A 57671-nucleotide genomic window follows, 5' to 3' on the forward strand; every position below is an offset into this window, starting at 1 on the left:
CCGAAGCTGAGGCAAACTATTACAAGCAGTTGAGCAGTCAGGCTATCCCGGCCTGACTCACACTAACCGGCCTCCACGAAAGCCGGGGCGGTTCAATCGTCCTCAAGCATGCCCTTCAGTCGAGTGCATGCCCTTGCGAGTTCCTCAAGTATGTCAAGGCCGTAGGGCAGATATGAGAACTCATCTTCGGTATTGAGATAAGCTTTCGCACAGTGCGCATCGAAAATCGATACATGAGCCAACAGGTCTGACGCTACTGTTCCGTCGACCCATTTTATGTCCTCGGTGGCCCCGTTCACGAGCAATTCGAAAACTGCCTCGGCGGGAGAATTAGACAAAGAGGCAAGTTGCGCGTTAGGCAGAATGCGCTCACTTTGGTCCCTCGCGCGACACGCTCTTTTCAGAACCCGCGAATATCCCGATTTTCCGGAACCGTTGTGGCCATATATAGCGGTAATGCCTGCTTGTTGAATTGGCAAAACCTGCTCTTCTGCCAACGCGTTGACGTTCTTCAGGTCTTTGACAGCTGTAAGGCGCACACGTGCACCATCTGGTGTTCTGGACTCTGAAATCTCTCCTGATAAGGTTTCAGCAACTCTTAGCTTGACATCCGGGATGCCATGCTCCTGACGTAAAAGTGCATAGATGTCATCAAAATCCGACGCAGAGAGCTTCGCACATGAGTAGAGCCGCCGAACTGCGTCTTGTTGCCATAACGGCAAAGTACGTGACCACTCAATCACCGTCCCAAGAATCATCTCATCCCCAAAAGAATCGCCGCGATTTCGCTCTGGCTACGGGCGAATTGCCATAATGTAATGCCGGGAAGCATAGCACATTGATAATTTATTTTGATGTTTTTAGAAGGAGCTAGCTTAGTGCTGCGTCGTCATTCATGCGGTCGTCACAGGTGCCTACGCCCCCTTCCGAGTTCACCGCTGCGCCAACTCAGCGTTTCTTACGACGGCACCCTCTCGAAGCGTACTCAGCAAGCCAGGATAAATATGGATGTGTATAAGTCAGACCTGAGCCTGACTTGAGTCGGGGGCTAACGGATGCGTCCCGGAGTGCCAGCCAACTATTCAGCAGTTGGTTGAAAAAACGTATCCTGAGCTGCAATCTGAACAGTTTGCTGTCCCCAATGGAGGCGTGGCACTTGAGGCGGCAGTGGCAAATCAGTGGCAGAAGGCGTCGAACTACCCCCACGCGAAGCTGCGCGAAACAGAGCGCAGCTAAGCGCAAGTTATTGATTTATAATAGTCTTACCCCTCAACGGAGCGGGTCAAAGGATGCAGTTGGCACGTTCGGGACGTAGAGGCCGGAGGTTCGAATCCTCTCACCCCGACCAGACACTTAAAAGCCAGACCAGGCGTCAGCCGGTCTGGCTTTTCGCATTGATTCATGCATGGGTCGGTCATCGCCCTGCGGCGATACCGCGCCATATCCCGTGACTGTCGTCCGGGGACCCGCAGAGTCCGCGACAGATCCGTGCCGAGCATTGAGCATGACCGGATCTGCCGGGATGGCTTGTTGCCTATGCCAACTCGGTAACGAACTGCGACAATGGGCGGCGCACTTTCTTCAGGTCGACCAGCCAGTCGCCTTCATCCGCACGATAGCCAACAGGCAAGAGGATTACCGAACGCAATCCACGTTCACGCAGCTGCAGGATCTCGTCGACCTTGGCCGGATCGAAGCCCTCCATCGGGGTGGCATCCACTTTTTCCTCAGCGGCAGCGATCAGCGCGCTGCCGAGGCCGATGTAAGCCTGACGCGCGGCATGCTCGAAATTGGTCTGGGCGTCGCGTTGCGGGTAGGTCGCCAGCAATTGCTGGCGGTAGGCTTCCCAACCTTCGTTTCTGGCGCCGCGCTCGGCGTTCACCAGATCAAACATCGCATTGATGCGCTCGGCGGTATACGTATCCCACGCGGCGAACACGAGCAGATGCGAGCATTCCGTCACCTGGGCCTGGTTCCAGGCATGCTCCCTGATCTGTTCACGCAGGGCATCGTTCGTCACCACAAACATCTCGTATTGTTGCAACCCACTGGAACTGGCCGTCAGGCGTACCGCCTCGAGAATGCGGTCGATCTTCTCTTTGGCGACCTTTTTAGCAGGATCCATTTTTTTGGTGGCATAACGCCACTGCAAGGTTTGCAGGAGATCAGACATGCAGATTTCTTTCCATGTGAAGTGAATGACGCACCATGATGCCGGACTCGGCGTTTTCTTGCCGAGCAGGGCTTCATTTTGCCGCGGCACTACGTCACTTCACCGCCTGATTCGTCGCGTGCTGTAAGCCGAAGTACAGGATGACCGCGTGACGCACTGGCCGCGGCAGGAACGACACCCATGCGCTCACCGCACTGCGACCCTCGAGGCTGCCATCTTGCCATGCGCCGCAACGGCACACGGGAGCCGCGCCCCCCACCCTCCCGCTGCCCGGGCGCGCCGGGCCTGGCGCCGCCAGGCCTTTAAAAAGCCACCCGACGCCGGATCACGACCATGGTCCCCCTCCCCGCCCTGCCGTGGATGCGCACTTGCGCGCGGATGCTCGCCGCGCGTTCTCTCATGCCGCGCAGCCCGATCGACGACGGCGCGGTCAGGCTCGCGCGACGGATGCCGATCCCGTTGTCGCAGATGCGCACCAGCAGATGCTCGGCGCGGACGATGACCTGCACCACGATATGGGTCGCCTCGGCATGGCGCAGCACGTTGGTGAGCGCTTCTTGGCACATGCGTAGCAGCTCTCCGGCAATGAACGACGCCGGCTCGACATAGGATTCGTCGTCATACCGCACTTCACACACGATGTTCGCGCGCCGCTCGATGTCGGCTGCCTGCCAGCGCAACGCCGCCAGCAGCCCTTCCTCCAGCGCGGGCGGGCGCAGCAACGCAGAAATATCCTGGACAGAAAAAATCGCCATGTCGACGCTGGACAGCGCGCTCGCGAGTTCATGCCTGATTTCCGCGATGGATGGCGGCGCGAGCGGGCTTGCCAGGCGCTCCTGCAACAGCCGGATATCGATCTTCGCCGCGGTCAGCACCTGGCCGAGCTGGTCGTGCACTTCGCGGGAAAGAATCCTCCGCTCGTCATGCCGCACCTTTTGCACGGTGTCGAGCAAGGTGCGCAATTCCTGCTGCGATTGCTGCAGGCGTAACAGCTCGCCCTGTCGCCAGACGACATCCCTGCGCAGGCGGACCAGGCGGACATTGGCCTCGATGCGGGCGACGAGTTCCCTCGCGCTGAAGGGCTTGATGACGAAATCGTCGGCCCCTTCTTCCAGCGCGGCCACGCGCACCTTTTCATCAGCATGTCCGGACAGCATGATGACGGGGACCGTGCTGAGCTCATCTTGCTGGCGCATCAGGCGCAGCAGTTCGATGCCGTCGATGTCCGGCATCACCTTGTCGATCAGGATCACGTCCGGCCGGATCGCCATCGCGAGCTCGAAGCCGGCGCGCGCCAGGTGAGCGGAATGAAATGCAAAGCCGGCCCGTTCGAGGATGCGCTTGACGTGGGCGACCAGCAGCGCTTCGTCATCGACCAGCAGGACGCGGATCGGCGCGCCCCCGCCCTTCCCGGACGACGCGGCGCCGGTGACCGGCGCCAGCGCCCGCGAGACGCCCTGCATGCACAGATCGAGCAGGGCGCCCAGAGACGGATCGTGGCTGGACGCGTTCAGGAAGAACAGCGCGAGTCCGCCCGGGCTTGGGCCGGACGCCAGTTCGAAAGGAATCGCCGCGAACGAGCAAGGCCGGTCCCCGACCCACTCGGGGCGGTTCGGCCCAAGCGCCTGCAGCCGGCGCGCCGCGCCGAATGCCGCCAGGTCCGTCACTTCCGCGAATTCCGCGCAGCAGATCGTGGCGGCCGATACCGCGTGCTCGGGCGGCGCGCGCAAGAAGCCCGCGTGCGATTGCAGGGTCAGGCCGCCATCCGGCGTCTCCATGTAGATCGCCACCGCCTCGACGTCGTCGCGCATGCGCGCCACGAGCTGGTCGGCCACCTGTTGCAACTGGACCGGCGAAGCCAGGTATTCGGTCAGCGATGCGTGGGCCAGCATGCGGCGCCGCGCGGTATCGAATTCGGCCTCGTCGACGAAGGTTGCGCCGGGAGGCGGCTGCCTCATTGGGGATCGCGTCATCGCGCCTCACCTGCCCGGATGCGGGCGCCCGCCATCCGGTCCGCGAATCGCCCGCAGGATGGGCCGCACGGTCCCCCTGCCTGCCTTGCATCGCTCGCCGGGCTAGCGCGCTTGGTCGTCATCATGTCGTTCCTCCAGTATCGTCGAGCACTTCGGCCAATGCGCGGGCCAGCATCGACTTGCCATAGGGTTTGTTGAGAAGCCGGACGTCGGCATCGAGCTCCCCGTCGCGCCCCATGGCCTCAACCGTATGGCCGGAGGCCAGCAGGATGCGCAGCCGGGGCCGCAGCGTACGGGCTCGCCTGGCCAGCTCGATGCCGGACATGCCCGGCATGACGACGTCGGAAAACAGCACATCGACGCGCCCCGCCCCTGCCAGGTGCGCCAGCGCCTGCCCGGCATCGCAGGCCCACGTGACATCGCATCCCAGCTCGCGCAGCTGGCCCAGCACAAGCTGGAGGACGGTCGCATCGTCGTCGACCAACAGCACGGCGCACCCGCGCAGGGCCGGCAGTGCGCCCCCGGACGCCGCCGGCGCCTGTGCCGACATGCCGGAAAGCGGCAGGTACAGCTTCACGATGGTGCCGACGCCATCTGTCGAGTCGATCGTCACGTCGCCGCGCGACTGCCTGGCGAAGCCGTAGACGGTGCTGAGCCCGAGACCGCTTCGCGACGACTCGCTCCTGGTCGTGAAGAAGGGTTCGAACGCCCGGTCGATGACCTCGCGCGCCATGCCGTGCCCATCGTCGGCGATGGCGATCACCACGTACTCTCCGGGCTCCAGATCGAGCCCGGCGTCGTCTGCAGCGCCGGCTTCGGCCAGCGTCAGCAGGATCGTCACCCGGCCGCCGCCGGGCATGGCATCGCCCGCATTGAGCACGACGTTCAGGATTGCCGCCTCGAGCTGGCCGCGGTCGACACAGGTACGCCACTGCGCGCCGGTGTTGATGAGCCGCACGTCGATGCTGTCGTTCAGCGCGCGTGCGATCAGCGGGCGCAGTGCGTCGACGACCTCGCCGACAACCACGACTTCGGGCGCTAGCGCCTGGCGCCCGGCGAAGGCCAGCAGGCGCCGGGTCAGCTGCGTTCCACGCTCGCCCGCGAGCTGGAGCATGCGGGCGACTTCTCCAAGCTCCTCATCGTCGGCCAAGGCATTCGCCAGTTCGTCTGCATTGCCGATGATCACCGTCAGCCAGTTATTGAAGTCATGCGCGATGCCGCCCGTCAGCCGCCCCAGCGCCTCGAGCTTCTCGGTCTGGCGCGCACGCTGCTCCGGTGCGAGTCGCTCGCTCGGATCACAGCTTACCGACAAGATCGCCCTCGGCGCGCCATCGTCGTGCCGCACCAATATCCAATGGACATGCATCGTGAGGACGCGTCCATCCAGCGTCGCATGCGGCAGTCGCCCCGAAAAAACGCCCCGTTGCCCGAGAATCCGCATCGCGCGCTCGAACTCCCCCGCCGGGCAGCAGGCATACAGCGTCTGCGACACGGGCCTATCCAGCACTTCGTCGCCGGACCATCCGTAGCGCCGCACGGCTGCCTGGTTCCAGTACAGCACCCGGTTGTCCATGTCGCGCACGACGATGGCCTCGGTTGCATTGTCCAGCATCTCGGCCTGCATGCGCAGTTGCGGCTCCCGGCGCCGCGCTTGCCGGCCGGATGCGCCGTCGGGCTGCGCTTGCGGGGCGTCACGGCAGGCATCGCCGCACACTGCCGCCAGCAGCAGGTCGGCGGCCAGGCGCAGGCCGTCGACGACGCCGGGCGCGGGCATGCGCGCCGTCCGGCCTGCGGTCGCCAGGACGCAACTCACCCGGCCTTGCGGCCCGGCCGCGCTGCGCGTCACCTTGCGAAAGGTGCGCACGACGCCATGCGGGGCAAGCCCGAGCTCGTGCAGGGCGCCATCGGCCAGGTCGACGTCGCCCGCCGTCCGTGCGTCGAGCGCGAGGATCGCCTCGCGCAACTCCCCGTCCGGGGAAGAACAATAATGGCGCCGGCCGCCTTCATGGGCCTCGAGGATCAGCATGGCCGTCTCGTCTCCCGACAGCATCAATGCCAGCCCAAGCACCTTGTCGATGCAATGCGGGTCACTCAACCTGTCCACCGTCATATCCCAACGCTAGCCTCACTAATGTCAACACAATGGCGACATTAGCATGACGTCAATACCAGATACCACACCGAACGGGAGCGCAACGCCGGCCCCGTCGCTGGCGCCTGATCGGACGCACGCCGGCATGCGGGCGCACCGGCGCATGCGAACCAGGGCGCGATCCGTGACGGGTCTGGCGGTGACGTCGACCGTGGCAGCCGACGTGGATTGGCGGGAGGCGGGAAAGTCACGCCCGTCAGGCATGAACACGGCCGACAGGATGGTTCGGGGCAGGAGAAGAACGCTGAGCATGGGCGCTCCGTCTTTTGATAGCAGTGCGATACGTGGCGGCTAACCGTCCCGGGAGGCGTGCAACGATTCGACGAGGTCGGCTATTTTCTCGATGCGCAAGGGCTTGACATGGTGGGCGTCCATGCCCGCAAGAACGATACACTGGTGCGTGGCGTCGTCGCCCCAGGCCGTGAGGGCGGCGATGCGCGAGGCCTTTCCCCAATCCGTCTTGCGGACGCGGCGCGCGGTTTCAAAGCCGTCCATGCCCGGCATACCGATATCGAGCAGGATCAGATCGGGTTCGAGGTCATGCCCGCGGGTCAGTGCATCCGGTCCCGAATAAGCGACCACCGGGTCACAGTCGAAGTGTGAGAAAAGCAGCGCGAGCGTATCGGCGGCGTCGACATTGTCGTCGACGATGAGAATCCTGGGCTTGTTCGGAAGATTGATGGCGTCGGTCAAGGGGGCCTTGCGTTAAATGGTCGTATCCAGAGCGCAAGCTTAATGCCGGCACGGCGTCCGTCAATCGGGGCGTCTACGACACGCTGTCGTAATTCTGCTTGCCGGCGCCCGCGCCGGCGGTTGCAGACAGCGAGCGCCAGACCCCGTCGAGCCATGCGCCGCGTCCGGGGCTGCGCGGCCCCCCCGGCCGCGGCGCGCAAGCCAGGACCGTGGACAGGTCGATCACTCTTCGGCGACGCCGACGATGACACCGGCCGGGACGCGATCCGACGTGCGGCGGAACGCACATGTCCGATTGATCGACAGCATAGCGATGCACGGCGCGTCGGTGCATCGCATTTTTTACGACAGGCCGTCACCGATCGAACGGCGCCCGGTCGATTCTGACACGACACCAGGTCAATCTCGCACCGAGTAAACGACTGTTGCCATAGCTACGAGTCATCAATGGGGCTATATAATCCGCGTGCACGGATCATTCGCTTTGTTTCTTCCACCTTGATGCGTCACCCAGACCCGGCTTTCCCAGCAATGCCGGAGCGAATCTGGCAAGACCTTCGCTGGTGCACCAGGATCGTCGCTACCCGCCACGCCAGCGGGGCGCCGCCCCCCCCCTTTGCACAGCGACTCCCTGCACGCACCGTAGCGGTCGCCTGCCGCCTACGGGACCGCATTTGCCCAATCAATCTTTCAAATAGGCAATTAAGTGAGCCCGATAACAGACTTGTCCGCGCAATATTGTTACACTTGCCCCTTTGCGAATTCACACGCCTGCACCTGCGCGCACAGCGTCCAAACAAGATGATAAAAGTAGTGATCGCTGATGACCATCAGCTGGTGCGGGAAGGCGTCAAGAAGGTATTGTCCACGGACAGCGGGATCGCGGTGGTCGGCGAAGCGGCCGATCTGCCGTCGGCGATCGCCGTGCTCGCGTCGACGCAGACCGACGTCTTCATTCTTGATCTCAGTCTCGGCAACCAGGATGAACTGGAGGCGCTTCGCACCACCATGCGCATCTATCCGGCCATGCGCGTGCTGGTGCTCAGTTCGCACAGCGAGGAACGGTTCGGCATCGCCGTGCTCAGGCTCGGGGCTGCGGGCTACCTGTGGAAATCGAGAACGGCGGACGAGGTCGTGACCGCGGTGTGCAGGGTCCATTCCGGCGGGCGCTACCTGAGCGATACGCTGGCCGACCTGCTGGCCCGTGAGATCGCCTCGCCGGAGCCACGCCATCCGCATGACAGGCTCACCGAACGCGAACTTCAGGTCTTGCGCCTGCTCGCCACCGGCTGCCCGGTAAAGCAGATCGCGGGCCGGCTGGACATCAGCATCAGTTCGGTCAATACCTACCGCGGCCGCATCTTCCTCAAGCTGGAATTGAAAAACAACGCCGATCTGGTTCGGTATGCGCTGCAGCACGGCATGATCGCCTGAGGTTGCGCGGGCGGCCAGCATGCCGCGATGTCCGGCGCCGCCGCGCGTTCCGTGCGCATGCCATCGGGCGTCGCGGCGCCCGGCATCGGACGGAGGGCATGCGGGCGGGCGGGATTCAGGCGGACAGCACTCAGACGCGATCCAGCGCGCGGCGCAGATCCGCTTTGCCATAGGGTTTGTGCAACACGTCGCCTGCGGGCAGCGCATGGGCGCCGCCGAAGCTCTCGGGGGAATAGCCGGTACTGAGCAGGATGCGCAGTCCGGGCCACCGGCGGCGCACTTCGTTGGCCAGATCGATGCCGCTCATCCCGGGGAGTCCGATGTCCGCCAGCAACACCTCGACATGCAGCCCGGCCTCCAGCAGGCGCAGGGCCTCTTCGGCGCTCGCGCTGGCAGTCACCGTATGACCCATCGCCTCGAGCAGTACATGCACATGGGCGCGCAGGCTGGCATCGTCCTCGACCAGCAGCACCGAACGCACATGATGCTGCGCGGCCGGTCCCGGCCGCGCAGCCGCGACCGGCTTTCCGTCGGCGCACGGCAGATACAGCGTGACCACCGTGCCCCTGCCCGGCTCCGACCAGATCGTCGCCCGACCGCCCGACTGCCGTGCGAAACCCTGGACCATGCTCAGGCCAAGTCCGCTGCCGCCCGGCTTGGTGGTGAAGAACGGATCGAACACCAGCGGCAGGATATCGGCAGGGATGCCGCTGCCATTGTCGCTGACGGAGATCGCGATGCAGGGGCCGCCCTCGACGCAGCCGGCCAGGGCTGCCGTGTCGCTGCCCGCGAGCGCCATCGCCACATGGATCGCGAGCGCGCCGCCACTGGGCATGGCATTGCGTGCGTTGATGCACAGGTTCAGGAGCGACGTCTCGAGCTGTCCGCGATCCACGAAGACCGTGCAGGCGTCTTTCTCGACATCGACGGCGAGCTTGATATTTTCCGGCAAGCTGCGGCGCAGCATCGGCTCGATCGCTTGCAGCACGGTGCCGATATCGATCAGTTCCGGGGCGAGCGCCTGGCTGCGCGCGAACGCGAGCAAGCGCTGCGTCAGCTCCGCGCCGCGCTGGCCCGCGCTCTGGATCATGAGCGCGAGCTCGGCCAGCTCCCTGCGGCCATGCAGCGCCTCCGCGAGCTCGTCGGCGTTGCCGATGATAACCGTCAGCAGATTATTGAAATCATGGGCGATGCCGCCCGCGAGGGCGCCCAGCGCCTCGAGCTTCTGCGCCTGCGCCATCTGCTCATACAGCTCGGCGCGCTCGCGCACGTCGCTCGAGATCAGCAAGGTCAGGCATGGCAGGCCCAGGGAATTGCGCACCACGATCCAGCGCGTATGCATGGCCAGCGCATCACCATCGCGGCGCCGGTGGGTCATGCGGCCGGTAAAGTCGCCGTGCCGCATCAGCGTGCGCACCGCCGCGGCGAATTCGGGTTCCGGGATGTCCTTGCAAACATGCTCCCGCAGCGGCCGTCCGAGCACCTCGGCGGCGCGCCATCCGTACAGGCCCGAAGCCGCGCGATTCCAGTACAGTACGCGCTGGCGCATATCGCATATCAGCACCGCGTCGCCGGCGACATCGAACATGTTGGCCAGGTCGCATGCGCCCGGCCCGGCGCCCGCCGTTGTCATCGTCGCCGCCGCCGGGGCGACGCTGCCCACGAGGTGACGCCGGCCGCCGTCGAGTTCCACCGCGAATACCTCGTGCACCACCGGGAGCGGCGCTTCCTCGCCCACGCACAGCGCATACGACGCGCGCCAGTGTCCGTCCGCACGCGCCAGGCATGCGCGCAGGCCAGCCTCCACGCATGCGCGGTCCACCGGCGCGACACGCGCGATCCAGCCCTCGAAGCTGTCGACGCCGGCGATCGCGCGCGCGAACGCCCGATCGGAGGAAGCGCCGCAACGCACGGTCCCGCCGGGAAAATACCAGTCCCAACGCACGGACGAACCGGCGGACCGGCGGACCGGACGAATCTGGCTCACTACATCGCTCATGGCATCAGTTCGGTGGCGATGTCCGTTCCCGTCATGCCCGCCGGCGCCGCTCCCGCGCCTGCCGGCGGGTCGTCGCACAGGATGCCCAGCAGCGGCCCACGCACATGCCCGCACCCGGCCGCGATCAGGAAGGCCTGCTGTCCGGGCTCGGTCACGCCGTCCGCGATGGCAGGCAGCCCCAGGCTGCGCACCAGATCCAGCATGGCGCGCGCCAGGGCGGCATCGACGGCCGACCCCAGGCAGGCATGCACGACCTGCGGGGCGAGGCACACGCCATCGACGATATTGCGCCGCAACAGGGCGAGCGCCGCCGCGTCCATCGCGAATCCGGCGAGCACGAGCCGCACGCCGACCGCGCGCAGCGCATCGACGTTGGCGCCAGCGGTGCCGGCCCCCAGGGCCGCCGCGGGCAATTCCAGCGCGAGCCTCCCGGCGTCCACGCCGGCAGCCGCGAGCATGCCGGTCAGGCGCCGGGCGAAGTGCGGGTCGCGCAGCTGGCTGCGCGCCAGCGCCAGTGTCAGGCGCCGGTGCGCCATGGCGGGGTTTCCTTTCCAGCGCGCCAGGATGGCGCCGCACTGCCCGAGCATCCAGGCCTCCAGCTCGGGCAGGATGCCGCAGCGCTCGGCCGCCGCGAACACCTCGTGACCCTCGACCGCCGGCGCTGATGCGCGCGGCCAGCACAGCGTCGCCACGGCCCCGGCCGGCACTCCTCCCCCATCCACCTCGCAGCGCAGGTCCAGGCGCAGGCGGCCTTCTCTCAGGTCGCGCGCGAGGTCCTCGTCCAGCGCCGGCGGATCGGGCGCGTCTCCCGCCACCACCAGCGCGTCGCGTCCGCCGTTCTTGGCCTCGTACATCGCCTGGTCGGCGCGGCGCAGCAGCTGGTCGATGGGCTCCTCACCATCCCGCACGAGCACCACGCCGACGCTGGCGGTCGACTGGTGCACGATCTTGCCGATCTCCACCGGGCGCCGGAAGGCGCCGACCACGCTGGTGCCGACCGCGCGCGCCTGCCGCGCGGCGGCCGCGGGATCGGGGTCGAGCCCCTCGAGCAGGATCACGAATTCGTCGCCGCCGAACCGGGCCACGGTATCCTCGGCGCGCACGCAGGCGGTCAGGCGCGCCGCGGCCTGGCGCAGGAATTCATCGCCGGCGTCATGGCCGTGCCCGTCGTTCAGGCGCTTGAAATTGTCCATGTCGATGAACAGCAGCGCGCCACAGCGCTGCTGGCGCGCGTTGCGCAGGCGCAGCTGGGCGACCCGGTCCAGCAGCAAGCGCCGGTTCGGCAGCCCCGTCAATGGATCGTAGTAAGCCAGGCGCCGGATCTGTTCCTCGACCGCGCGCTTTTCGCTCACGTCGCTGCCGACCCGCAGGATGACGTCCGGCTGGCCGTCCGCGCCACGCACCAGGGTCCAGCTCTCATCCACCGACAGGCTGCGGCCGGCGCTGCATTGCTGCACGCTCTCCCCGCGCCACTCGCCGTGCTCGAGGACGGCGGCCAGGGCCGCGCGCGGGACGTCCTGGTCCTGGTAGCAATGCCCGACCTCCCGTCCCAGCGCCAGTTCGGCGTCCACGCCATACAAGGCCTGCGCTCCCTGGTTCCAGTAGCGGGCGACCAGGTCCAGGCCAAGCACGGTGATCGCCTCGCGCGCGTGGTCCAGCAACGCCGCCTGTCGCTGCAGGCACGCCACCGCGTCGAGCCGCTCCAGTTCGGCCTGGGCGCGGCTGGCGATGACCCGCAGGACGGTGTCCAGCACCTCGTTTTCGACCAGGGGCTCACGGAACAGGACGAAGGCGACGCCGAGAAAGCGTCCGTCGGCGCCGGCAAGCCGGCGTCCGGCATAGGCACGCGCGCGCAATCCCGGCAGGCCGGGCGCATCCGGACAGCGTTCGGCCAGGCCGTCAGGAATGATGTGCTCGTCCTCCATTGCGAGGGGCGCGCAGGGCGTGCCGGGCAGATCGTATTCGAGCTCTTCAAGCTCCTGTTTATCGACCTGGATCGCAATGGTGCGCATCCTGCCCGGCATGCCTTCCACCGGCCTGGCGATCAAGCCGCCGTCCGCCCCCAGCGCCTGCACCAGGTGCTGCAGCAGCGCCTGGAAATACGTCTGTGGATTGCCGCTCGGGACGCTGGCCGCCATGCCCATCAACGCCTGCTGGATGCGCCGGCGCTCGGTCAGGTCGCGCATGCCCCCGACGATGCGGACGATGACGCCATGCTCGTCGCGCAGCGCACGCGCATTGTCCTGGATCCAGGCATAGCTGCCGTCGGAGCGCCTGACCCGGTATTCGGCGCTGAGCTCGTCCTGCCTGCCCTCCATGACCGGGGCAAACGCCTCGCAGACGCCGGCCCGGTCGTTCGGATGGATCAGCTGCAGCCAGGCCTCCAGGCCGAAATCGGGCTCCTCTATGCAGCGCCCGACCAGCGCCGCGATGCTGCGGCTGCGCCACATCATGCCGGCCGCGATGTCCCAGTCCCAGATGCCGTCATTGCTCACCTGGGCGGCGGCGCGGAAGCGCTGCTCGCTCTTGCGCAGGCTTTGCTGGATGCGCCGCTGCTCGGTGATGCATTGCACCGCGCCCTCGATGCCCGACATGCCATGCCTTCCGGCCGCCGGCTGCCCCATCACCCGCAGCACCTTCGGACTGGCGCCGATGAAGTCGAGCTCGACGTCGAACGGAACGCCCTGGCGGCGGCACGACGCCAGGGCCACCAGCAGCTTGCGGCGCGACTGCGCCGGAAAACGGTCCATCAGGCCCGCTCCCGCCGGATCGTCCAGGCCCAGCAACTGCTGCATGTGGCCGCCGAGCTGGAGCGCGCCGGAGGGCAGCGCCAGGAACCAGCCGTCGATCGCCGCCATGCGGCCGGCGTTGCCGAGCAAGACCGATGAGCGGCGCAGCAACTCGCCGTTACGCACCTGTTCGGTCACGTCCTCGGCGACCCACAGCACCTGCGCCTTGCCGTTGGCGCGCGCGCGCACGCTCGACATCGTCGACCTGAGCCAGACCTCGCCGCCATCGCCGCGCAGGAAGCGCCGTTCGCTGCGTACCGCGTCCTGGTGGCCGCCGGCAAGCGCGCGCAGCGCCTCGGCCGCGCCGCCGCGCTCGCCCTCGGGCTCGAGCGCCGCGAGCGCCATGCCCGCCAGCGCCGGCTCGGCATGCCCGACCATGGCCGCGAAGCTGGCGTTGGCCTGGACGATGCCGCCGTCGGCGCCCACCAGCGCCATGCCGTTGGCCGCGTTGGCGAACAGGTGACGATAGCTGTCCTCGGTCCGCTTCAGGCGGCGCCGTGCGCGAAACCACATGACGCCCATGAGCCCGAGCACCAGCGTCGTCGTCGCGTTCGCCGCCTTGAGCTGGACCTCGAGCGCGGTGGCGCGTTGTGTGCTGGCCATGCGCAGCGCGCGTTCGTCGCCGCTGACCTTGCCGACCAGCACCCGGATGCTGTCCTGGAGCTGCTTGGAAGCGCGCATCTTCTCTATACGGATGGGCCTGCCTGCAGCGGCGTCGGCCTGTATCTCCAATGCCTCGTCAAGCCGCGACCGCACTTCCTTCTTGAGCGCGACGATCGCGGCCGCCGCCGCGACATCGGCATGGTCGCGCGCCACGCTGCGCAGGTGCTCCAGCGCAGCCTCGATGCGCGGCAGCGCCAGCGTGGCCGGTTCGAGAAAGGCCGGGTCGCGCGTGATGACGAAGCCGCGCGTGCCGCTCTCGACGTCGACCGTCAATTGCAGTAACTCCTGCAGCTCGCGCTCCACCCTGGCCGATGCCATGGTGACTGCCTGCTGCCTGCGCATATCGTCGATCAGCGAATGCGACAGCATGGTGGACAAGGCCAGCGTCGCGAAGAAGCCTATCGGCCACAGCCAGACCGAATGGGCGCGCACGCCCAGGCGCCGCATGCGGGCGCGCATGACGGCAACGATGTGCGGGCGCATCACTCGCTCCCTGTGGCGGGGACGACGCGAGCGCGCACGCGTGCGTCGGCGCCCGGGCCGGGCCGGACGCGGCGCGGCGCTCGCGCCGCCGCCCCGGATGCGGATCCGCTGGCGCGCAGACGCGGGCCGCGTGCGCATGAGAACGAGGCAGCGCGGGTCGCAGCATGGACGTGCGGAGGATTGGGCATAGGGATGAGAGGGTCGGTAATGCGATTCGCATTTATCTGCTGATTTTTCCAGCTGGAAACCCGGGCCGCAAGTCAAGCAGATTGCGACAGGGTGTCGACATTCCGCCAATGGCTGGCAGGCGCAGGCTCACGTATGCTCCGGGGGGCGCGCCCGACCGTCTGCACGCATGGGAAGGCGGCATGCCGACGGCGGCAAACGGCAGTGACGGCAGGCGACAAGCCCCAGGGACCACGACGAAGGAACGAGATGACATTCGCGAACGAGCTCTACCTTCTGGTCGCCGCGGCGATGCGCGGGCAAGCCGGGCATCCAGCCAGGCTGGTCGCGATGTCCTGGGCAGCGCGGGCCTTGCCGGCCTCGCCGACCTGCGCCGCGGGCCAGGCGCACACGCAGCGGAGACCGCTTTGAACCATGACATTCTGGTTGTCGACGACAACGAAATGATACGCTACCTCCTGGAGCGGTCGCTCAGGGCTGCCGGGCATCGGGTGCGTGTCGCCGCCAACGGCGTCGAGGCGCTCGCCTTGTGCGAGACGATGCATTTCGACGTCCTGCTCACCGATCTGAACATGCCGCTGATGAATGGCGACGCGCTCATCGCGCGTGCCCGCGCGCTCCAGCCTGGCCTGCGCTGCATCCTGCTCTCCGCCGACGAGGTTCCGCCCCAGCCCCTGGGCGACGGCGTCACCTGCCTGACCAAGCCGCTGTCGAGGAAGGAACTGGCCGCGCTTGTCGCACGGGCCGGCGGCGACACCTCCCTGCCCTGAGTGCACCGTGGCTGCGGCCGGAAGCGGGCGCGATGGCCGCATTTTCGGTCGCTTGTCTGGTGCGATGGCGCAAGTCATCCCGCTCGCGACACGACATCGACCGGTCCATGGACTGTCGTCGTGCCGGCCCACCGCCCCGCGCGCACCATGGCTTCGAATTCTTCCAACGGCATCGGCTTTCCGAACAGATATCCCTGGAAGGCATGGCAACCGTGCGCGGCCAGGAAGGCGCGTTGCTCGCTGGTCTCCACCCCTTCGGCGATCACTTCCAGTTCCAGCCCTTTCCCCATGGCGATGATGGTCTGCGCGACCATCGCATCGCGCTCGCTCCCGGGCAATTCGTCGACGAATGACTTGTCGATCTTGAGCTGGGTGAGCGGCAGCTTGGTCAGGTAGTTGAGCGACGAATTGCCGGTGCCGAAGTCGTCGAGCGAAATCAGGAAGCCGTGCGACTTCAGGGCGTTCAGCCTGGATATCGAGGAGGTGAAGTCGTCGATGGCCAGGCTCTCGGTCACTTCAAACTTCAGTCTGCCGACCGGCGCGCCGCTGTGCGCGACCTCGGCCAGGACGTCGTCCACGAAACCATCGGACTTGAACTGCAGGGGACTGATGTTGACGGCCAGCGTCAGGGTCCGCAGCAGCGGATCGTCCGCCCAGCGCGCGAGCTGGCGGCATGCGGTCGCGAGCGCCCAGCGGCCGACCGGCAGGATCAGCCCGGTTTCTTCGGCCAGGGGAATGAAGACGGCGGGGGAAATCGTTCCCCGTTCCGGGTGATTCCAGCGTAACAAGGCCTCGGCCCCGATCGCACGGCCATCCAGGTCCACCTGCACCTGGTAGAACAGCACCAGCTGATCCTTCGCGATGGCTTCGCGCAGCGCGTCCTCCATCCAGTTGCGCTCATCGATCTCGGATTGCATCGCATCCTCGAAGAACGACACCCTGTCGCGCCCACCTTTCTTGCTCTTGTACATGGCCAGTTCGGCCTGCCGCAACAAGGCGTCGCCCGCCGTGGCGCCATCCTGGAACAGGGTCACGCCGACCGAGCCGGTGCAGGCGAACCGATGACCGTCCAGGACCACCTGGTTGGCCATGGCATGCCTGGCGGCCTCGGCGATGGCCAGTGCGCGCGTCATGGCGACGTGCCGGTCGGACCCGAGCGACTCGCACAGCAACACGAAGCTGTCGCCGCTGAAACGCGCCAGCACATCGCAGTCCCGCTTCGCCGCAAGGAAGCGGCGCGCGACTTCCACCAGCAGGCGGTCGCCCGCCGCATGCCCGAGCGAATCGTTGATCTTCCGAAAATGGTCCAGGCCCATCATCATGACCGCGCCGTACTCCGCCGTCCCGACGCGATCGACGACGGCGCGTGCGATCCGATCCGATAGCATGGCCCGGTTCGGCAAGTCCGTCAGGGCGTCGAACTGCCGCAGACGCGTCGCCAGCGCATGCGCCTGTTTCTCGGCTGAAATATCCTGGAAATTGACGACATAGTGCATCGGCTTGCCCTGCGCATCGGCCACGGCGCTGATGGACATCCGTACCGTATACAGGTTGCCGTCGCGGTGCCGGTTGACGAGCTCGCCGTGCCAGTACCCCGTCAGCGTGAGCGCGCTGCGCATCTCGTCGTAGCATGCGCTTTCGTGCAAGCCCGAGCGCAGGATGCGCGGGCTGCTGCCTACCGCCTCCCGGGCCGCAAAACCGGTAATGCGCGTGAAGGCCGCATTGACCCGCTCGATGACGGCGTCGGCGTCAGTGATCAGCATGCCATCCTGGCTTTCGAACGCCACCGCGGCGATGCTCAGCTCGCGCTCGGTCTGGCGCCGCGCGGTGACGTCGCGTGAGACCGCCAGCACGCCAGCCACCCGGCCGGCCGGGTCACGGATCGGCACCTTGATGAGTTCGAGGCAGCGCTTCTCTCCATGGCGCACCTGGATGACGTCGTCGCTCCGGAACGTGCGTCCGCTGCGCAGGACTTGCGCATCCCCGCGCGCCAACAGGGCGACGAATTCGCGGTCATCGAACAATGATTCGTCGCGGCGTCCGAGTATCCTGTCGCGTCCCAGCCCGACCAGTTCCTCGAAGGCGCGGTTGCAGTGCACATAGACCAGGCCGGCATCCTTGAGCGCCATCGCATCGGGACTGCCCTCGAGGACCGAACGCAGCCGGGCCTGGTCGGCAACGAGGTCGCGCGCCGTCTGTTCCAGTTGCGCGTGCTTGTGCATCACGTCCGCTGTGGCTGCCCGAACCGCACGGCGCAGCGCCCGGATCCAGAGCAGCGCCGCGGCGGTTGCCGCCAGCACGCAGGCGACGGCGATCGCCAGCAGGCGCAGGTAGGAACGAAACTGGACTGGCTGGCCGAACCATTTGCGCCGCAGGGCTGCGCGTTCGTCCGGCGTGATCCTGTTCATGCCTTGCTCGACGCGCGCGAGTGTTGCTGCATCCCCCTTGCGCACGGCCCAGTGGAACTGTCCCGAATACAGGGTGAACGCCTTGGCAAACCGTTGCTGGCCGCGATACAGGTACAGAAAATAATTGGCCGGCATGTCGTCCATGCAGAACACACCGATCTCGCCGGCGTCCGCCGCCGCCAGCAACGCGGTGTAGTTCGGATAGGCATGGAGCGATGCGACGCCCAGCTCCATCAGGCGGTCCACGCAGGGGTCGCCGCGCTGCACCCCGACCGCCACGCCGCGCAGCGCGTGCACGTCATGGATGCCGGGGATCGCGGCGTCCACGTAGATGCTCGCATCGAGCGTCGCATACGGCCGCGAGAAGTCGTACAGGGCAGCGCGCGGCGCTGTGCGGAACAGCATGTCGATGACGTCCGCACGCCCCTCGCGCATGGTCTGCTGCGCGGCCGACCACTGCATCGGCTGGAGCACGACCGGCACGCCGGTCTTTTCCTCCCACAGGCGCCAGAGATCGACCAGGTAACCCTCGGGCTGGCCGTCACCGTCGACGAACAGATACGGCGGATAGTTGTTGTCCATGACGACCCGCAACGGCGCCGGCGCGGCGCCGGCCGCGCCGGCCAGCAGGAGGACCGCCAGCATCAGGCAGTGCCGCAGGCGGCGCACCGCGGCGCGGCGCCGGCCCGGAATCGGCACGACGGACACCGTCACCAGGTCGCCATCCTTGCGCAGGAAGTCGACATCGGGCCTGCAGGACTCCGCGGCGCCGGGGCTGCCGGCGCCGCGCAGCGCCAATCGGTCGTGCGTTCGCGCGTGGCCGGGTCCGGGCGATCCGCGCACGCCCGGCGCGCGGTGCAGCGCTTCCGGGCGGCAAGGCGGGTACGCGAGACGGCCGTGCGCAGATCACCGGCCGGCACGTCGCCTCCGCTGAACGGAAAATTGGCTTTCATGACTTTCCCTGATGTCGGTTGCATCCATGTGATTCAGTGAATGCCATTGCAAGGAAGAATTGCTCACGACATGCGGGGCGCCGGACAGGCATCGTGCCTGTCTTTCACCAAGGACCATTCACCGACATTCTGTAAAAATCCATGCCGTCCGTACCGACAGTCAATTTTTACGATGCACTTTTATATTCTCTAATTTTTCCATCAGGAAATACGACTTACAAGTCGTATGAATTACGACAGGGTGTCGCTTTCCGTCGCCGGCAGGCGGCGCCGCCTTCCGCAGTGCGCGCTCCGGGCCGCGCTCCAGCGTTACGGCACGCTCGGCGCCGCCGGCCCTGGACGATGGTCCTTTGGTCTGATTGAAGGAAGGACATCGCTCACTTAGGATGAAAATCTCTTAACCCAGGCATCTCGGGAGGCGTTCCATGATCCTCGCTAGACTTTCTTACCGTCCGTCACGCGTGTTGGCGGGATGCTGTCTTCTCGCCTTGTCCGCGTGCGCCAACCAGGAGTTGAACCACCAGCTTGCCGCCAGTCGGGAAGCGGTCGATCAGGCGCAGATGGCGGGCGCCGAGCAAGCCGCTCCTTCGGAATTCGGTGTCGCGGCCGACAAGCTGGCGCAAGCCAACGCCGCTGCCAGGAGCCGGCGTGAGCATGACGCGATGCGCCTGGCCCAGCAAGCGCAGGTCGATGCCAATCTGGCGCGCGTCAAAGGCGAATCGGCCCAGGCCAGGCTCGCGGCTGCCGAACTGGCCAAGACTAACCAGACATTGCGCGTGGCAATCAACCGCGCAAGCCAGAACCAGTAGAGGTGAGAGATGAACCACATCCTTCGATCAGCCGCCGGCGCGGTTGTCGCCGGCATCATCGCAACGGGATGCTCGACGTCCCCGCCGGCGTCCGAGATGGCTGCCGCCAATACGGCGATCGGCAATGCCGGACAGGCGATCGACCAGGCGTCGGCCGACCCGCGCGTGGCCAAATACGCCCCCAGCGAACTGGAACGCGCAAATGCTTCACTGCAAAAGGCAAAAACGGCGTGGAACGACAAGCGCGACCTGACGGCCACGCGGCATTTCGCCTATATCGCACAGCAGCGCGCAGCCACGGCGCAGGAATTTGCCAACGAGCGTGCTGCGGAAGATGCAGTGAAGGTTGCCGCGGCGGAACTGGACCAGACGTTGTCGGTTGCGGCCACGATACAACGGACCCAACCGGGCGCACTCACGGAGCTGGCGCAAAAGGGGTTGGCAGGTTTCGCCAGCGGATCGGCAAAGCTCCCGGCCAGCGCCATTCCCGCGATCAACGAATTGGCCACCATGCTGAAAAACGATCCCGAACGCGAGGTCGTGATCGAAGGGCATACGGACAGTGTCGGCAGCCCGCGCTACAACCAGGCCCTGGCATTGAAACGTGCAGAAGCGGTGCGTGACGCCCTGATTCGTCGTGGAATCGACACCCGCCGTATCGCGATCCGGTCATATGGCGAAGAGCTTCCGGCCTCCAACAACGCCAGCAGGATCGGGCGCCTGGAAAACCGGCGCGCGGAGGCCATTACTGCCGACGCGTCGCAGATGGTGGGGGCGTCCCAAATCTCGAAGACGGTGTCGTCGGACGAGCAGGGCGAGCAGCCCCGCCAACCCGAGCCGTGATGCCTGAGACGCGGATCCTGATGGGCTCGAGCACGATCTGACGACCCCTGGCGTTCGATTTTCCGGCGCTGCAGCGCCGGGTGGTGCGCCGCCAGGATGTAGTCGATGCCGTCGGGACGACGCGAAACGCCGCGCAAGGCGGCAGGGCCGCCTTGCGTGATCCTTCTGCGATTCGAGCGCGATTCGAGCACGATTCGCGCACGACCATGTCGTCGGCCTCGACGGTGCCGACCGAACGCGCCGGCCGGGCGCGCTCCGCTCTGGAAAACGGCGGCGCCGGCAGACATGCCGGTTCGACTTGCCGTTCCCTGTCCTCCTCCATTCCCTCTCCCGGCCCGGGTCCGGATCGTCACCCCATCGGCGCCACCCCGGCACCCCGATGACGTCGTCATGCGCCCTGGCGGATGCGGATGTGGGCCGTGTTACGTCGGAAATGACGTGCGTTTGTTCCAATACCGCCATCCGCTTTATGATATGCACAGCAGCCGGGCATTGCCGTCGCCGGCTGGCGCCCAACCTTCAATCAAAAGGAACATCATGCCCGAAACCCTCACCGTCACCACTGCCGACAGCAGCTTCGACTGCTACGTCGCGCGTCCCAATGTCGTCGGTACTTACCCGGTCATCGTCGTGCTTCAGGAAATCTTCGGCGTGAACGCCGGCATCCGCAGCATCGCGGACAACTACGCCGCCAAGGGCTACATCGCCGTCGCCCCCGACCTGTTCTGGCGCACCGACCCGGGCATCCAGCTCTCGGAGGCCAACGAAGCCGACGTCGCCAAGGCGTTCGCGCTGTACCAGTCCTACGATGTCGACCACGGCGTGCAGGACATCGCCGCCACCATCAACGCCGCGCGCACGATGGAAGGCAGCACCGGCAAGGTCGGCGTCACCGGCTATTGCCTGGGCGGCCTGATGACCTACCTGGCCGCGGCCCGTACCGATGGCGACGCCTTCGCGGTCTATTATGGCGGCGGCACCGACCAGTACCTGCACGAGGCCAAGCACATCGGCGCTCCCCTGCTCTACCACCTGGCCGGCGCCGACGAATACATCGGGCCGGAAGCGCAGGCGCAGATCAAGGCCGCGCTGGAAGGCAAGGCCGATGCCGAAGTGCATGTTTACCCGGGCCGCGACCATGCCTTCGCCCGTCCCGGCGGCAGCCATTACGACCACGCCGACGCCACGCTGGCCAACAGCCGCACCGACGAATTCTTTGCCCGCACCCTGCGCTAAGCGCCGCTGCCTGCCGGCGTCCCGCCGGCCGGCACTCTCCCGCGTATCCAGCGGCACGACGCCACGCAAGCCGTTCCTCCAGACTTGTGCAAAGCTGGTCGAAATTGCCTAAACCTGCTCGCTGCTGGATTCCTGCTTCACCGGGGCCAGTTTCACGCCGTGCTCGTGCACGGCGCCAGCGCCTGCCCCTCCACAGGCTGTCGCGGTAGAACTTACCGCCATTGTTTCAAGGTTTGCGGCCGCATTGACATCGCGGTCGTGGACCGTCCCACAGCCCGTGCAGGTCCACTGCCTGGTGCCCAGGTCGAGCTTCTCCATCATGTGGCCGCAGCTCGAGCACGTCTTGCTGCTCGGGTACCAGCGGCCGGCCACCACCACCCGGCCACCGCGCCACGCCGCCTTGTAGTCCAGCTGACGGCGCAGTTCATGGAAACCCATGTCGGCGATCGCGCGCGCCAGGCGCCGGTTGCCCAGCATGCCCTTGACGTTCAGGTCCTCGATGCCGATGGTGTGGAAGCGCCGCGCGATGCTGCTGGTGAGCTGGTGCAAGGCGTTGCTGCGCAGGTGGCCGATCTTCGCGTGCAGCCGGCTCAGCTTCAGTTTCGCCTTGGCCCGGTTGCGCGAGCCCTTGATCTTGCGCGAGAGGGAGCGCGACAGCCGGCGCAGCCGCCCGAGCAGGGATCGGAGCGCCTTCGGCCCGGTCCACACTTCGCCGTTCGACAGGGTCGCCAGCGCCGCCACCCCGAGGTCGACCCCGACCGCGCCTTGGTTGTCGGCGGGCGGCAGGTGCGTTTCCTCTGCGGTATCGACCGTGATGCTGGCGTACCAGTGCCCGGCAGAGCGCGAGACGGTGGCCGAGACGATGCGGCCGGCAAAGCGCAGGCTTTCGCGCATGCGAACAGGGCCCAGCTTCGGGATCTGGATGCGTTTGCCGTCGATGCGGAACTGGTCGTTGGTCAAGGTAAAACGGTCGTGCTGTCCCTTCTTGCGGAACTTCGGGTAGCGCGCGCGGCGCGCGAAGAAATTCTTGAAGGCCTCGCCGAGCTGGATGATCGCCATCTGCGGCGCATTCTTGGTCACCTCGAGCATCCAGGGGAACTGCTCGCGCTTGATGGCGTTGAGCTGGCGCCGCAGCGCCAGCTGCGACGGCGCTGGCAGGGCGGGGTTGGCCTTGCACGCCTCGTATTGTCTCTGCCACTCGGCCAGGGCCCAGTTGTAGGCGAAGCGGGCGACGCCGGCCGCGCGCGCCAGGTACGTGGCCTGGGCGTTGTTGGGGTCGAGCCGGATGCGGTGCGCGATCAGCACTGCGCCTCCTGAACGGCGCGGCGCACCCCGTCGATCAGCTTCTTGTTCCGGTGGCTTCGGCTGCCGTACAGCCGTGCAGAAAAGACGGTGATGATCTCCAGCACGTCGCTGGCCAGGTCTTCCTCAAAGCTGCTGTCCTCGCCCTGGTTGATGATGACGACCTCGACCTGTTTTGCCTCGCAGACGGCGAATACCAGCTCGGCGCCGAAGCGCAGGAGGCGATCCTTGTGGGTCAGCACCAGGCGTCCGGCCGTGCCTGCGAGGATCGCCTCGAGTAGCCGGGCCAGGCCTTTCTTGTGGTAGTTCATGCCCGAGCCAAGGTCGGCGATCGTTTCGAAGGACCAGCCCTGGCTTGCGCAGTACAGTTCCAGCACCTGCTTCTGCCGTTCCAGGTCGGCGCACTGGTCGTGACTGGAGACGCGCGCATAGGCGATCGTCTGGCGCGGCGCCGGCGCGCCATGGGCGAACCGGGGGCATAGGGCCGCCAGGTCGTAGCGGCGCTGGCCACCCTCGGTGCGCACTGGCACGAGGCGTCCGCTCGCTTCCCAGCGCCGCAGCGTGCTGGCCGAGACACCAAGCGCCTTGGCGGCGACTCTGATCGAAACAAGCTTGCTCATATTGCATAAGACCGCGCAACAATGAGCAAGTTCGAGCTGACTGTAAAAAGCCCTGCGGCGTTGCTGCCTCCCGGATACGCAATTCTCGCGAAGACTGATCTTCGCCAGAGCCGCCGCGTCCGCTCCGACTACTGTTATCGCTAGCTACCCCGCCGTACCCACCAGGGTGCGGCGGCATGGCTTTCCGATACGAAAGGAGAACCTCATGGCAAGGTTCGGCGTAGAAGCAATCCGGTATTTCAACCATGCGCGCGCCGCCGGCGTGAGCACGGCGGGAGACTTGACGTACACCTTTAACAGAAGCAACGGTTTCGACAGCAAGCTGCGCTCGGCCGGCCACACGCGCGCGTTCTACTGGGCCAATACCGACGTCTGGGAGACCGACATCCGCGACGTCGACCAGGGCGGCAGCGACCGCAACTGGGTCGACGACGTCGACCTGTTCTGGATCGAGACGCATGGCAACTCCGAAGCCGACGGCCGGGCGCGCATGCTGTACGACATCGCCCACAGCGAATGGTGCACCTGGTCCGATCGGTGGCAACTCGGAGAAGACTGGAACAGCGAATGGGTGATGGCCTATTCCTGCCACACGGTCAACCTGGGCGCCGTCACCGGCCTGTGGAACATCTTCGCGCGCCTGCACATCTATTGCGGCGCCTGGGGCGATATGTTCGACGGCATCACCACCGACGAATGCGGCGAGGACGTGGCCGACAACCTGGTCGACGGCGACACCGTCTCCAGCGCCTGGCACGACGGCGTGTCCGACTGGTGGGTCGACAACCATCCGGTCACCGTCTGCGTGGGCGACGCCGCCACCTGGAACGGCGGCGCCATCCGCTGGGATCTATCCGCCCTGAATCGCGACCACCTGTGGGGACACGGCAGCGTGAGTCCCGACCTGGCGCCGGCGCAGCAGGCATGTCTCTTGTGGAAGTGGACGGAGGGCTGAACCATGAACCAGCAAACCCTGATCGATACCTTGACGAAGACCGGCGCGCATGCGGTCCCCGGCCGCGCCGACGTGATCGCGCTCACCCCGCTCACCCGCGACGACGCACGCGCCGGCATGAACCGCTTCCTGACCGCGCTGCACGAAGCCGACATCTGCCGCCACGACCGCGCCAACCTGGCCGACCGCGGCGAACGCAGCGTGGTGCACCTGCCCGATGGCGCGCGCGCCGTGGTCTACCACGCCTCGGGCGCGCTGCAGTACGTGTCGGGCCTGGCGCCATTCCAGGCGCCGTGGCAGCGCCTCGAAGAAACGCCGGTGCTCGTGCGCCAGCTGGAACAGGCGGCGCAGCGCATCGACATCGGCGCCTGGGTCGGCGAGCGCGGCAGCCTCGCCTTCGAGCGATTGTGGCAGACCAAGGCGCGCGGCAGCGACCGCGACCGGAAGCTGTCGGACACACTGCTGGTGCGCGCCACCGGCGCCTGGCGCCATGCGGTGGACGGGATTCCGGTGCTGGGCGCCGCCTCGGTGGCGCTGCGCCTGGCCGGCGACGGCACGGTCGACGCGCTCGCGCTGCGCATCCGCCACAGCGACGCCGAGGTGCTCGACAGCGCGCCCGTCATCGAGGCCGAACTGGCGGCGCGCCAGCTGGCCGGGCGCCTGGCCAGCGTGCTGGGCAAGTCGAAGGACAGGCTGCCGAACGACGTCGTGCAATCGGCCACGATGCGCTTCGGCTACCTCGACCTGGGCAAGCGCAAGGCCCAGCGCGTGCTGGCCCCGGCCTACGTGGCGCAGGTCGTGCTGCAGCACCGGCTCGAGCGCCAGGCCTATGTGCTGGCGGTGTCGGCCACCGAGCGGCCATATATCGAGCTGCCGCTGTTCGGCAACGAGGCGCCGGTGGTGCGTTCGCGCGGCCTGCATCCGGAGTGCCGCGATGACGCGTCATGACAAGCAGCGTGATCCGGTCACGCCACGGCTGAGCGCACCTCCTGCAGCAGCGCCCTGATCTCGGGCACGCACGATCCACAGTTGCCGCCGGCCCGCAGGCAGGCGGTCACCTCGGCCGGCGTCGTCAAGCCCTGCTTGTCGATCGCCGCGCAGATCGTGTTGCGGCCGACGCCGAAGCAGGAGCAGACGGTCGGCCCCGGGTCCGGCCCCAGCGCCGGCGCGCGGCCTGCCAGCAAGGTCGCGCGTTCGCGCGCGCTCAGCGCGGGTTGCGCGAACAGTCCGCCGAGCCAGGCGCGCGCCGGCAGATCGGGCCGGCGCGACGCGAACAGGCAGGCTTCCAGGCGTCCATCGACCACGAGCGCCGCGCGCAGCGTGCCTTCCGACTTGTCCTCGTACTCGATCCAGTCGGCGTCGTCGTCCGCCCCGAGCAGCGTGCGCGCCAGCGCGGGCGACACCGGCTCGCGGCCACCCAGCTCGTAGCGCAAAAAGCCGCTGCCGCGCACGCGTGTCCAGTGCGCCACCCGCTCCAGGTTCAGTTCCGTGCGGCTCAGGATGAAGCCATGCCAGGCGACGCCGAACGGCTCCACCCGCACCGGCGTGTGCTTGAACTCGGGCTCGCCCGACACCGGGTCGACTTCCGGGTTGACCAGGGCGCCGACGCGGGCGTCGGACGCGGTTTGCCCATTCCAGTGGATCGGCACGAAGACCGCGCCGCGCGCGATGCCGCCGCCATGCGCCACGCGCGCCACCATCGCGCCCCACCGCGAGCTCACGCGCGCCAGTTCGCCCTCGCGCACGCCGGCCAGCAGGGCGTCGTGCGGATGCAGGTCGACGAACGGTTCCGGCGCATGGCCGGCCAGCCGCGGCGACTTGCCGGTGCGCGTCATCGTGTGCCACTGGTCGCGCAGGCGCCCGGTGTTGAGCGCCAGCGGATACTCGCCGCCCGGCGCGTGCACGGGTGCGCGCGGCGTGGTCGCGACGAAGCGCGCCTTGCCGTCGGGGTGGGAAAAGCGGCCGTCGCCGAACAGCCGCGCGGCGCCCTCGGTCGGCGAACTGAGCGGCCATTGCACCGGCTGCAGCGCGTCATAGGCCGCGCGGTCCATGCCGACCAGCGGATCGAGCCGGAAGGCGCGCCGATAGCCTTCTTCACCATTCTTCCAGGTGGACAGGCGCGCGTGCTCGTCGAAGATCGCGTGTGCGCCCTCGTAGTCGAAGCCGGCGAAGCCCATGCGCCGGGCCACGTCGCACAGCGCCTGCCAGTCGGCGCGCGCCTCGCCCGGCGCCGGCAGGAAGGCGCGCTGGCGCGAGATGCAGCGCTCGGAGTTGGTCACCGTGCCATCCTTCTCGCCCCAGGCCAGCGCCGGCAGCGCCACGTGCGCGTACGGCGCGACGTCGGTGTTTCCCACCACGTCCGATACCACCACCAGTTCGCAGGCGGCCAGCGCGCGCCGCACCTGGTCGGCGTCCGGCATGCTGACCACCGGATTGGTGGCCATGATCCATACCGCCTTGACCTTGCCCGCCTCCACCGCGCGGAACAGGTCGACCGCCTTCAGGCCCGGCCTGGCGGCGATGCGCGGCGCCCCCCAGAAGCCGCGCACCGCCTCGCGGTGGTCGGCGTTGTCCAGGTCGAGGTGGGCCGCCAGCATGTTCGCCAGGCCGCCCACTTCGCGTCCGCCCATCGCGTTCGGCTGGCCGGTCAGCGAGAACGGGCCCATGCCGGGCCGGCCGATGCGGCCGGTGATCAGGTGGCAGTTGATGATGCTGTTGACTTTGTCGGTGCCGCTCGAGGACTGGTTCACGCCCATCGAAAACGCCGTCACCACCTTCTCGGTGCGCGCGAACAGCGCATAGAAGGCGCGCAGCTGCGCCGGATCGACGCCGCAGGCCAGCGCCACCCCATCGACCGGGTCCGCCTGGCCATCGATCCCGGCCGCGTCCAGCGCCGCTTCCAGCCCCTCGGTGTGCGCCGCGACGAAATCATGATCGGCCGCGCCCTCCCACGCCAGATAGGCCAGCAGGCCGTTGAACAGCCGCACGTCGCTGCCCGGCTTGAGCGGCAGGTGCAGGTCGGCCAGTTCGCAGGTGGCCGTGCGGCGCGGGTCGAGCACCACGATCTGCAACCCGGGACGCGCCTCCTTCGCCTTGACGATGCGCTGGAACAGCGTCGGATGGCACCAGGCGGCGTTCGAGCCGACCAGCACGATCAGGTCGGCCAGTTCGAAATCCTCGTAGCAGCCCGGCACCACGTCTTCGCCGAAGGCGCGCTTGTGGCCGGCCACGGCGGACGACATGCACAGGCGCGAGTTGGTGTCGATGTTGGCGCTGCCGACGTAGCCCTTCATGAACTTGTTGGCGACGTAGTAATCCTCGGTGAGGATCTGGCCCGAGACGTACAGCGCCACCGCGTCCGGTCCGTGCTCGGCGATGATGCGCCCGAAGCCGGCGGCGACGGTGTCCAGCGCCTCCTCCCAGCTGGCGCGCGCCATGGCGCCGTCGCGGCGCACGGCCGGATAGAGCAGGCGACCATCCAGGCCCAGCGTCTCGCCCAGGGCCGAGCCCTTGACGCACAGGCGGCCGCGACTGGCCGCATGGTCGGCGTCGCCCTCGATCAGCGCCCCGCCGTCGTCCAGCGGCGTGGCTTTCACGCCGCAGCCGACGCCGCAGTAGGGACAGGTGGTGCGAACTTGTTGCAGCGGGATCGGCATGTGCGACATGGGTAGCTTTCTCTAGGCGGCCTGCGCTTCACACAGTGCAGGGCCGAACAACAATCGATCGCGCAGCGCCGACACGTCGGCCCCACGCTGGATCAGGTCGAAATACCAGGGACCATCGAGCACGTCGCCATACAGCACGGCGCCGGTGATGCGGTTCCCCTCGAGCACCAGGCGTTTATAGATGCCGGCGCGGCGGTCGCGCAGGACCAGGTCTTGCGTGCCCGCTCCGCCGACGATGTTGCCCACCGAATACACATCGATGCCGGTGACCTTCAGCTTGGTCGCGGTGGCCTGCTGCACGTAGCGGCGATGGCCCAGGCCCGCCAGGTGGGCGGCGCACACGCGCGCCTGGTCCCAGATCGGCGCCACCAGGCCGAAGGTGGCCTTGCGGTGCTGGACGCATTCGCCCACCGCGTAGACGCGCGGGTCGTAGCTCTGCAGGGTGTCGTCCACCACGATGGCGCGCTCGACGTGCAGGCCGGCGGCGCGCGCCAGCGCCACGTTGGGACGCACGCCGGCCGCCATCACCACCAGGTCGGCCGGCACTTCCAGGCCGTCGGCGAAGCGCACGCCTTCCACCTTGCCGGCGCCGAGGATCGCTTCGGTCTCGGCGCCGAGCAGGATGCGCAGGCCGCGCCGCTCCAGCGCGCCTTTCAGCAGCAGCGACGCGTCGACGTCGAGCTGCTGGTTGAGCAGGCTCCCGGTCAGGTGCACCACGGTGACGTCCATGCCGCGCCGCAGCAGGCCGTTGGCCGCTTCCAGCCCGAGCAGGCCGCCGCCGATCACGACCGCATGCCGGCCCTCGCGCGCCGCCTGCAGCATGGCGTCGACGTCGTCCAGGTCGCGAAAGCCCACCACGCCAGGCAGGTCGGCGCCCGGCACCGGCACGATGAAGGGTTGCGAGCCGGTCGCCAGCAGCAGGCGGTCATAGGCCACTTCCTTGCCCGAGTGCGCGCGCACGATGCGCCGCTTGCGGTCGATCGCCACCACCGGATCGCCCGCATGCAGGGTAATGCCGTGCTCCTCGTACCAGCCGCGCGGATGCAGCACGATCTCGTCCGCCGTCTTCTCGCCGGCCAGGACCGGCGACAGCATGATGCGGTTGTAGTTCACGCGCGGCTCGGCGCCGAACACGGTGATGTCGTACAGATCGGGCGCCAGCGCCAGCAGCTCCTCGACGGTGCGCATGCCGGCCATGCCGTTGCCGACCACGACCAGCGAAGGCTTGATGGTCGGGCTCATACGGCGACCCACACCTGTCCGGCCTCGATCCGCGCCGGATAGCTGGCCACCGACTGCGCCGGCGCTTCCAGGCACTCGCCGCTCTGCAGGTCGAAGTGCTGCTTGTAGATCGGCGAGGCGACCACGATACGCTCGCCGATGCTGCCCACCAGCCCGCGCGACAGCACGGCGGCCTGCGAGTTCGGATCGTAGTTATCGATGGCGAACACGCGCGGCTCGGCGTCGCCGACGCGGAACACCGCCACCTGGCGGCCGTTCAGCAAGGCGCACACGCCGGTATCGGGCACGATCTCGTCCACGGTGCAGACGGCGGTCCAGGTATCTGGTTGAAGATCACGGTGCATGGTTGCTCCTTCAGGCTGCGGTGGCGATGGGAATGACGCGGCGGCGTTCGTCGAAGGTGGCCGGACGCACCTGGCCGCGCTCGGGCACGAACACCACGTTTTCGTCGACCTGCGTGCTGTTGACGAAGTGGCGGAAGCGGCGGCGCACTTCCGGATCGGTGACGGCTTCCTTCCACTCGCAGGCGTAGGTGTCGACCACGTGCTGCATCTGCGCTTCGAGTTCCTGCGCGATGCCGAGGCTGTCGTCGACCACCACCGCCTTCAGGTAATCGAGACCGCCTTCGAGGTTCTCGCGCCAGGTGCTGGTGCGCTGCAGGCGCTCGGCGGTGCGCACGTAGAACATCAGGAAACGGTCGGTCAGGCGCACCACTTCTTCCTCCGTGAGGTTCGAGGCGATCAGTTCGGCGTGGCGCGGCTTCATGCCGCCATTGCCGCACACGTACAGGTTCCAGCCCTTGTCGGTGGCGATCAGGCCGACGTCCTTGCCCTGCGCTTCGGCGCACTCGCGGGTGCAGCCCGAGACGCCGAACTTGATCTTGTGCGGCGCGCGCAAGCCCTTGTAGCGGTTCTCCAGCGCGATGGCGAAGCCGACGCTGTCGCCGACGCCATAGCGGCACCAGGTCGAGCCGACGCAGGATTTGACGGTGCGCAGTGACTTGCCGTAGGCGTGGCCCGATTCGAAGCCGGCCGCGATCAGCTCTTCCCAGATCGCGGGCAGCTGGTCCACGCGGGCGCCGAACAGGTCGACCCGCTGGCCGCCGGTGACCTTGGTGTACAGGCCATACTTCTTGGCCACCATCCCCACCGCGATCAGGCCGTCGGCCGTGACCTCGCCGCCCGGCATGCGCGGCACCACGGAATAGGTGCCGTCCTTCTGGATGTTGCCGAGGAAGTAGTCGTTGGAATCCTGCAGGCTGGCGTGCTTCGGGGTCAGGACGAAATCGTTCCACACCGAGGCCAGGATGTTGGCGGCGGTCGGCTTGCAGACGTCACAGCCGAGGCCCTTGCCGTGGCGCGCCAGCAGCGCGCCGAAGTCGCGGATTTCCCCGACGCGCACCAGGTGGTACAGCTCCTGGCGCGAATAGGGGAAGTGTTCGCACAGGTGATTGTTGACCGCCACGCCCAGTTTCTTCAGCTCGGCATTGAGGACTTGGGTTACCAATGGCACGCAGCCGCCGCAGGCGGTGCCGGCCGAGGTGCAGCTCTTGAGGGCGCCGATCGTGGTCGCGCCGCCGGCCACCGCCTCGCACAGCGCGCCCTTGCTGACGTCGTTGCACGAGCAGACCTGGGCCGTGGCGGGCAGCTTGTCGACGCCGATCGCCGGGCGCGCGCCGCCACCGTCGGGCAGGATCAGGTATTCCGGCGCTTCCGGCAGCTCGATCTTGTTGAGCATCGTCTGCAGCAGCTCGCCATAGGCGGACGCCTCGCCCACCAGCACGCCGCCCAGCAGGTATTTGCCGCAGCTGGACACGACGATCTTTCGGTAAGTCTGGCGACGTTCATCGAGGAATTGATAGCTGCGGCTGCCCGGCGTGGCGCCGTGGGCGTCGCCGATGCTGGCCACGTCCACGCCCATCAGTTTCAGTTTGGTGCTCATGTCGGCGCCGACGAAACCGCACTCCGTGTCCAGCAGATGGCGCGCCGCGGTGCGCGCCATGTCGTAGCCCGGCGCGACCAGGCCATACAGCTGGCCGCGCCAAGAGGCGCATTCGCCGATGGCATAGACGTTCGGGTCCGAGGTCTGGCAGCGGTCGTCGATCACGACGCCGCCGCGCGGGCCGGTCTCGAGCCCGGATGCACGCGCCAGCTCGTCGCGCGGGCGGATGCCGGCCGAGAACACGATCATGTCGGTGTCCAGGTGGGTGCCGTCCGCGAACTGCATGCGGTGGGTCGCTTCCTCGCCATCGACGATGGCCAGCGTGTTCTTGCCGGTATGGACGCCGACGCCCAGCTCTTCGATCCGGGTGCGCAGCACGCGCGCACCGGGATCGTCGACCTGCACCGCCATCAGGCGCGGGGCGAATTCGACCACGTGGGCTTTCAGGCCCAGGTCGCGCAGCGCCTTGGCGCATTCGAGGCCCAGCAGGCCGCCGCCGACCACGACGCCCGACTTCGAACGCGCGCCGGCTTCCTGCATGGCCTCCAGGTCTTCGATGGTGCGATAGACGAAGCAATCCTTGCGATCGGCTCCCGGCACCGGCGGCACGAAGGGATAGGAGCCGGTGGCCAGCACGAGGCGGTCATAAGCGACAGCCGAACCGTCGGCCAGGGTCACCGTCTTCGCCGCGCGGTCGATCCCGACCACTTTGGCATTCAGGCGCAGCACCATGCCCGGTTCGGTTTCCGCACGCTCGAAAAAGCCCGGCGTCACCAGCGAGAGGTCGTCCGCACTCTTGCCGGCGAAAAATTCGGACAAATGAACGCGGTCGTAGGCCGGCCGCGGCTCTTCGCCCAGCACCGTGACGCGCAAGTCTTGCCGCCCGCTGGCGGCCAGGGTTTCGAGGAATTTGTGGCCCACCATGCCGTGGCCGATGACGACGATATGCATTTTCTGCTCCCTGTTGGACGTTACGCTGCTGCCGGCGCACTGCCGGCGCCGACGATGGTGGTATTGCTGAATCGGGCTGCGATGGCGCAGACGCTGGCGACCAGCACCAGGCCGCTGAGGATCGTGAGCGTCTGCTTGATGTCGCCCGTGCCCTTCATCAGGAAGCCGGCCGCCACCGCGCCGACGTTGCCGCCGGCGCCGACGATGCCGGCCACGCCGCCCAGCGCCTTCGGTGCGATGAACGGCACCAGCGCATAGGTGGCGCCGCAGGCCATGTGGGTGAACAGGCCGAATACCAGCATCGCGATCACGGCGAACACGACGCCCTCGGACTGGGCGAACCACAACAGGCCGAGGCCTTCGCCGATCATCAGCACGAACAGCACGGTCACGCGGCGGTTCAGGTCACCGGAGAGCGCGGCCTTGTCCGACAGCCAGCCGCCCAGGGAGCGGGCGAACAGCGCCAGCAGACCGAAGCTGGCGGCCGCCATGCCGGCCTGGCCCAGCGTCAGGTCGAAGTGATCGACGTAGTACACGGCGGCGATGTTGTGGATGAAGATCTCGATGCCGAAGCAGGCGCCATAGGTGACGAACAGCAGCCAGGCGCGGTAGTTGCGGCAGCCGGCGACGAAGCTCGCCCAGCCGCCCTTGCCGCCGCCCTCCGGCATGCGGCCGGTCTTGCGCAGCTCGTCGTAGTTGCCGGCCGGGCAATCCTGCGTATAGCGCCAGTAGAAGAAGGCCATCACGATCATCATCACGCCGGGCACCACCAGCGCCAGGCGCCAGCTCAGCGACTGGCTCACGCCCAGCATCACGATGGCGGTGAGCATCAGCGGCATGACCGCCTGCGCCGCGCCGCCGCCGGCATTGCCCCAGCCGGCCGCCGTCGCGTTGGCGGTGCCGACCACCTTCGGTCCGAACATGACGGAGGTGTGGTACTGGGTGATGACGAAGCTGGCGCCGACCGCGCCGATGCCCAGGCGCGCCAGCAGGAACGCTTCGTAGCTCTGCGCCAGCGCCACGCCCAGCACGGGAATCGCGCCCAGGAGCAGCAAGCCGGTATAGGTCTTGCGCGGGCCGTAGCGGTCGCACAGTGGCCCCACCAGCAGGCGCACGAAGATGGTGATCGCGACCGCCGCGATATTGATGTTGGCGATCTGCTCCATCGAGAGCCCGAACTCGCCCTTGATGACCGGCATCAGCGGCGCGCAGGCGAACCAGGCGAAGAAGCAGACGAAGAAGGCGACCCAGGTCAGGTGGAAGGCGCGCATGGGCGCGCCCTGGAAGGAAAAGAGCTTGATGCTGTCCGCTTTGCTGGCCATTGTTCTTCCTTTGAAAACGAAAAGGCGTCCGCGCTTGCTGCCGTGGGCAGTAGCTGCGGACGCCGTTGTCCTGTTGCCGTCCCCGCGTTGGGCCGGCGCTAAGTGAGAGTCTTGAAGAGAATCGCCATTGATCCTGTCATGGGTATGAGCAAGAGGCGTGCCACCCGGGGTTCACGGGCGTACGCCGACAGGTCGGACCTGGATGCGGCGCCAGGATGCTGCATTGCAGTGCAGCGCTCCCCACGATGATGCACCTGCGTGCACCGCGTTCAGGATGCGCCAGGTGCGCCGGCCCAGGCCTGCGGGTCGCTGCCGTCCCATACGCGGCCGCCCAGCAGGGTCGAGCTGCGCATCGGGGAGGCGGGCAGCATCGTGCCGGTGCGTTCGGCCGCCTCGCGGTACAGGTCGATGCGGCTGACCTGGGCCGCCAGCGCCTGGTAGGCGGGCGCTTCGCGCAGCAGGCCCCAGCGCCGGTGCTGGGTCATGAACCACATGCCGTCCGACAGCCACGGGAAGTTGGCCTCGCCGTCGGCATGAAAGCGCAAGCCGTTGTGGCCGCGCCAGCCGCCGTGCCCACGATGCTCGTCGGTATGGCGGCCGGCCAGGCAGAACTGCAGCGTGTCGCGGCTCGCATTGACATAGGCGGGGCTGGCCAGCACCTCGGCCGCGGCTTCGCGGTTGGTGCGCGAGGCGTCGAGCCAGCGCGCGGCTTCCAATAGCGCCGCGATCATGGCGCGGCAGGTGTTCGGATGGCTGGCCGCGAAGTCGGCGCGCGTGCCCAGCGCCTTGCCCGGATGGTTCGGCCATACCTGTTCGCTGGACGCGGCCTGGACCCCGGCGCCGTCGCGCTGCGCGCGCTGGCCCCACGGCTCGCCCGCACAGAAACCATCCATATGCCCGGCCGCCAGGCTGGCCGCCATCTGGCTGGGGGGCACCGTCACCGCCTGGCAGTCCACGAGCGGGTCGATGCCATGCGCGGCCAGCCAGTAGTACAGGAACATCGCGTGGTTCCCGGTCGGGAAGGTGTGGGCCAGGGTGAGCTTGCGCCCTGTTTCGTCGATCTCGCGCCGCAGCAGGCCGGGGTCGCGCGCGGCGTTGGCGAGCGCGCGCGACAGCGTGATGTTCTGGCCGTTCTGGTGCAGGTTCATCAACACCGCCATATCGCACTGCTGGGTGCCGATGCCGTTCTGGATGCCGTAGACCATCCCGTACAGCGCATGGGCCGCGTCGAGCTGCTGGCCGATCAGGCGGTCGCGCATGGCGGTCCAGGACAGCTCGCGGGTGAGCTCGAAGCGCACGCCATGCCGCTCGTCGAAGCCGAGCACCGACGCCATCACCAGCGGCGCGCAATCGGCCAGCGGCATGAAGCCGATGCGGACGGTCTCGATCTCGGGGCGGTCGGTGCCGGCGATCCAGGCTCCCCTGCCTGCCAATGTCATACGTCTCCTTGTCGTTGTATGGATGGAAGGTGCGGGCCTAACCCAGCAGGTCTTCCACGTCGATCAGGCGCTGCGCGACTTCCGCCAGCTTCAGGTTCTTGTTCATCGCCAGCGTGCGCAGGCGCTGGTAGGCCTGCTCCTCGGTCAGGCTGTAGCGCGTCATGAGCAGCCCTTTGGCGCGGTCGACGGTCTTGCGTTCGGCCAGCTTCTGGCGCGTGTCGCTCAGCTCATCGAGCAGCTTCTGCTCGCGCCGGAAGCGCGCCAGCGCGACGTCCAGCACCGGCTTGACGCGCTCGGCCTGCAGGCCGGCCACGATGTAGGCCGAGACGCCGGCGTCCATCGCCGCGTCCATGCTGGCCGGCGCATCGTCCTCGGTAAACAGGACGATCGGCCGCCGCGCGTCGCGGGTGGCGATCACGATGTGCTCGAGCACGTCGCGCGCGTCGGACTCGCTGTCGGCGATGATCAGGTCGGGCTGCAGCTGGGCGATGCGCTCGGGCAGGAACACGTCGGCCGGGAGCGAGGCGATCAGGTCGTAGCCCGATTCGAGCAGGCCGATGCGCAGCGCCGTGCTGCGCCGCGCCTGCGCGGCCTGGGCGGCGTCAGGGTCGGTGCCGGGTGCGGTTGCGGAAAGCACGACGACGATCCGCAGGTGTGGTGATGCACTGTCTCGCGATTTCATGCGCATACTATATGCAAGTTCCGCACCAGGCGCGAGCACCGGTGATGCCCAGTGCCCTTCTTATGCGAAACCCGGGGTGCAAGATATTCGCACCACGAATATCTTGCATGAGAGCAACTTAACAATCATTCACCAAGCGTATCGCTGGAATCACAAATCTAAAGTTTGCTTATGACGAAGACGCCCCTATACTGCAACGCAACATCGAAGTATCTATCTCAGGGGAACAATCATGACTGCAGCCATCCAACGCACCCGCTTCTTCGCGACAGCCATCTCGGCCATCCGCAGCTTCTCGCAAGAACTCTACGTCGCCCACGGCGGCTACGCGCCGGCAATGCGGGGCTGATCATGCACCCGCTCGAATATCTCACCATCGCCCTGGCCGTCGTGGCCGTGGCAGCCCGGGTCGCCATGTTCCTGCCGCGCCCGCCAAAAGGCCCGTTCAGGGCCATGTAAAGCAAGGTTTCATTGCGGCGCACCACGGCCGCGATAAGCCATCCGCATCCAGCGCCGGCCGTACTGACGTACCGCCGGCGCTTGTCTTTACAGCAAAAAAAACCTGTCATGATTCGTGGTCGCGGCGAGTGCCTGCGCTAGAATGCATGCGCATTTCTGGCAAGCATCTTTGGCAAGCACCATTGGCAAACAAGCCATTTCACTCATCAGACTCCCCCATGCGAACACCTGCACTTACCCTGTTTGCGGCCTCCTTCGCCGCACTGATCGCGCTGCCGGCGGCGGCATCCACCCCCATCACCCTCGACCAGGCCATGAGCCATCCAGACTGGATCGGCACCCCGGTGGAAGACGCCTGGTTCAGCTGGGACGGCAAGCAGGTGTACTACAAGCAGAAGCGCACCGGCTCGCCGGTGCGCGACGTGTTCGAGGTCGCGGCCGGCCAGGCCCGGCTGGTCGCGGACGCCGAGCTGCCGAAGATCGACAGCGCCGACGTGGTCTACAACCGCAACAACAGCCGCATGCTGGTCCTGCGCAACAACGACCTGTTCGAGCGCGACCTCAAGTCGGGCCAGCTGGTGCAGGTCACGCGCGGCGCCAGCCGCATCACCGCCGCCCAGTACACGGCGGACGAAGCCGCGGTCCAGTACCGCATCGGCAACGACTGGTATGTGTGGGACCGCGCCAGCCGCGTGACCGGCCCGGCCGCCCTGCCGCGCGCCGCCAAGGACCCGAACGCGCCCGAAGACGATCCCTACCGTTCGACCGAGCTGCGCCTGATCGAGCACCTCAAGCGCCAGAAGGATGACCGCGACGCCCTGCGCGCGCGCACCGACGAACTGCGCCGCGCCGACGCCTCGATGGCGCCAAGCCCGGTCTACCTGGGCGACAAGGTCACCATCGAAGGCAGCTCGCTGTCGCCCGACGGCCGCTGGCTGCTGGTGGTCACCGCCGCCAAAGGCGCCGACAAGGGCCGCGCCGGCAAGATGCCGCGCTACGTGAACGAATCGGGCTACGAGGAAACCGAAGACGTGCGCACCCGCGTCGGCCGCAACATGCCGGTGCCGCATGCACTGAAACTGGTCAATCTGCGCACCAACAAGGTGCAGGACATCGCCTTCGACGCACTCCCGGGCGTCAACGTCGACCCACTGGCCGAACTGCGCGCCGCCGCCAAAAAAGATCCGCTCAAGGGCAACCGCCCGGTGGTGGTCTCGGGTGGCCGCAACGCGATCGACTGGAGCGCGAACGGCGCCAGGGTCGCCGTCATGCTGCGCGCGGTCGACAACAAGGACCGCTGGATCGCCAGCGTCGACCTGGGCGCCGCGAAGCTGCAACCCTTGCACCGTCTGACCGACGGCGCCTGGGTCAATTACGACAACGTCGAATTCGGCTGGCTGCCGGACAACCGCACGCTGTGGTACCTGTCCGAGGAAAGCGGCTACTCGCACCTGTACACCAGGGACAGCCTGAGCGCCGCCGCCCCGCGCGCCCTCACCACCGGCAAGTGGGAAGCCAGCGACGTGCGCTGGACCTACGACGGCAGCACCGCCTACATGCTGTGCAACCGCGACAACCCGGGCGACTACGAAGTCTGCGCCGTGAATGCGAATGGCGCGAATGGCGCGCCCGAGGTTCGCGAAGTGACGAAGCTCGACGGCGTCGAGAAATTCGCCCTGTCGCCGGACGAGAACAAGCTGCTGGTGCACTGGTCGTCCAGCTATACCCCGATCCAGATCGCGACCGTGCCGCTGTCGGGCGGCAGGGGCGGCGAAGCGAGCAAGCTGACCGACACCCGCACGCCGGAGTTCAGGGCGCGCGAATGGATCCAGCCGCAGTACGTGGCCGTGCCTTCCAGCGCCGGCGGCGACCCGGTCTGGGCCAAGCTGTATCGTCCGGCCCAGCTCGAGCCGGGCAAGAAGTATCCGGTCGTGATGTTCGTGCACGGCGCCGGCTACCTGCAGAACGTCAGCCACCGCTATCCGAACTACTTCCGCGAGCAGATGTTCCACAACCTGCTGGTGCAGAACGGCTACGTGGTGCTGGACATGGACTTCCGCGCTTCGAAAGGCTACGGCAGCAAGTGGCGCACCGCGATCTACCGCCAGATGGGCCATCCGGAACTGGAAGACTACATCGACGGCGTCAAGTACATGGTGAACCAGCACCAGGGCGACGCCGCCAACGTCGGCATCTATGGCGGCAGCTACGGCGGCTTCATGACCTTCATGGCCCTGATGCGCGCGCCGGACACCTTCAAGGCCGGCGCCGCGCTGCGCCCGGTGACCGACTGGACCACCTACAACCACGAGTACACCGCCAACATCCTGAACACCCCGGACATCGACCCGGAAGCGTACAAGAAGTCGTCGCCGATCGAATACGCGCACAACCTGAAGGGCCACCTGCTGATCTCGCACGGCATGATCGACGATAACGTGTTCTACCAGGACTCGGTGCGCATGGCGCAGCGCCTGATCGAGATGAAGAAGGACAAGTGGGAACTGGCGAGCTATCCGCTGGAGCGTCACGGCTACGTGCAGCCGGAGGCGTGGTATGACCAGTACCGCCGGATCTATGAACTGTTCGAGCGCTCGCTCAAGCAGAAGTAACCCGCACCGCTGACACGTCGTTCCCGCGCAGGCGGGAACCCAAGTTATTTAGCACGCCATATTGTCAAGCGAAGTGGCATAGCTGGAGACTTAGGTTCCCGCCTCCGCGGGAACGACGTTTTTGAGCCAGGAATAGAATCGGGCCGGCGGTGTTTCAGGGCCGTGGGCCCAGGAAGTCGAGCAAGGTCAGTGCCACTACCTTGGTCGCGCGGCGCAAATCCTCCAGCAGCAGACGCTCGTCGGCCTTCTTGGCGTTCGACTCCTCCACCGTGCGCGGCCCGGCGCCATACAGCACCGCCGGGATGCCATGTTCGCCATACAGCCGCGCATCCGCATACAGCGGCGTGCCGTGCGCGGGAATCTCCTCGCCCATGATCGCGCGGCCATGACGCTGCAGGCTCGTCACCAGCGGCGCCACGCCCGGCAGTGGCCGCAGCGCCTGCGACAGCAGCAGGCGCCGGATCTCGAGGCGGATGCCGCCCGCGCCGCGCACCGCCTCCTCGATCAGCGCGCGCACCTGCGCCTCGACCAGCGCCGGGTCTTCTTCGGGAATCATGCGCCGGTCCAGGCGCAGCACGACCTTCCCCGGCACCACATTGGTGTTGGTCCCGCCGTCGATGCGCCCGACGATCATGGTCGGCGAGCCGATGCCAGGCACGGCGCTGCGGATCTCCTTCAGGCCGGGCAGCGCGCCATAGATCGCATTGAGCACTGTCGTGGCGGCCTGCAGGGCGTCGACCGCCATCTCGGGCATCGCGCCATGCCCCGCCCTGCCGTGCACGGTCACTTCCAGCTGCAGGCAGGCATTGTGGGCGGTGACGATGCCGTAGCCGAAGCCGGCCGCGATCACGTAGTCGGGCCGCGTCAGGCCCTGCTCCAGCAACCAGCCCGGCCCCAGCAGGCCGCCGACTTCCTCGTCGTAGGTGAAGTGCAGTTCGACCGCGCCCGATAAAGGCAGGCCCAGCGCCTCCAGTGCGCGGGTCGCGAACACGTAGGTGGCGAAGTCGCTCTTCGAGACCGCCGCCGCGCGCCCGTACAGGTAACCATCTTCGATCACGGCGCCGTACGGCGGCCGGGTCCAGCCTTCGCCCGGCGGCACCACGTCGCCGTGGGCGTTCAGCGCCAGCGTCGGGCCGCCGGCGCCGTAGCGGCGGCGCACGATCAGGTTGGTGATGCTCTCCAGGCCATGGTCGCGCACCTGCTGCGCCGGCACCGCATGGCGCTCGACCGGCCAGCCGGCGGCCTCCAGCGTGGTCGCCACCGCCTCGGCATGCGGCGCGTTATTGCCCGGCGGGGTATCGGTCGGGATGCGCACCACCTCCTGCAGGAAAGCCACCTGTTCGTCGAAGTGCGCGTCGATCCAGCCGGTGACGCGCTCGTGCAAGGGATTGTTCATGGGGCCTCGTCTGCGTTTGTTTCTGCGTTCGTGATGGCGCCGGCCTCGAACCAGGCTCCCACCTGGGCGCGTTCGGCATCGGTCATGTGGGTGAGATTCGCCAGCGGCATCGCCTTCAGTTGCACCGTCTGCTGGTAGATGCGGGCCGCATGCCGGCTCACCAGCTCCGGCGTGTCGAGCATCACGCCGCCCGGCGCCGCCGCGAAACCGGGCTGGGTCGGCTGCTGCGCGTGACACGACACGCAGCGCTGTTCCATGATCGTGCGCACCGTGGCAAAGCGCGCGGCGGCGTCAGGACCGGCGGCAGCCGCCGCCGCCGGATCGGCGCTGGCCCGCGGCGGCGGCGCCAGCACGACCGCCAGCGCCAGGAGCAGCGCCACGCCCGCGGCCGGATAGCGCCATGCGGTGCGGCCCTTGTGGCGCAGGTTGAAGAAGTGGCGGATCAACACCCCGGCCAGCATGATCACGCCCAGCACGGCCCAGGCGTGCGGGTGATTGTAGGTCATCGCATAGTGGTTGCTGATCATGATGAACAGCACCGGCAGGGTGAAATAATTATTGTGGACGCTGCGCTGCTTGGCCTTGATGCCGTGGGTCGGGTCGGGCTTGTCGCCCGCCAGCATGGCGTTCACCATCTTGCGCTGGCCCGGAATGATCAGCATCGCCACGTTGGCCACCATGATGGTGCCGATCATCGCGCCCACGTGCAGGTAGGCGGCGCGGCCGCTGAGCAGGTGGGTGAGCACCCAGCTGCTGCCGACCAGCAGCAGCCAGATGGCGGCGCCGAACGCCAGCTGGTGCTGCGCCAGCTTCGTCCGGCACAGCAGGTCGTAGACGATCCAGCCGGCCACCAGGCTGCCGATGCCGACGCCGACCGCCTGCCAGCTGGTGAGGTCTGCCACGCTGCGGTCGACCATCATCGCCTTCGCGTTCAGGTAGTAGACCACCACCAGCAGCGCAAAGCCCGAGAGCCAGGTGGAATAGGCTTCCCACTTGAACCAGTGCAGCTCCGGCGGCAGCTCGGCCGGCGCCACCAGGTATTTCTGCGGGTTGTAGAAGCCGCCGCCGTGCACCGCCCACAGTTCGCCGGACACGCCCTTGCGCTCCAGCTCCGAGCCGGGCGCGGGCGGCCTGATGGTGTTGTCGAGCCAGACGAAATAGAAGGAGGCGCCGATCCAGGCGATGCCGGTGACGATGTGCAGCCAGCGCAGCAGCAGGTTGAACCACTCCAGGGCATAGGGCGCCAGGTATCCGGTATCGAACATGGGCTTCTTTCATGAATGCGGTACGGCTGAGATGGATCGAAGATACGCCGATTCCAATTTCTGCGACATGAAATTTAGCGTATATTCGACATATCTTTCTTGATATACGTGCCACCTCGGCCGCCTGCGATGTCCAGCCTGCCCCGCAACCTCGACCTGCATCTGATCCGCATCCTCTACCTGCTGCTGGTGGAGAAGAACGTGTCGCGGGTGGCGCTCAAGCTGAACCAGCCGCAGCCCTCGATCTCGGCGTCGCTGCGTAAACTGCGCGAGCTGACCGGCGACCCGCTGCTGGTGCGCGGCGCGCGCGGCATGGTGCCGACCCAGCACGGCGAGAGCCTGTTGAAACCGGCCAAGCGCATCCTCGACGAGGCCGAGAGCCTGTTCGTGCGCAAGGCGCCGTTCGTGCCCGAGCAGGCGGCGCGCACCTTCCACATCGCCGCCCCCGACTATCTCGACGCGCGCTTCCTGCCGAACGTGGTGGCGCTGCTGCGGCGCGGCTCGCCCGCCAGCCGCGTCGTCATCCACGCCCTCGGCCCTGGCCTGGACTACCTGCGCATGCTGTCCGACGGCGACATGGACCTGGTCATCGCCAACTGGGACGAGCCGCCCGCCCACCTGCACATGTCCAAGCTGTTCGAGGATCCGATCATCTGCACCATGCGCGCCGACAGCCCGTATGCCAGGCGCACGGCGCCGGACGCGATGACGCTCGAGGACTACCTCGACCTGCCCCACGTGGCCCCGACCCAGATGCTGCCGGGCTACCACGGCGTGATCGACGCCTGGCTGGAACGCCACGGCCTGCGGCGCCGGGTGGCGGTCGAGTCGCCCTATTTCGGCGTGATTCCGTATATGCTCACCCAGAGCGACCTGGTGCTGACGACCGGCCGCCAGTTCATCCGCGCCTTCGAGAAGACGCTGCCGCTGAAAAGCTTCACGGTGCCGGTCAAGTTTCCGCCGATGCGCTTCTACCAGCTGTGGCACCAGCGCGTGCACCAGTCGACCGAACACAAATGGCTGCGCGACCAGGTGAGCAGCGCGGCAAGGGCCCTCAATCAACAATAGCCAGGAGTAGACGATGTTGACGATCCAGGAGCTGAACCGACTCGACGCCGACGCTTTCACCAAAGCGCTGCATGGCATCTACGAGCATTCTCCCTGGATCGCGCAGCGCGCCGCCGCGGCCAGCCCCTTTTCCACCCTGGCCGCGCTCAAGCTGGCCTTGCAGGCGGCGGTCGACGGCGCGACCGGCGACGAACGGTTGGCGCTGCTGCGCGCCCATCCCGAGCTGGCCGGCAAGGCCGCCATCGCCGGCCAGCTGACGCTTGAATCGAGCGGCGAACAGGCCGCATCAAATCTGGACCGCTGCACGCCCGAAGAATACGCAAGGCTGCACGCGCTCAACGCGCAGTACAACGAACGTTTCGGCTTTCCCTTCATCCTGGCCGTGAAAGGCCCGACCGGTCGGGGCCTGGCGCGGCAGGGCATCATCGACACCTTCGTGCGCCGCCTCGACAACGCGCTGGACGACGAGCTGCGCGAAGCGCTGCGCCAGGTGCACCGCATCGCCGAGATCCGGCTCAACGCCCTGCTCGGCATCGAACCCTCCGTCGGCGTCACCGTGATGGACTGGTGCGAAACCCTCGGCGCCATCAGCGACAGCGATGCGGACCTGACCTGCTCCTACCTGACGCCGGCCCACCGCCGCACCGCCGCGGCCATCGCCGGCTGGATGCGCGACGCCGGCATGGCGGTCCACGTCGACGCCGTCGGCAACGTGGTCGGCCGCTACGCCGCCGCACGGCCGGGCGCGCAGACCTTGATCACCGGCTCGCACTACGACACCGTGCGCAACGGCGGCAAGTACGACGGCCGGCTCGGCATCCTGCTGCCCATCGCGCTGGTCGCCCGGCTGCATCAGCGCGGCGAGCGCCTGCCCTATGATCTCGAGGTGATCGCCTTCGCCGAAGAAGAAGGCGTGCGCTATCGCAGCACCTTCCTCGGCAGCGGCGCCGTGGCCGGCGGCTTCGATCCGGCCCTGCTCGATGCGCGCGACGCCGACGGCATTCCGATGCGCGACGCGCTGGCGGCCGCCGGCCACGATCCGGCCGCCATCGCCGCCATCGCGCGCGATCCCGCCGGCGTGCTCGGCTTCATCGAGGTGCATATCGAGCAGGGACCGGTGCTGCTCGAGCGCGGCCTGCCGTTGGGCGTGGTGAGCGCGATCGCCGGCAGCTCGCGCTACCTGGTCGAACTGAAGGGCGTGGCCAGCCACGCCGGCACCACGCCGATGGGCATGCGGCGCGATGCCGCCGCCGCCGCTGCTGAAATTGTGCTGCTGGTGGAAAGCCGCTGTCACGGTCCGACGTCGCTGGTGGGGACGGTCGGCCAGCTGGAGGTGCCGGCCGGCTCGGTGAACGTCGTGCCCGGCGCCTGCCGCCTGTCGCTCGACATCCGCGCCGCCGACGACGAGACCCGGCTGGCGGCGGTGGACGACATCCTGGCAGGCATCAGCGCCATCTGCGCGCGGCGCGGCATCCAGGAAAAACTGTACAAGCTGCTCGAGATCGACGCCGTGCCCTGCGCGCCGCGGCTGATGGGACAGCTGGCGGCCGCGGTCGAACGCGCCGGCCTGCCGGCGTTCCAACTGCCGTCCGGCGCCGGCCATGACGCGATGCGCATGGCGCAGCTGACCGAGGTCGCGATGCTGTTCGTCCGCTGCGGCAATGGTGGCATCAGCCACAATCCGCTCGAGACCATGAGCGCCGACGATGCCGATGTCGCCGGCGCGGTGTTGCTCGACTTACTGCGCCACTTTACTCGGACGGCAACGCCGGCAGCGTAGGCGTCGTCAGCGGCTTCTGCGCCGACCTGTCGCCCGCGGTGACCGGCTGCAGCCACCACGGATCGCCGGCGCCGATGTCACCGCACGCCCCGCCCCTTCATCATGAGGCCGTAGACCACGGCGGCGATCGCGACGCCGACGAACCACGCATACGTGTAGATCGTCTTGAAGGCCTCGCCGACGTCGGGGAAGCTGGCCGGGAAGGCCGCATTCAGGAAGCCCGGGATGTTGGGCAGCACCCCCAGCGCGAATGCCGCCAGGGCCGCGTTGTTCCAGCCGCTCAGGATGCCGCTGCGATAGGAATAGATGCCGTCGTGGCGATACAGCTGGTCGACGTCGAGCGTGGTCTTGCGCACCAGGTAGTAGTCGACGATCAGCACGCCGGCGATCGGTCCGAGCAAGGCGGAGTAGCCGACCAGCCAGGTCATGATGTAGTTCTGGGTCGACTCGAGGATCTTCCACGGCATCATGACCAGCGCCAGCCCGGCCGTGATGTAGCCGCCGGTGCGATAGCTGATGCGGCGCGGCGCCAGCGCCGAGAAATCGTAGGCCGGGCCGACCAGGTTGGCCGCGAGGTTCACGCTGACCGTATCGACCAGCAGCACGATCAGGGCCACCAGCACCGCGATGCCGGTCATGCGGCTGGCCAGGTCGACCGGGTCCCACAGCGCCTCGCCGTACAGGACCACGGTGGCCGAGGTGACGATCACCGCCAGCGCCGCCAGCAGGCCCATGGGCAGCGGCAGGCCGACGGCCTGGCCGACCACCTGGTCGCGCTGCGACCTGGCGAAGCGGGTGAAGTCGGGGATGTTCAGTGCGAGGGTCGCCCAGAAGCCGATCATGGCGGTCAGCGACGGCCAGAAGGTGGACCAGAACTGCCCTTCCTTCGACCCGCCCGGCACGAACTGCGAACGCTGCTCGAGCAGCGGACCGAAACCGTCGGCGCCGACCTGCCGGTGCACCCACCACAGCAGCACGAAGCAGATCCCGATCTTGAGCGGCGCGGTCCAGGTCTCGAGCTGGCGGATCGATTCCATGCCGTGCACCACGAAGTACAGCTGGATCGCCCAGAACGCGAGGAAACAGGCCAGCTGCGCCAGGTTGATGCCCAGCCAGCCAAGCGGCTCGCCGCCGATCGGAGCGCCGTTCATCACGCCCAGCAAGGTATAGATCATGCTGCCGCCGAACCAGGTCTGGATGCCGTACCAGCCGCAGGCGACAATGGCGCGCATCAGCGCCGGCAGCTTGGCGCCGCTGGTGCCGAACGAGGTGCGCGCCAGCACCGCGTAGGGAATGCCGTACTTGGCGCCGGCATGGCCGATCAGCAGCATCGGCACCAGCACGATGGCGTTCGCCACGAACACGGTGAGCACCGCCTGCCAGCCCGACATGCCCGCCTCCACCAGGCTGGCCGACAGCGTGTAAGCGGGAATGCACATCACCATGCCCACCCACAGGGCGGCGAAGTGGTACCAGCGCCAGGTGCGCTGCTCTGCGGTGGTCGGAGCGAGGTCGTCGTTCCAGAGGTCGTTGTCGGTAAAGGTTGGATGAGTCACGGTGCGCATGCGAAGTTAAACTGCAGAATCGATGCGCGCGAGTGTAACGCAAACGTCAATACGGCGTGAGAATATGACGTGAGACGCTCGGTGACGTGAGACCCTCAGTGACGTGAGACCCTCGGTGAGGTGAACCCCTCAGGCCTGCAGGTCGGCATGGATCGCCTGCGCCGCCTGCAGGCCATGGCGGCGCGCCTGCGTCCGTTCGAGGCGCGCCGCCACGCAGTCGCCGCCTGCATAGATGCCCGGCAGCGCGGTGCGGAAGCACCCGTCGACCTCGATCCGGTCGCCCTCGCGCGACTGCTGGGCTACCTGCGTGTCGCGTTCGGCCCCGGCGGCGCGGCCCACCGCCTTGAACACGGCGTGGGCGGCGATCTCGGTGAAGCCGCCGGTGTCGACCACACGGTCGCCCAGCAGGCGGGTCTGCTCGAAGCGCACCGACTCGACCGCGCCGCGCACGTCGCGCAGCACCTCGAGCGGCGCGACCCAGCCGCGCACCCGCACGAAGCAGGCGCGCGCGACTTCTTCTTCGGGGCCGTCGGGCGCCAGGGCGTGGCGCAGCGCCAGGGTGACGTCCTGGGCGCCCAGCTGCTTCAGGCGCGCCGCCATCCCGACCGCGCCGCGGCTGGCGCCGATCACGATCGCGCGCTGCGGCACCGGCAGCGCCAGCAGGTCGTCCAGCGCATACACGGCGGCGAGCCGGCGCCCGGCGTCGACCAGTCCCGCCGGGTCGCTGCCGGACAGCGCCAGCACCCGGCTGGAGGCCAGGCCGATGCCGAGGAAGATCGCGTCGTGCCACAGGTGCAGGTCGGCCAGCTCGAGGTCGACGCCCAGCCTGCGCCCATATTCGCAACGGATGCGGCCCTGCGCCGCCAGGCGCTCGAACAGCGCCTGGTCGGAGGCGCTTGCCGGCGCAGGTTCATGCAGATGCGCGCCCATGCGCTCGGGCGCGCGCGCTTCGTACAGCACGACGCCATTGCCGAGCAGCGCCAGCCGGATGGCGCAGGCCATGCCGGCCACGCCGGCGCCGACCACGGCCACCTGCTTGCCGGTCGGCGCGGCCGGCTCGCCGGCCAGGGGGACATATTCTTCGGATGCGGACGAATCCAGGACGTCGGTGATGGCGGTCATCGGTCTCTCTTTCTTGTGGTGCGCGGCAGGGCGCGTCTTCTGCGTTTTCAGGCCACGCATTCAGGCCAGTCGTGTCAGGACCGTGGCCAGCTTGCCGAACAATTCGTCGACGTGCTGTTTTTCCAGTACCAGCGGCGGCGACAGCGCGATGATGTCGCCCGTGATGCGAATCAAGAGGCCTTCGGCAAAGGCCTGCTTGAGCGCCGCATAGCCGCGCGCGCCGGGCTGTCCCTCGATCGGCGCCAGCTCGATGCCGGCGATGATGCCGATCGAGCGCAGGTCGATCACGTGCGGCAGGCCGCGCAACGATTGCAGGGCTTCCTCGAAATACGGCTGCATGCGCGCCGCGTTGTCCAGCACCGCCTGCTCGCGGAACACGTCCAGGGTGGCCAGCGCGGCGGCGCAGGCCAGCGGGTGGCCGGAATAGGTATAGCCGTGGAACAGCTCGATCCCGGCCGGCCCTTCCATGAAGGCATCGTGGATGAAGGCCTTGCTGAACACCGCGCCCATCGGCACCGCGCCATTGGTGATGCCCTTGGCCGTGGCCATCAGGTCGGGCTCGACGCCGAACCAGTCGCCGGCGAACGGCGTCGTCAAGCGCCCGAAGCCGGTGATGACTTCGTCGAAGATCAGGAGGATGCCGTGGCGGTCGCAAAGCTCGCGCAGGCGCTTGAGGTAGCCCTTGGGGGGAATCAGCACGCCGGTCGAACCGGATACCGGCTCGACGATCACCGCCGCGATGGTCGACGGGTCGTGCAGGGCCACCAGCCGTTCCAGGTCGTCGGCCAGTTCGACGCCGTGTTCCGGTTCGCCGCGCGACCAGGCGTTGCGCTCCAGGTCGTGCGTGTGGCGCAGGTGGTCGACGCCCGGCAGCAGGGGTCCGAAATGCCTGCGGTTGGCGCCGATGCCGCCGACCGAGACGCCGCCGAAGCCCACGCCATGGTAGCCGCGCTCGCGGCCGATCAGGCGCGTGCGCCCACCCTCCCCGCGCGCACGGTGATAGGCCAGCGCGATCTTGAGCGCGGTGTCGACCGCTTCCGATCCCGACCCCGTATAGAACACGTGGCCGAAGCGGCGGCCGCTGAAATCCATCAGGCGTTCGGCCAGCTCGAAGGCGGCCGGGTGGCCGATCTGGAACGTGGGCGCGTAGTCGAGCTGGCCGGCCATGGCGGCGATGGCTTCGGCGATCTTCGGCTGGCCGTGGCCGCACGGCACGCACCAGAGGCCGGCGGCGCCGTCGAGCAGCTCGCGGCCATCGACGTCGCGGTAATACATGCCTTTGGCGGAGACCAGCAGACGCGGATCGCGCTTGAAGTCACGGTTGTTGGTGAATGGCATCCAGAAGGATGACATCGTTGCAGGCCTGGATTGATGCATATTGCGCTCCTCGTCTCGATGGCGCCCTGAAGCACTTAAGCACTTAAGCACTTAAGTTTGAACAAGAACAGCGAGCCTTGCAACAAGCACGCGGCCGCGGGCATGCGCGATCGCAAAACCATGCACGACGCATCGTGTTATCAGGAAATAACCCCGGGTTGCAGCTGTGGATCGCAGCCTTCTCTGCCAGCGCCACGGCAGTGGTATGCTAGCGCTTATCACACTGGCAATGCGAACCATGTCAACCTATCTCACCCCTGTCCTGACCACTGAACGCCTGGTGCTGCGCCCGCTGGCCGCGAGCGACGCGCCGGCCCTGTACACCATCTTCTCCGACCCGGCCGTGATGCGCTACTGGAGCGCCGAGCCGTGGACCGACATTTCCTTCGCCCAGGCCGCGATCGCCCGCGCGCTGGAGGCCTACCGCGACGAGAACGAACTGCGCTTCGCGATCGAACTGGCGTCGAACCGCGAGCTGATCGGCACCGTTGCCCTGCACCACTTCTTCAACCAGAACCGGCGTTGCGAACTCGGCTACGCGCTGGGCAGCGCGCACTGGGGCAAGGGCTACGCCTTCGAAGCGCTGCAGGCGGTGCTGGACCATGGCTTCCGCGAGGTCGGCCTGAACCGGGTCGAAGCCGACATCGATCCTCGCAACGCAGCCTCCGGCCGCGTGCTCGAAAAACTGGGCTTCCGCAAGGAGGGCTTCATGCCGCAGCGCTGGCTGGTGCATGGCGAGTATGCCGACACCGTCTTTTATGGCCTGCTGCGCGACTACTGGAACGACAGGACGGCGCGCTGATGGCAAGGCCCGGTCCCACGATCAAGGCCGTGGCGTCATGCCCGGTCCTGGCGCTGTCCCTGCTGGCCATGGCGCCGCAATCGGCCGCGGCCCAGGCCACGCTGCCGACCTGGCGCGAGATCACGATCCATGCGACCGACGCCAGCTATCCGGAGGCGCTCGCGCGGCGCGGCGTGCAGGGCAATGTGACGATCGAACTGGCCCTCGACGACAAGGGCCGCAAACGGGTGGCGGCGGTGCGCGAATCGTCGCGCTCGGCCGAACTCGATACGCTGGCGCTGGCCATGGCCAGGCGGCTGGACGTCGCCGCCAACGGCGCGCACCAAAACGGCCTGGTGATCTTCAGGTTCAAGAAAGACCACCTCTCCACCATCGCCACCAAGAGCTGCGCCGATTTCAACGTCGATGCCGCCTGGCAGGCCGCCACCTTCCCGGAACGCAGCCTGCGCGAGTTGCCGGTGACGTATGAAAGCATCGGCACGCTGATCTACAGCCTGCACCGCGACGGCGCGGCGCGCCAGTCCTTCCCGCCCCTGGAACCGATCCTGAACGCCACGGTGGCCGCCTGCGCGCACACGCCCGAGGCCGGCATGCTCGACGTGATGCGGCAAGAGGCGCTCAAGCTGATCGAGCAATAACGCAACTGCTACAGCAAGCAAACCAGCATCTTGACGGTCCGGCAGCGTCCCCGTTCGTCCGCCCGCACGACCGCCCGTCCCCGCAATCGCACCGTTCGTCGGATCGCTCTTGGCGTAACATGGGTGCATCCCTACAGTAGGGTCATTATTGTTAGAAAGGACTTGCACGCATGAAAACCATTCATACGCCCACCAGTCGCTTCCAATCGATCCTGCGCAATATGGAAGTCGCTGGCCGCACTACCTGGCGCCTGGCGAAGTCGGGCGCCCGTTCGCTGCGTCGCATGCCGTGGCCGGTGCTGCTGTTGATCGCGATCGCGCTGGCGGCCCTGATCACCATCGTGCCGATCGTGCTGGCGCTGTTCGTCGGCCTGCTGCTGCTGAAATTCCTCGCCATCGCCATCTTCGGCCGCGAACCGCGCCGCATCAAGCACTACACGCAAGAGTAATACGATGGCCGCCGCCCAGATCAACCGCGCACTCGACTTCGTCCGCGACGCCATGCGCGAAGCGGGCGTGCTGTGGTGGCGCTTCTTCGACTGGCTGGCGCTGATCGAGTGGCGCCAGCTGTACCTGGTCTGGTTCCTGGCGTTCGTGACCGGCCTGTTCGTCAAGCTGACCGAGCCGGCGATCTGGTTCATCCTGATCTCGTTCGGCGTCAAGGTACTGGCCGGCGGCAAGCGTCGCGCCGAGCTGCTGGCGCGCGACGCCTCGACCAAGGCCGACGTCGCCAATCTCGAGCGGCGCCTGACCGAGGCGCAGATGGCCACGCTCCAGGCCCAGGTCGAGCCGCACTTCCTGTTCAACACCCTGGCCCTGATCGGCCAGCTGATCGAGACCGACCCGAAGGAAGCCGCGCGCGTGCACGGCTACCTGATCGAATACCTGCGCGCCTCGCTGCCGCAGATGCGCTCGGCCAAGGGCGCCGGCGGGATCGGTGGAACATTGGGCAAGCAGGTCGAGCTGTCGCGCGCCTACCTGGCGATCATGCAGGCGCGCATGAAGGAAAGGCTGGCGGTGCGCGTCGAGGTGCCCGACTTCCTCGGCAGCGCGCCATTCCCGCCGATGATGCTGCAGACGCTGATCGAAAACGCGATCAAGCACGGCCTGGAGCCGAAGGTCGCCGGCGGCACGATCACGGTGCGCGCGCGGGTCGACGGCGCCACCCTGTGCGTCGACGTGTGCGACGACGGCGTCGGCTTCAACCTGCATGCCGGCAGCGGCCTCGGCCTGGCCAACATCCGCGAGCGGCTGGCGCTGTTGTACGGCAAGGATGCCGAACTCGTGATCGAAGCCCTGCCCGGCGGCGGCGCCTGCGTGTCGATCCGCCTGCCCTATCGCATGACGGAAGACGGCTGATGGCGCCCATGCACCCGACGGCCCTGATCGCCGACGACGAAGCGCCCATGCGCGACCAGCTGCGCGCGCGCCTGCACGAGGCATGGCCGGCGCTGCGCATCGTGGCCGAGGCGGCCAACGGCGCCGAAGCGGTGGCGCTGGCGCTCGAGCACAAGCCCGACATCGCCTTCCTCGACATCCGCATGCCGGGCATGGGCGGCATCGATGCGGCGCGCCGGATGTACGAGCGCTGCCACATCGTGTTCGTCACCGCCTACGACCAGTATGCAGTCGAAGCCTTCGAGCAGGGCGCCATCGACTATCTGCTCAAGCCCGTCACCCTGGCGCGCCTGGAAACCACGGTGGCGCGCCTGCGCCGCGGGCTCGAGCACACGCCGCAGGACATCGGCGCGCAACTGGCGCGCCTGGCGCAGCTGGCGCAGTTGGGTGAACAGCTGCTGGCGCAGAACGGGGCGGCGGCAGCCGCCGCGGCCAGGCCGGCCTTCCTGCGCTGGATCCAGGCCCAGGCCGGCAACAGCCTGCGCATGGTGAGCACGCGCGAAGTGCTGTTCTTCCAGTCGGACGACAAGTACACGCGGGTGCAGACCGCCACCGCTCAGCACCTGATCCGCAAGCCGCTCAAGGAACTGGAAGAAGAGCTGGACCCGGACGAGTTCTGGCGCATCCACCGCTCGACCCTGGTGCGCGTGGATGCGATCGCGGAGGTGCGGCGCGACCTGCGCGGACGCCAGATGCTGCGCCTGCGCGGCTATCCCGACGAGCTCGAAGTGAGCCGCAACCACGGCGCGCTGTTCCAGCAGATGTGAGGCGCTTCAAGGCTGCGGCGGTGTATCGTGGATCTTCTTGATCCTGCTGGCGGCACCAGCGGCTTGCTGGCAGGCATCTAGCCGAACAGCCCTTCGTCGGAACCGTCGCCGTCGAAGAAGCCGCCCAGGCTATCCTCGTTGCTGTTGTCGGCGAGGGTGTCGTCGGCGCCACCGGGTTCGTCGATGGCGCCGATGCCGGCCTGGTCCGCCAGCGCCCCGCCCCCTGCCGCCTCGGCGCCGCCGCCGTCGGCCGCATTGTCCGCCAACAAGTGGTTCGACGCGCCCTGCCCGTCATTGCCCAGCAGGTTGCCGATGCCGTGGAACAGGAAACTGCCTGCGGCCACGCCGGCCGCCGTGGCCGCCACCGTGCCCAGCATGCTGCCGCCGGCGCCGCCCAGGAAGCCGCCGCTTTTCGCCGGCTGGGTCTGCGCAGCAGAGCCGGTCGGTCCATTCTGCTGGTAAGCCCCCTGCTTGACGCCCGGGACCGGATTCGAGGGATTGCCCTGCGCGGAGTTGCCCCACTGGTTTGCGTCGAGGAATCCCCCACCGCCTCTGGCGCCCTGGTTTTCGAGCTCGGCGATACGGGCCTTGGCATTGCCCAGCGCCTGCTCCACCAGCAGCGCGCGCTGCACCAGCAGGTAGGCGGCGTCCGGCTGCTGGGCCACGGCGCGCTGGATCAGCGCATCGGCATCGGGATCCTTGGTCACGCCCCTGGCCTGGACCAGCTGGCCGAGGAAATCCTGCAAGGTTTTTTCGTCTGACGGGTTCATGCTGGGCTCCTGGTTGAAGAATCGCTATCCCTTATATTGTGGATCAGTTGTCCAAATTTCAAGCACCAACCCGAACTGGGTTGCCATCGAAAGGCCTGCCCACCCCGCGGGGCGATGACAATGCGCTCGACCGGCAGGCCCGAGGCTCGCCCGCGGACGGCGAGTTTGCTATGCTGACGACGGTCGCCGCTCCGCCGCGAGCGGCATTCATCATTTCAAGGAAGCACAACATGGTCTCGCTGCAAGAGCAGTTATTGAAAGCCGGGCTGGTCGACAAGAAGAAGGTCAAGCAAGTCAACCAGGACAAGAGCAAGCAACACAAGGAAGTGTTGCGCACCGGCGTGGAACAGGTCAACCAGGCGCGCGAAGCCGCGCTCGAGTTGCAGCGCAAGAACGCGGAACGCGCGCGCGAACTGAACGCCCAGCGCGACGCCGCGGCGACCCAGAAAGCCATCCTGGCGCAGATCGCCCAACTGGTGCAGCAGAACAAGCAGTCGAAGGGCAAGGGCGACGTGCCCTACAACTTTACCTTCGGCACCAAAATCGAGCGCATCCACGTGACGTCGCAGATCGTGGAACACCTGGTGGCGGGACGCCTGGTGATCGTCCACATGCATGGCAGCTTCGAACTGGTGCCGCGCGTGATCGGCGAAAAGATCGCCCAGCGCGACGCCTCGATCGTGGTGCAGATCAAGAAGAAAGCGCAGGAGGTCGAAGAAGACGATCCTTACGCGGATTACAAGATCCCGGACGACCTGATGTGGTAATCACGGGCGGCCCCCCGAAGATTCGGAACGGGCCGCCAGGACCCGAACAGTGGTAGCCGAATCCCGGATCGCAAGGCCTGTTCAGGCGCCCAGGTCGCGTCCGCCGAACGCATTCGGCAACTGCGCCGCCGCGGTGGTCTCGAATACGTCGCCGTTCAGGTTGGCCAGCACCACCGGCAGTGCGTTGCCGCCCAGCTCCAGGATCACCTGGCGGCAGGCGCCGCAGGGCGCGATCGGGCCCTCGGTCTGGCCGATCACGGCCAGGGCCGCGAAATCGCCCGGCTGGTAGCCGCTGGCGATGGCGCTGAACAAGGCGGTGCGCTCGGCGCAGTTGCACAGGCCATAAGATGCGTTTTCAACGTTACAGCCGCGAAAGATCCGGCCATCCTTGCACGCCAGCGCGGCGCCTACCTTGAACTTCGAGTAGGGGGCATAAGCCAGCTCGCGCGCGGCGCGCGCTTCATCGATCAGGTTCGCGTATTGCATGTGCTGGTCCTCGGCTCAGGGACGGATGGCGCGGTGGATCATCGGCTCGACAGCCGGCTTTTCAAAGGCGATGCGGTACGCGGCCTGCACCTGGCGGACGGCGCGCTCGGCCGCTTCCCTGGTGCGTGCATGCACGGTCGCCAGCGGCTGGCCGAGGGCGACCGCCTCGCCCAGTTCCACCAGTCCGGTCAGGCCCACGGCGAAGTCGATCGCATCCTGCGGACGCACGCGCCCGCCTCCCAGCGCCACCACGGTCAGGCCCAGGCCGCGGGTGTCGACCGCGCTTGCATAGCCGGCTTGCAGGCTGGGGACGGGCACGATGACCGGCGCCGTTTCCAGGTACGCATCGGGCTTGTCCATCAGGTCGGCCGGGCCGCCCAGGGCGCTGACCATGCGCGCGAAACGCTCGGCGGCCTGGCCCGAATCCAGGGCCGCCTGCAGCCTGGCGCGCGCTTCCTGTTCGGTCGACGCCAGGCCGGAAATGACGAGCATCTCGGCGCACAGCGCCATCGTCACTTCGTGCAGGCGTGCCGGGCGTGACTTGCCGCTCAGGTAGTCGATCGCGACGCGCACCTCGACCGCGTTGCCGGCCGCGTGGCACAGCGATTCGTTCATGCCGGTCAGGATGGCCGAGGTGCGGGTGCCGGCGCCGTTGCCGACGCTGACGATCGATTCGGCCAGCTCCAGCGATTTCTCCGGGGTCGGCATGAAGGCGCCGCTGCCGACCTTCACGTCCATCACCAGCGCGTCCAGGCCCGCCGACAGCTTCTTGGACAGGATGGAGCCGGTGATCATGGCCACCGATTCCACGGTTGCCGTGGTGTCGCGGATGCCGTAGAAGCGCTTGTCGGCCGGGGCCAGCTGGGCGGTCTGGCCGATGATGGCCACGCCCACGTCCCGCACCACCTGGCGGAACTTGTCGGGATCCGGCACGGTGCTGTAGCCGGGAATCGAATCGAACTTGTCGAGCGTGCCGCCGGTGTGGCCCAGGCCGCGGCCCGAGATCATCGGCACGAAGCCGCCGCAGGCCGCGACCATCGGTCCCAGCATGAGCGAAACCACGTCGCCGACGCCGCCGGTCGAATGCTTGTCGACCACCGGGCCGGGCAAGTCCAGCGATTTCCATTCCATGACCTGGCCCGAGTCGCGCATCGCCAGGGTGAAGGCGACACGCTCGCCCATCGTCATGTCGTTGAAATAGACCGCCATCGCGAACGCCGCGATCTGGCCTTCGGTGACGCTGCCGTCCGGGATGCCGCGCACGAAGAACCGGATCTCTTCGGCGGAGAGAACGCCGCCGTCGCGCTTCTTGCGGACGATTTCTTGGGGGAGGAACATGAGTGTGTCCGTTTTCGCTAATCGCTTGAAAACGCCATTCCCGCGCAGGCGGGAATCCAGGTCGTTCGCGGTACGCTACCTGACTTGGATTCCCGCCTGCGCGGGAATGACAGGGTTCGGGGTTCCGGGCCGATTACACGCCGTACGGAATCCAGACATTCTTGACCTGGCTCGCGTGCTGCAACACCGCGCGGCCGCAGGCCTGCTTCGCGTCGAACCAGTCGCGGCCCCTGGCGCCGCCGGTCCAGGTGCGCTTGAGCGACTCGCTCGATAAGCGCTCGACCTCGGCGCAGCCTTCCTGCGATCCATCATGGCGCCACACCGCATCGACGTCGCCATGCGAGGCCAGCGTGCGCGCCAGCTCGTCGCTCGACCCGGTGACGATGTTGACCGCGCCGCCCGGCAGGTCCGAGGTATCCAGCACCTGGACCAGGTCGATCGCGGACAGTGGATACTGCTCCGACGGCACCGCGACCACGCGGTTGCCCAGCGCCAGCGCCGGCGCCACCAGCGAGATGAAGCCCAGCAGCGGATTCTCGTTCGGGCACACGATGCCGATCACGCCGACCGGCTCATTGAGCGCCACGGTGATGCCGTGCATCGGCGGCTGGTGCGCCGCGCCGTCGTACTTGTCGGCCCACGCCGCCCAGTAGAACAGGCGCTCGATCGAGGCCGCCACTTCGCGTGCCGCGTCGTTCGAGCCGGTCTGCCGGGCAATGCGCTGCGCGAATTCGTCGGCGCGGATCGCCAGGTTCTCGGCGATGTAGTACAGCACCTGCGCGCGGTTGTGCGCGGTGGCCCTGGCCCAGCCGGACGCCTTGTGCGCCGCCTCGACGGCGTTGCGGATGTCCTTGCGGTTGCCTTCGCCGATGTCCGCCAGGAAGTCGCCGTTGGCGCCGTGGATGGCGCGGCTGTAGGCGCCGTCGGGGCGGACCTGCTTGCCGCCGATGTACAGCTTGGCGGTGCGGTCGACGGCGAACGGACTCTCGTCCGGCGCCGGCCTGGGTTTCGCCTTCGCGGCGACGACCGGCGCCGATGGACGCGCATCTTCGGCCAGCGGCACCAGGTATTCGACCATGCCTTCCTTGCCGCCTTCGCGGCCATAGCCCGATTCCTTGTAGCCGCCGAAGCCGCACGCCGCGTCGAACTGGTTGGCGGTGTTAATCCACACCACGCCGGCCTTGATCTGCGGGACCACGTCCAGCGCCAGGCTGATCGACTCGCTCCACACGCAGGCCGCCAGGCCGTACACGGTATTGTTGGCCAGCTGGACCGCCTCGGCCGGGGTGCGGAAGCTCATCGCCACCAGCACCGGGCCGAAGATCTCGGCCTGGGCCACGGCCGCCGATGTCGAGGCGCCCGTGATCAGCGTCGGCAGGTACCACGAACCGGTGGCCGCCAGTTCCACGTCCGGCTGCCACACTTCGCAGCCTTCGGCGCGCGCCGATTCCACGAGACCGTGGATGCGCTGCTGCTGCACCGGATCGACCAGCGCGCCGATGTCGTTCGATTTATCGAGCGGCGAGCCGACGCGCAGGTTCTGCATGCGCGCCTTCACTTTGCCAATGAAGCGCTCGTAGACCGATTCCTGCACCAGCAGGCGCGAACCGGCGCAGCAGACCTGGCCCTGGTTGAACCAGATCGAGTCGACCAGGCCTTCGACCGCCGCATCCAGGTCGGCGTCGTCGAACACGATGAACGGCGATTTGCCGCCCAGTTCCAGCGACAGCTTCTTGCCGCTGCCGGCGGTGGCCTTGCGGATCAGGCGCCCGACTTCGGTCGAGCCGGTGAAGGCCAGCTTGTCGACGCCCGGATGGTTGACGATCGCCTCGCCCACGCGGCCGTCGCCGGTGACGATGTTGACCACGCCGCTTGGGACGCCGGCGCGCTGGCAGATCTCGGCGAACAGCAGCGCGGTCAAGGGCGTGTACTCGGCCGGCTTGAACACGACCGCGTTACCGGCGGCCAGCGCCGGCGCGATCTTCCACGCCAGCATCAGGAGCGGGAAATTCCACGGCACGATCTGGCCCACCACGCCGACGGCGCGGTACTCCGGAAATTCTTCAGACTGCAGTTGCGCCCAGCCGGCGTGATGATAGAAGTGTCGTGCGGCCAGCGGCAGGTCGGCGTCGCGGGTTTCGCGGATGGTCTTGCCGTTGTCCAGCGTTTCGAGCACCGCGAACAGGCGCGCGTGCTTTTGCAGCAGGCGCGCGAGCGCGTACAGGATTTTCGCGCGGCCATGGCCCCCCAGGGCGACCCAGCCCGGCTGCGCGCGGCGCGCGGCGGCGACGGCGCGCTCGACGTCGTCCGGCGTCGCTTGCGTCACCTGCGCCAGCTCGCTGCCGTCGGCGGGATTGTTGGTGGCGAAGGTCGCGCCG

Annotated in this window: 42 protein-coding genes (1 of these 42 running past the window's edge); 16 read left to right on the forward strand and 26 right to left on the reverse strand. The window is 67.4% G+C overall.

Annotated elements, in window-relative coordinates; genetic code table 11:
- Positions 1-92: 92 nt before the first annotated feature.
- From ACZ9AQ_RS14050 to ACZ9AQ_RS14070, 5 genes are all read right to left on the reverse strand, one after another.
- The gene (locus tag ACZ9AQ_RS14050; RefSeq protein ID WP_429207122.1) at positions 93-758 is read right to left on the reverse strand and encodes a hypothetical protein; all 666 of its coding nucleotides are present in this window, start codon (positions 756-758) and stop codon (positions 93-95) included.
- A 776-nt stretch (positions 759-1534) separates the two neighbouring features.
- The gene (locus tag ACZ9AQ_RS14055; RefSeq protein ID WP_429207120.1) at positions 1535-2173 is read right to left on the reverse strand and encodes an NAD(P)H-dependent oxidoreductase; all 639 of its coding nucleotides are present in this window, start codon (positions 2171-2173) and stop codon (positions 1535-1537) included.
- A gap of 302 nt (positions 2174-2475) precedes the next feature.
- Positions 2476-4131: an ATP-binding response regulator gene (locus ACZ9AQ_RS14060; RefSeq protein ID WP_429207118.1), complete on the reverse strand. Its 1656-nt coding sequence runs from the start codon at positions 4129-4131 to the stop codon at positions 2476-2478.
- A gap of 136 nt (positions 4132-4267) precedes the next feature.
- The gene (locus tag ACZ9AQ_RS14065) at positions 4268-6172 is read right to left on the reverse strand and encodes a hybrid sensor histidine kinase/response regulator (RefSeq protein ID WP_429207116.1); all 1905 of its coding nucleotides are present in this window, start codon (positions 6170-6172) and stop codon (positions 4268-4270) included.
- 417 nt (positions 6173-6589) lie between these two features.
- Positions 6590-6991, reverse strand: coding sequence for a response regulator (locus ACZ9AQ_RS14070; protein WP_429207114.1), 402 nt, complete (start codon positions 6989-6991; stop codon positions 6590-6592).
- An 813-nt stretch (positions 6992-7804) separates the two neighbouring features.
- Between ACZ9AQ_RS14070 and ACZ9AQ_RS14075 the strand changes: the two genes are divergently transcribed.
- Complete coding sequence (locus ACZ9AQ_RS14075; protein WP_429207112.1) at positions 7805-8425, forward strand: response regulator; 621 nt, start codon at positions 7805-7807, stop codon at positions 8423-8425.
- A gap of 130 nt (positions 8426-8555) precedes the next feature.
- Here the strand turns inward: ACZ9AQ_RS14075 and ACZ9AQ_RS14080 are convergent, their stop codons facing one another.
- Positions 8556-10424 (reverse strand): ATP-binding protein, encoded by a 1869-nt coding sequence (locus tag ACZ9AQ_RS14080; protein WP_429207110.1) that lies wholly within the window; start codon positions 10422-10424, stop codon positions 8556-8558.
- Positions 10421-14359 (reverse strand): diguanylate cyclase domain-containing protein, encoded by a 3939-nt coding sequence (locus ACZ9AQ_RS14085; RefSeq protein WP_429207108.1) that lies wholly within the window; start codon positions 14357-14359, stop codon positions 10421-10423. Before ACZ9AQ_RS14085 ends, ACZ9AQ_RS14080 begins: the two co-directional genes overlap by 4 nt.
- A gap of 593 nt (positions 14360-14952) precedes the next feature.
- On the opposite strand from ACZ9AQ_RS14085, the gene ACZ9AQ_RS14090 reads away from it, so the two are divergent.
- Entirely contained in the window at positions 14953-15315 is a 363-nt protein-coding gene (locus ACZ9AQ_RS14090) for a response regulator (protein ID WP_429207106.1), read from the forward strand.
- 74 nt (positions 15316-15389) lie between these two features.
- On the opposite strand, the gene ACZ9AQ_RS14095 is transcribed toward ACZ9AQ_RS14090, so the two are convergent.
- Positions 15390-18521, reverse strand: coding sequence for an EAL domain-containing protein (locus ACZ9AQ_RS14095; RefSeq protein ID WP_429207105.1), 3132 nt, complete (start codon positions 18519-18521; stop codon positions 15390-15392).
- Positions 18522-19188: 667 nt separating this feature from the next.
- On the opposite strand from ACZ9AQ_RS14095, the gene ACZ9AQ_RS14100 reads away from it, so the two are divergent.
- The 3 genes from ACZ9AQ_RS14100 (at position 19189) to ACZ9AQ_RS14110 (ending at position 21564) form a co-directional block, all read left to right on the forward strand.
- Positions 19189-19485 carry a DUF4398 domain-containing protein gene (locus tag ACZ9AQ_RS14100; RefSeq protein ID WP_429207103.1) on the forward strand — a complete coding sequence of 99 codons (297 nt, stop codon included), beginning with the start codon at positions 19189-19191 and terminating at the stop codon, positions 19483-19485.
- 9 nt (positions 19486-19494) lie between these two features.
- Positions 19495-20328 (forward strand): OmpA family protein, encoded by an 834-nt coding sequence (locus ACZ9AQ_RS14105; protein ID WP_429207101.1) that lies wholly within the window; start codon positions 19495-19497, stop codon positions 20326-20328.
- Between the two features lie 537 nt (positions 20329-20865).
- On the forward strand, positions 20866-21564 hold the full coding sequence (locus ACZ9AQ_RS14110; protein WP_429207100.1) for a dienelactone hydrolase family protein: 699 nt from the start codon (positions 20866-20868) through the stop codon (positions 21562-21564).
- Between the two features lie 108 nt (positions 21565-21672).
- Here ACZ9AQ_RS14110 and ACZ9AQ_RS14115 read toward each other — a convergent pair whose 3' ends face one another.
- Together ACZ9AQ_RS14115 and ACZ9AQ_RS14120 are read right to left on the reverse strand one after the other, a co-directional pair.
- The gene (locus tag ACZ9AQ_RS14115) at positions 21673-22869 is read right to left on the reverse strand and encodes an RNA-guided endonuclease InsQ/TnpB family protein (protein WP_476108130.1); all 1197 of its coding nucleotides are present in this window, start codon (positions 22867-22869) and stop codon (positions 21673-21675) included.
- Positions 22863-23486, reverse strand: a complete 624-nt coding sequence (locus ACZ9AQ_RS14120) for an IS607 family transposase (protein ID WP_476108131.1) — start codon at positions 23484-23486, stop codon at positions 22863-22865. Before ACZ9AQ_RS14120 ends, ACZ9AQ_RS14115 begins: the two co-directional genes overlap by 7 nt.
- A 205-nt stretch (positions 23487-23691) precedes the next feature.
- Between ACZ9AQ_RS14120 and ACZ9AQ_RS14125 the strand changes: the two genes are divergently transcribed.
- Entirely contained in the window at positions 23692-24441 is a 750-nt protein-coding gene (locus ACZ9AQ_RS14125) for a DUF6345 domain-containing protein (RefSeq protein WP_429204224.1), read from the forward strand.
- Between the two features lie 3 nt (positions 24442-24444).
- A complete protein-coding gene (locus tag ACZ9AQ_RS14130) occupies positions 24445-25389 on the forward strand; it encodes a hypothetical protein (RefSeq protein ID WP_429204223.1) in 945 nt (314 codons plus the stop codon).
- Between the two features lie 17 nt (positions 25390-25406).
- Here the strand turns inward: ACZ9AQ_RS14130 and ACZ9AQ_RS14135 are convergent, their stop codons facing one another.
- The 7 genes from ACZ9AQ_RS14135 to ACZ9AQ_RS14165 form a co-directional block, all read right to left on the reverse strand.
- Positions 25407-28106 carry a molybdopterin-dependent oxidoreductase gene (locus ACZ9AQ_RS14135; RefSeq protein ID WP_429204222.1) on the reverse strand — a complete coding sequence of 900 codons (2700 nt, stop codon included), beginning with the start codon at positions 28104-28106 and terminating at the stop codon, positions 25407-25409.
- 12 nt (positions 28107-28118) lie between these two features.
- Complete coding sequence (locus ACZ9AQ_RS14140; protein ID WP_429204220.1) at positions 28119-29348, reverse strand: NAD(P)/FAD-dependent oxidoreductase; 1230 nt, start codon at positions 29346-29348, stop codon at positions 28119-28121.
- Positions 29345-29692, reverse strand: a complete 348-nt coding sequence (nirD, locus tag ACZ9AQ_RS14145) for a nitrite reductase small subunit NirD (RefSeq protein WP_429204219.1) — start codon at positions 29690-29692, stop codon at positions 29345-29347. Before nirD ends, ACZ9AQ_RS14140 begins: the two co-directional genes overlap by 4 nt.
- Before the next feature lie 10 nt (positions 29693-29702).
- Positions 29703-32240, reverse strand: a complete 2538-nt coding sequence (nirB, locus tag ACZ9AQ_RS14150; RefSeq protein WP_429204218.1) for a nitrite reductase large subunit NirB — start codon at positions 32238-32240, stop codon at positions 29703-29705.
- A 20-nt stretch (positions 32241-32260) separates the two neighbouring features.
- Entirely contained in the window at positions 32261-33562 is a 1302-nt protein-coding gene (locus ACZ9AQ_RS14155; protein ID WP_429204217.1) for an MFS transporter, read from the reverse strand.
- 269 nt (positions 33563-33831) lie between these two features.
- On the reverse strand, positions 33832-35001 hold the full coding sequence (locus tag ACZ9AQ_RS14160; RefSeq protein WP_429204216.1) for a CmpA/NrtA family ABC transporter substrate-binding protein: 1170 nt from the start codon (positions 34999-35001) through the stop codon (positions 33832-33834).
- Positions 35002-35038: 37 nt separating this feature from the next.
- Positions 35039-35683, reverse strand: a complete 645-nt coding sequence (locus tag ACZ9AQ_RS14165) for an ANTAR domain-containing response regulator (protein WP_429204215.1) — start codon at positions 35681-35683, stop codon at positions 35039-35041.
- A gap of 677 nt (positions 35684-36360) precedes the next feature.
- On the opposite strand from ACZ9AQ_RS14165, the gene ACZ9AQ_RS14170 reads away from it, so the two are divergent.
- Complete coding sequence (locus tag ACZ9AQ_RS14170; RefSeq protein ID WP_429204213.1) at positions 36361-38754, forward strand: S9 family peptidase; 2394 nt, start codon at positions 36361-36363, stop codon at positions 38752-38754.
- A 154-nt stretch (positions 38755-38908) separates the two neighbouring features.
- Here the strand turns inward: ACZ9AQ_RS14170 and ACZ9AQ_RS14175 are convergent, their stop codons facing one another.
- Together ACZ9AQ_RS14175 and ACZ9AQ_RS14180 are read right to left on the reverse strand one after the other, a co-directional pair.
- Complete coding sequence (locus tag ACZ9AQ_RS14175) at positions 38909-40150, reverse strand: M20/M25/M40 family metallo-hydrolase (protein WP_429204211.1); 1242 nt, start codon at positions 40148-40150, stop codon at positions 38909-38911.
- Positions 40147-41415, reverse strand: coding sequence for a urate hydroxylase PuuD (locus ACZ9AQ_RS14180; protein WP_429204209.1), 1269 nt, complete (start codon positions 41413-41415; stop codon positions 40147-40149). Before ACZ9AQ_RS14180 ends, ACZ9AQ_RS14175 begins: the two co-directional genes overlap by 4 nt.
- 129 nt (positions 41416-41544) lie before the next feature.
- Between ACZ9AQ_RS14180 and ACZ9AQ_RS14185 the strand changes: the two genes are divergently transcribed.
- Together ACZ9AQ_RS14185 and ACZ9AQ_RS14190 are read left to right on the forward strand one after the other, a co-directional pair.
- A complete protein-coding gene (locus tag ACZ9AQ_RS14185; RefSeq protein ID WP_429204208.1) occupies positions 41545-42483 on the forward strand; it encodes a LysR family transcriptional regulator in 939 nt (312 codons plus the stop codon).
- 13 nt (positions 42484-42496) lie between these two features.
- On the forward strand, positions 42497-44263 hold the full coding sequence (locus ACZ9AQ_RS14190) for an allantoate amidohydrolase (protein WP_429204206.1): 1767 nt from the start codon (positions 42497-42499) through the stop codon (positions 44261-44263).
- Positions 44264-44340: 77 nt separating this feature from the next.
- Here the strand turns inward: ACZ9AQ_RS14190 and ACZ9AQ_RS14195 are convergent, their stop codons facing one another.
- The 3 genes from ACZ9AQ_RS14195 to aptA form a co-directional block, all read right to left on the reverse strand.
- Positions 44341-45828 carry an NCS1 family nucleobase:cation symporter-1 gene (locus tag ACZ9AQ_RS14195; protein WP_429204204.1) on the reverse strand — a complete coding sequence of 496 codons (1488 nt, stop codon included), beginning with the start codon at positions 45826-45828 and terminating at the stop codon, positions 44341-44343.
- A gap of 129 nt (positions 45829-45957) precedes the next feature.
- The gene (locus tag ACZ9AQ_RS14200) at positions 45958-46950 is read right to left on the reverse strand and encodes an FAD-dependent oxidoreductase (protein ID WP_429204203.1); all 993 of its coding nucleotides are present in this window, start codon (positions 46948-46950) and stop codon (positions 45958-45960) included.
- Between the two features lie 60 nt (positions 46951-47010).
- A complete protein-coding gene (gene aptA / locus ACZ9AQ_RS14205; protein WP_429204202.1) occupies positions 47011-48327 on the reverse strand; it encodes an omega-aminotransferase AptA in 1317 nt (438 codons plus the stop codon).
- A 238-nt stretch (positions 48328-48565) separates the two neighbouring features.
- Between aptA and ACZ9AQ_RS14210 the strand changes: the two genes are divergently transcribed.
- From ACZ9AQ_RS14210 to ACZ9AQ_RS14230, 5 genes are all read left to right on the forward strand, one after another.
- Positions 48566-49129 (forward strand): GNAT family N-acetyltransferase, encoded by a 564-nt coding sequence (locus ACZ9AQ_RS14210; protein ID WP_429204200.1) that lies wholly within the window; start codon positions 48566-48568, stop codon positions 49127-49129.
- Positions 49129-49767, forward strand: coding sequence for a TonB family protein (locus tag ACZ9AQ_RS14215; RefSeq protein ID WP_429204198.1), 639 nt, complete (start codon positions 49129-49131; stop codon positions 49765-49767). Before ACZ9AQ_RS14210 ends, ACZ9AQ_RS14215 begins: the two co-directional genes overlap by 1 nt.
- A gap of 170 nt (positions 49768-49937) precedes the next feature.
- On the forward strand, positions 49938-50216 hold the full coding sequence (locus ACZ9AQ_RS14220) for a hypothetical protein (protein WP_429204197.1): 279 nt from the start codon (positions 49938-49940) through the stop codon (positions 50214-50216).
- 4 nt (positions 50217-50220) lie between these two features.
- Entirely contained in the window at positions 50221-51126 is a 906-nt protein-coding gene (locus ACZ9AQ_RS14225) for a sensor histidine kinase (RefSeq protein ID WP_429204195.1), read from the forward strand.
- On the forward strand, positions 51126-51932 hold the full coding sequence (locus ACZ9AQ_RS14230) for a LytR/AlgR family response regulator transcription factor (RefSeq protein ID WP_429204194.1): 807 nt from the start codon (positions 51126-51128) through the stop codon (positions 51930-51932). The genes ACZ9AQ_RS14225 and ACZ9AQ_RS14230 overlap by 1 nt, the downstream gene beginning before the upstream one ends.
- Positions 51933-52009: 77 nt before the next feature.
- On the opposite strand, the gene ACZ9AQ_RS14235 is transcribed toward ACZ9AQ_RS14230, so the two are convergent.
- Positions 52010-52702 carry a DUF2076 domain-containing protein gene (locus tag ACZ9AQ_RS14235; protein WP_429204193.1) on the reverse strand — a complete coding sequence of 231 codons (693 nt, stop codon included), beginning with the start codon at positions 52700-52702 and terminating at the stop codon, positions 52010-52012.
- A gap of 230 nt (positions 52703-52932) precedes the next feature.
- On the opposite strand from ACZ9AQ_RS14235, the gene ACZ9AQ_RS14240 reads away from it, so the two are divergent.
- Positions 52933-53469, forward strand: a complete 537-nt coding sequence (locus ACZ9AQ_RS14240) for a DUF2058 domain-containing protein (RefSeq protein ID WP_429204191.1) — start codon at positions 52933-52935, stop codon at positions 53467-53469.
- A gap of 81 nt (positions 53470-53550) precedes the next feature.
- Here the strand turns inward: ACZ9AQ_RS14240 and ACZ9AQ_RS14245 are convergent, their stop codons facing one another.
- From ACZ9AQ_RS14245 to ACZ9AQ_RS14255, 3 genes are all read right to left on the reverse strand, one after another.
- On the reverse strand, positions 53551-53955 hold the full coding sequence (locus tag ACZ9AQ_RS14245) for a cytidine deaminase (protein WP_429204189.1): 405 nt from the start codon (positions 53953-53955) through the stop codon (positions 53551-53553).
- Between the two features lie 15 nt (positions 53956-53970).
- A complete protein-coding gene (gene deoA, locus ACZ9AQ_RS14250) occupies positions 53971-55293 on the reverse strand; it encodes a thymidine phosphorylase (protein WP_429204188.1) in 1323 nt (440 codons plus the stop codon).
- Positions 55294-55426: 133 nt separating this feature from the next.
- A protein-coding gene (locus ACZ9AQ_RS14255; RefSeq protein WP_429204187.1) for an aldehyde dehydrogenase family protein crosses the window boundary here: on the reverse strand, positions 55427-57671 show its 3' portion. 134 nt of this gene lie beyond the right edge of the window; 2245 of the gene's 2379 nt are visible here — the last part of the coding sequence; the start codon falls outside the window, past its right edge — the gene reads right to left on this strand; the stop codon is at positions 55427-55429.

The organism is Massilia sp. UYP34 (genome assembly GCF_056279385.1).

Excerpts from the sequence above, each read along its gene's own strand:
- ACZ9AQ_RS14245 (WP_429204189.1), bottom strand. The coding sequence starts at position 53,955 with ATGCAATACGCGAACCTGATCGATGAAGCGCGCGCCGCGCGCGAGCTG.
- ACZ9AQ_RS14235 (WP_429204193.1), bottom strand. The coding sequence starts at position 52,702 with ATGAACCCGTCAGACGAAAAAACCTTGCAGGATTTCCTCGGCCAGCTG.
- aptA (WP_429204202.1), bottom strand. The coding sequence starts at position 48,327 with ATGCATCAATCCAGGCCTGCAACGATGTCATCCTTCTGGATGCCATTC.
- ACZ9AQ_RS14195 (WP_429204204.1), bottom strand. The coding sequence starts at position 45,828 with ATGCGCACCGTGACTCATCCAACCTTTACCGACAACGACCTCTGGAAC.
- ACZ9AQ_RS14110 (WP_429207100.1), top strand. The coding sequence starts at position 20,866 with ATGCCCGAAACCCTCACCGTCACCACTGCCGACAGCAGCTTCGACTGC.
- ACZ9AQ_RS14210 (WP_429204200.1), top strand. The coding sequence starts at position 48,566 with ATGTCAACCTATCTCACCCCTGTCCTGACCACTGAACGCCTGGTGCTG.
- ACZ9AQ_RS14120 (WP_476108131.1), bottom strand. The coding sequence starts at position 23,486 with ATGAGCAAGCTTGTTTCGATCAGAGTCGCCGCCAAGGCGCTTGGTGTC.
- ACZ9AQ_RS14080 (WP_429207110.1), bottom strand. The coding sequence starts at position 10,424 with ATGAGCGATGTAGTGAGCCAGATTCGTCCGGTCCGCCGGTCCGCCGGT.
- ACZ9AQ_RS14135 (WP_429204222.1), bottom strand. The coding sequence starts at position 28,106 with ATGTCGCACATGCCGATCCCGCTGCAACAAGTTCGCACCACCTGTCCC.
- ACZ9AQ_RS14180 (WP_429204209.1), bottom strand. The coding sequence starts at position 41,415 with ATGTTCGATACCGGATACCTGGCGCCCTATGCCCTGGAGTGGTTCAAC.
- nirD (WP_429204219.1), bottom strand. The coding sequence starts at position 29,692 with ATGCACCGTGATCTTCAACCAGATACCTGGACCGCCGTCTGCACCGTG.
- ACZ9AQ_RS14085 (WP_429207108.1), bottom strand. The coding sequence starts at position 14,359 with ATGCGCCCGCACATCGTTGCCGTCATGCGCGCCCGCATGCGGCGCCTG.
- ACZ9AQ_RS14175 (WP_429204211.1), bottom strand. The coding sequence starts at position 40,150 with ATGAACAATCCCTTGCACGAGCGCGTCACCGGCTGGATCGACGCGCAC.
- ACZ9AQ_RS14220 (WP_429204197.1), top strand. The coding sequence starts at position 49,938 with ATGAAAACCATTCATACGCCCACCAGTCGCTTCCAATCGATCCTGCGC.
- ACZ9AQ_RS14105 (WP_429207101.1), top strand. The coding sequence starts at position 19,495 with ATGAACCACATCCTTCGATCAGCCGCCGGCGCGGTTGTCGCCGGCATC.
- ACZ9AQ_RS14055 (WP_429207120.1), bottom strand. The coding sequence starts at position 2,173 with ATGTCTGATCTCCTGCAAACCTTGCAGTGGCGTTATGCCACCAAAAAA.
- ACZ9AQ_RS14215 (WP_429204198.1), top strand. The coding sequence starts at position 49,129 with ATGGCAAGGCCCGGTCCCACGATCAAGGCCGTGGCGTCATGCCCGGTC.
- ACZ9AQ_RS14165 (WP_429204215.1), bottom strand. The coding sequence starts at position 35,683 with ATGAAATCGCGAGACAGTGCATCACCACACCTGCGGATCGTCGTCGTG.
- ACZ9AQ_RS14230 (WP_429204194.1), top strand. The coding sequence starts at position 51,126 with ATGGCGCCCATGCACCCGACGGCCCTGATCGCCGACGACGAAGCGCCC.
- ACZ9AQ_RS14065 (WP_429207116.1), bottom strand. The coding sequence starts at position 6,172 with ATGCTGATCCTCGAGGCCCATGAAGGCGGCCGGCGCCATTATTGTTCT.
- ACZ9AQ_RS14200 (WP_429204203.1), bottom strand. The coding sequence starts at position 46,950 with ATGACCGCCATCACCGACGTCCTGGATTCGTCCGCATCCGAAGAATAT.
- ACZ9AQ_RS14185 (WP_429204208.1), top strand. The coding sequence starts at position 41,545 with ATGTCCAGCCTGCCCCGCAACCTCGACCTGCATCTGATCCGCATCCTC.
- ACZ9AQ_RS14170 (WP_429204213.1), top strand. The coding sequence starts at position 36,361 with ATGCGAACACCTGCACTTACCCTGTTTGCGGCCTCCTTCGCCGCACTG.
- ACZ9AQ_RS14060 (WP_429207118.1), bottom strand. The coding sequence starts at position 4,131 with ATGAGGCAGCCGCCTCCCGGCGCAACCTTCGTCGACGAGGCCGAATTC.
- ACZ9AQ_RS14225 (WP_429204195.1), top strand. The coding sequence starts at position 50,221 with ATGGCCGCCGCCCAGATCAACCGCGCACTCGACTTCGTCCGCGACGCC.
- ACZ9AQ_RS14155 (WP_429204217.1), bottom strand. The coding sequence starts at position 33,562 with ATGGCCAGCAAAGCGGACAGCATCAAGCTCTTTTCCTTCCAGGGCGCG.
- ACZ9AQ_RS14050 (WP_429207122.1), bottom strand. The coding sequence starts at position 758 with ATGATTCTTGGGACGGTGATTGAGTGGTCACGTACTTTGCCGTTATGG.
- ACZ9AQ_RS14130 (WP_429204223.1), top strand. The coding sequence starts at position 24,445 with ATGAACCAGCAAACCCTGATCGATACCTTGACGAAGACCGGCGCGCAT.
- ACZ9AQ_RS14190 (WP_429204206.1), top strand. The coding sequence starts at position 42,497 with ATGTTGACGATCCAGGAGCTGAACCGACTCGACGCCGACGCTTTCACC.
- ACZ9AQ_RS14160 (WP_429204216.1), bottom strand. The coding sequence starts at position 35,001 with ATGACATTGGCAGGCAGGGGAGCCTGGATCGCCGGCACCGACCGCCCC.
- ACZ9AQ_RS14140 (WP_429204220.1), bottom strand. The coding sequence starts at position 29,348 with ATGAGCCCGACCATCAAGCCTTCGCTGGTCGTGGTCGGCAACGGCATG.
- deoA (WP_429204188.1), bottom strand. The coding sequence starts at position 55,293 with ATGTTCCTCCCCCAAGAAATCGTCCGCAAGAAGCGCGACGGCGGCGTT.
- ACZ9AQ_RS14125 (WP_429204224.1), top strand. The coding sequence starts at position 23,692 with ATGGCAAGGTTCGGCGTAGAAGCAATCCGGTATTTCAACCATGCGCGC.
- ACZ9AQ_RS14240 (WP_429204191.1), top strand. The coding sequence starts at position 52,933 with ATGGTCTCGCTGCAAGAGCAGTTATTGAAAGCCGGGCTGGTCGACAAG.
- nirB (WP_429204218.1), bottom strand. The coding sequence starts at position 32,240 with ATGCATATCGTCGTCATCGGCCACGGCATGGTGGGCCACAAATTCCTC.